This is a genomic window from Hellea balneolensis DSM 19091 (assembly GCF_000428525.1).
Classification (GTDB): Bacteria; Pseudomonadota; Alphaproteobacteria; order Caulobacterales; family Maricaulaceae; genus Hellea; species Hellea balneolensis.
In genome coordinates, this window is record NZ_AUAC01000003.1 from 1 (window position 1) to 57,671 (window position 57,671).

Annotated in this window: 53 protein-coding genes and 1 pseudogene (1 of these 54 running past the window's edge); 29 read left to right on the plus strand and 25 right to left on the minus strand. The window is 47.3% G+C overall.

From position 1 onward, the window contains the following. On the plus strand, positions 1-4,440 hold a 4,440-nt coding region (locus F569_RS19965), incomplete at its 5' end, for a lipase family protein (protein WP_034387911.1). Between the two features lie 170 nt (positions 4,441-4,610). On the opposite strand, the gene hsdR is transcribed toward F569_RS19965, so the two are convergent. From hsdR to F569_RS16800, 11 genes and pseudogenes are all read right to left on the minus strand, one after another. Continuing rightward, a complete protein-coding gene (gene hsdR, locus F569_RS0105980; protein ID WP_026941460.1) occupies positions 4,611-6,971 on the minus strand; it encodes an EcoAI/FtnUII family type I restriction enzme subunit R in 2,361 nt (786 codons plus the stop codon). Next, the gene (locus F569_RS0105985) at positions 6,968-7,525 is read right to left on the minus strand and encodes a hypothetical protein (protein WP_026941461.1); all 558 of its coding nucleotides are present in this window, start codon (positions 7,523-7,525) and stop codon (positions 6,968-6,970) included. The genes hsdR and F569_RS0105985 overlap by 4 nt, the downstream gene beginning before the upstream one ends. Further along, on the minus strand, positions 7,522-8,781 hold the full coding sequence (locus tag F569_RS18825) for a restriction endonuclease subunit S (RefSeq protein WP_051279452.1): 1,260 nt from the start codon (positions 8,779-8,781) through the stop codon (positions 7,522-7,524). The genes F569_RS0105985 and F569_RS18825 overlap by 4 nt, the downstream gene beginning before the upstream one ends. Further along, positions 8,778-10,235, minus strand: a pseudogene (locus F569_RS16770) (N-6 DNA methylase). Before F569_RS16770 ends, F569_RS18825 begins: the two are co-directional and overlap by 4 nt. A gap of 126 nt (positions 10,236-10,361) precedes the next feature. Next, positions 10,362-11,444 (minus strand): dCTP deaminase/dUTPase family protein, encoded by a 1,083-nt coding sequence (locus F569_RS0106000; RefSeq protein WP_026941462.1) that lies wholly within the window; start codon positions 11,442-11,444, stop codon positions 10,362-10,364. Beyond that, positions 11,441-12,487: an adenylosuccinate synthetase gene (locus F569_RS16775; RefSeq protein ID WP_051279454.1), complete on the minus strand. Its 1,047-nt coding sequence runs from the start codon at positions 12,485-12,487 to the stop codon at positions 11,441-11,443. Before F569_RS16775 ends, F569_RS0106000 begins: the two co-directional genes overlap by 4 nt. Beyond that, positions 12,487-14,376, minus strand: a complete 1,890-nt coding sequence (locus F569_RS18830; protein ID WP_162143749.1) for a ribonuclease H-like domain-containing protein — start codon at positions 14,374-14,376, stop codon at positions 12,487-12,489. The genes F569_RS16775 and F569_RS18830 overlap by 1 nt, the downstream gene beginning before the upstream one ends. A gap of 127 nt (positions 14,377-14,503) precedes the next feature. Next, complete coding sequence (locus F569_RS16790; protein ID WP_051279458.1) at positions 14,504-15,598, minus strand: tyrosine-type recombinase/integrase; 1,095 nt, start codon at positions 15,596-15,598, stop codon at positions 14,504-14,506. Positions 15,599-16,103: 505 nt separating this feature from the next. Beyond that, positions 16,104-16,307 (minus strand): helix-turn-helix transcriptional regulator, encoded by a 204-nt coding sequence (locus F569_RS0106030; RefSeq protein ID WP_026941463.1) that lies wholly within the window; start codon positions 16,305-16,307, stop codon positions 16,104-16,106. A 114-nt stretch (positions 16,308-16,421) separates the two neighbouring features. Next, positions 16,422-17,483 (minus strand): hypothetical protein, encoded by a 1,062-nt coding sequence (locus tag F569_RS0106035; RefSeq protein ID WP_026941464.1) that lies wholly within the window; start codon positions 17,481-17,483, stop codon positions 16,422-16,424. Next, positions 17,473-18,669, minus strand: a complete 1,197-nt coding sequence (locus F569_RS16800; RefSeq protein ID WP_034388214.1) for a tyrosine-type recombinase/integrase — start codon at positions 18,667-18,669, stop codon at positions 17,473-17,475. The genes F569_RS0106035 and F569_RS16800 overlap by 11 nt, the downstream gene beginning before the upstream one ends. A gap of 379 nt (positions 18,670-19,048) precedes the next feature. Here F569_RS16800 and F569_RS16805 point away from each other — a divergent pair, with 379 nt between their 5' ends. Continuing rightward, positions 19,049-20,209, plus strand: a complete 1,161-nt coding sequence (locus tag F569_RS16805) for a site-specific integrase (protein WP_034387914.1) — start codon at positions 19,049-19,051, stop codon at positions 20,207-20,209. A gap of 103 nt (positions 20,210-20,312) precedes the next feature. Here F569_RS16805 and F569_RS0106050 read toward each other — a convergent pair whose 3' ends face one another. Next, on the minus strand, positions 20,313-22,742 hold the full coding sequence (locus F569_RS0106050) for a DUF4238 domain-containing protein (protein ID WP_026941465.1): 2,430 nt from the start codon (positions 22,740-22,742) through the stop codon (positions 20,313-20,315). A gap of 104 nt (positions 22,743-22,846) precedes the next feature. On the opposite strand from F569_RS0106050, the gene F569_RS0106055 reads away from it, so the two are divergent. Then, positions 22,847-26,356: an NACHT domain-containing protein gene (locus F569_RS0106055; protein ID WP_026941466.1), complete on the plus strand. Its 3,510-nt coding sequence runs from the start codon at positions 22,847-22,849 to the stop codon at positions 26,354-26,356. Positions 26,357-26,752: 396 nt separating this feature from the next. Here F569_RS0106055 and F569_RS0106060 read toward each other — a convergent pair whose 3' ends face one another. The 9 genes from F569_RS0106060 to F569_RS0106100 all read right to left on the minus strand — a co-directional run bounded on the left by F569_RS0106060 (position 26,753) and on the right by F569_RS0106100 (position 36,469). Beyond that, complete coding sequence (locus tag F569_RS0106060; protein ID WP_026941467.1) at positions 26,753-27,067, minus strand: helix-turn-helix domain-containing transcriptional regulator; 315 nt, start codon at positions 27,065-27,067, stop codon at positions 26,753-26,755. A 2-nt stretch (positions 27,068-27,069) separates the two neighbouring features. Further along, entirely contained in the window at positions 27,070-27,393 is a 324-nt protein-coding gene (locus F569_RS0106065; protein WP_026941468.1) for a type II toxin-antitoxin system RelE/ParE family toxin, read from the minus strand. A 103-nt stretch (positions 27,394-27,496) separates the two neighbouring features. Beyond that, on the minus strand, positions 27,497-28,534 hold the full coding sequence (locus F569_RS16810; RefSeq protein WP_034387917.1) for an acyltransferase family protein: 1,038 nt from the start codon (positions 28,532-28,534) through the stop codon (positions 27,497-27,499). A 2-nt stretch (positions 28,535-28,536) separates the two neighbouring features. Continuing rightward, positions 28,537-29,268 (minus strand): PepSY domain-containing protein, encoded by a 732-nt coding sequence (locus F569_RS0106075; RefSeq protein WP_026941469.1) that lies wholly within the window; start codon positions 29,266-29,268, stop codon positions 28,537-28,539. Between the two features lie 52 nt (positions 29,269-29,320). Beyond that, complete coding sequence (locus tag F569_RS0106080) at positions 29,321-29,734, minus strand: copper-binding protein (protein WP_051279463.1); 414 nt, start codon at positions 29,732-29,734, stop codon at positions 29,321-29,323. Continuing rightward, positions 29,731-32,943 carry an efflux RND transporter permease subunit gene (locus tag F569_RS0106085; protein ID WP_051279465.1) on the minus strand — a complete coding sequence of 1,071 codons (3,213 nt, stop codon included), beginning with the start codon at positions 32,941-32,943 and terminating at the stop codon, positions 29,731-29,733. The genes F569_RS0106080 and F569_RS0106085 overlap by 4 nt, the downstream gene beginning before the upstream one ends. Next, positions 32,940-34,685: an efflux RND transporter periplasmic adaptor subunit gene (locus F569_RS16815; protein WP_034387920.1), complete on the minus strand. Its 1,746-nt coding sequence runs from the start codon at positions 34,683-34,685 to the stop codon at positions 32,940-32,942. Before F569_RS16815 ends, F569_RS0106085 begins: the two co-directional genes overlap by 4 nt. Next, positions 34,682-36,025: a TolC family protein gene (locus F569_RS0106095; protein WP_084168861.1), complete on the minus strand. Its 1,344-nt coding sequence runs from the start codon at positions 36,023-36,025 to the stop codon at positions 34,682-34,684. Before F569_RS0106095 ends, F569_RS16815 begins: the two co-directional genes overlap by 4 nt. Positions 36,026-36,094: 69 nt before the next feature. Beyond that, entirely contained in the window at positions 36,095-36,469 is a 375-nt protein-coding gene (locus F569_RS0106100; protein ID WP_154813658.1) for a hypothetical protein, read from the minus strand. A gap of 126 nt (positions 36,470-36,595) precedes the next feature. On the opposite strand from F569_RS0106100, the gene F569_RS0106105 reads away from it, so the two are divergent. The 6 genes from F569_RS0106105 to F569_RS0106125 all read left to right on the plus strand — a co-directional run bounded on the left by F569_RS0106105 (position 36,596) and on the right by F569_RS0106125 (position 39,548). Beyond that, on the plus strand, positions 36,596-36,868 hold the full coding sequence (locus F569_RS0106105) for a metal-sensitive transcriptional regulator (RefSeq protein ID WP_026941474.1): 273 nt from the start codon (positions 36,596-36,598) through the stop codon (positions 36,866-36,868). A gap of 65 nt (positions 36,869-36,933) precedes the next feature. Continuing rightward, complete coding sequence (locus tag F569_RS0106110) at positions 36,934-37,167, plus strand: hypothetical protein (protein ID WP_154813659.1); 234 nt, start codon at positions 36,934-36,936, stop codon at positions 37,165-37,167. Positions 37,168-37,184: 17 nt separating this feature from the next. Next, positions 37,185-37,253, plus strand: coding sequence for a hypothetical protein (locus F569_RS20055; protein ID WP_407637008.1), 69 nt, complete (start codon positions 37,185-37,187; stop codon positions 37,251-37,253). 7 nt (positions 37,254-37,260) lie between these two features. Continuing rightward, a complete protein-coding gene (locus tag F569_RS0106115) occupies positions 37,261-38,106 on the plus strand; it encodes a copper resistance D family protein (RefSeq protein ID WP_026941476.1) in 846 nt (281 codons plus the stop codon). Positions 38,107-38,208: 102 nt separating this feature from the next. Continuing rightward, positions 38,209-38,742, plus strand: a complete 534-nt coding sequence (locus F569_RS0106120; RefSeq protein WP_026941477.1) for a DUF305 domain-containing protein — start codon at positions 38,209-38,211, stop codon at positions 38,740-38,742. 23 nt (positions 38,743-38,765) lie between these two features. Beyond that, entirely contained in the window at positions 38,766-39,548 is a 783-nt protein-coding gene (locus F569_RS0106125) for a MauE/DoxX family redox-associated membrane protein (protein ID WP_034387930.1), read from the plus strand. A gap of 124 nt (positions 39,549-39,672) precedes the next feature. Here the strand turns inward: F569_RS0106125 and F569_RS19345 are convergent, their stop codons facing one another. The 4 genes from F569_RS19345 to F569_RS0106145 are packed head-to-tail and all read right to left on the minus strand — an operon-like array spanning position 39,673 to position 41,752. Next, positions 39,673-40,074, minus strand: a complete 402-nt coding sequence (locus F569_RS19345; RefSeq protein WP_084168865.1) for a DUF4345 family protein — start codon at positions 40,072-40,074, stop codon at positions 39,673-39,675. Continuing rightward, on the minus strand, positions 40,074-40,646 hold the full coding sequence (locus tag F569_RS18835) for a methyltransferase family protein (RefSeq protein ID WP_026941480.1): 573 nt from the start codon (positions 40,644-40,646) through the stop codon (positions 40,074-40,076). The genes F569_RS19345 and F569_RS18835 overlap by 1 nt, the downstream gene beginning before the upstream one ends. Positions 40,647-40,658: 12 nt before the next feature. Then, positions 40,659-41,111 (minus strand): methyltransferase family protein, encoded by a 453-nt coding sequence (locus F569_RS0106140; protein ID WP_026941481.1) that lies wholly within the window; start codon positions 41,109-41,111, stop codon positions 40,659-40,661. Next, entirely contained in the window at positions 41,108-41,752 is a 645-nt protein-coding gene (locus F569_RS0106145; RefSeq protein ID WP_026941482.1) for a cation transporter, read from the minus strand. The genes F569_RS0106140 and F569_RS0106145 overlap by 4 nt, the downstream gene beginning before the upstream one ends. An 89-nt stretch (positions 41,753-41,841) precedes the next feature. Between F569_RS0106145 and F569_RS0106150 the strand changes: the two genes are divergently transcribed. The 20 genes from F569_RS0106150 to F569_RS0106255 form a co-directional block, all read left to right on the plus strand. Further along, the gene (locus F569_RS0106150; RefSeq protein WP_026941483.1) at positions 41,842-42,282 is read left to right on the plus strand and encodes a MerR family transcriptional regulator; all 441 of its coding nucleotides are present in this window, start codon (positions 41,842-41,844) and stop codon (positions 42,280-42,282) included. A 270-nt stretch (positions 42,283-42,552) separates the two neighbouring features. Then, a complete protein-coding gene (locus tag F569_RS19510) occupies positions 42,553-42,717 on the plus strand; it encodes a hypothetical protein (protein ID WP_154813660.1) in 165 nt (54 codons plus the stop codon). Positions 42,718-42,729: 12 nt separating this feature from the next. Further along, on the plus strand, positions 42,730-42,903 hold the full coding sequence (locus tag F569_RS19515) for a hypothetical protein (protein WP_154813661.1): 174 nt from the start codon (positions 42,730-42,732) through the stop codon (positions 42,901-42,903). Between the two features lie 20 nt (positions 42,904-42,923). After that, a complete protein-coding gene (locus F569_RS0106160) occupies positions 42,924-43,928 on the plus strand; it encodes a trypsin-like peptidase domain-containing protein (RefSeq protein ID WP_026941484.1) in 1,005 nt (334 codons plus the stop codon). Positions 43,929-44,650: 722 nt separating this feature from the next. Further along, complete coding sequence (locus F569_RS0106170; RefSeq protein ID WP_084168867.1) at positions 44,651-45,250, plus strand: antirestriction protein ArdA; 600 nt, start codon at positions 44,651-44,653, stop codon at positions 45,248-45,250. Position 45,251: 1 nt separating this feature from the next. Further along, positions 45,252-45,446, plus strand: coding sequence for a hypothetical protein (locus F569_RS0106175; RefSeq protein WP_026941486.1), 195 nt, complete (start codon positions 45,252-45,254; stop codon positions 45,444-45,446). Continuing rightward, positions 45,443-45,919, plus strand: a complete 477-nt coding sequence (locus F569_RS0106180; protein WP_026941487.1) for a hypothetical protein — start codon at positions 45,443-45,445, stop codon at positions 45,917-45,919. The genes F569_RS0106175 and F569_RS0106180 overlap by 4 nt, the downstream gene beginning before the upstream one ends. Continuing rightward, the gene (locus F569_RS0106185; protein WP_026941488.1) at positions 45,916-46,140 is read left to right on the plus strand and encodes a hypothetical protein; all 225 of its coding nucleotides are present in this window, start codon (positions 45,916-45,918) and stop codon (positions 46,138-46,140) included. The genes F569_RS0106180 and F569_RS0106185 overlap by 4 nt, the downstream gene beginning before the upstream one ends. A 9-nt stretch (positions 46,141-46,149) precedes the next feature. Next, the gene (locus F569_RS16830) at positions 46,150-47,901 is read left to right on the plus strand and encodes a ParB/RepB/Spo0J family partition protein (protein WP_051279467.1); all 1,752 of its coding nucleotides are present in this window, start codon (positions 46,150-46,152) and stop codon (positions 47,899-47,901) included. Positions 47,902-48,699: 798 nt separating this feature from the next. Then, entirely contained in the window at positions 48,700-49,026 is a 327-nt protein-coding gene (locus F569_RS0106200; protein ID WP_034387935.1) for a DUF736 domain-containing protein, read from the plus strand. 103 nt (positions 49,027-49,129) lie between these two features. After that, on the plus strand, positions 49,130-49,930 hold the full coding sequence (locus tag F569_RS0106205) for a DNA -binding domain-containing protein (protein WP_026941490.1): 801 nt from the start codon (positions 49,130-49,132) through the stop codon (positions 49,928-49,930). A gap of 120 nt (positions 49,931-50,050) precedes the next feature. Further along, the gene (locus tag F569_RS0106210) at positions 50,051-50,287 is read left to right on the plus strand and encodes a helix-turn-helix domain-containing protein (protein WP_154813662.1); all 237 of its coding nucleotides are present in this window, start codon (positions 50,051-50,053) and stop codon (positions 50,285-50,287) included. Continuing rightward, the gene (locus F569_RS0106215) at positions 50,284-50,739 is read left to right on the plus strand and encodes a DUF2840 domain-containing protein (protein ID WP_026941492.1); all 456 of its coding nucleotides are present in this window, start codon (positions 50,284-50,286) and stop codon (positions 50,737-50,739) included. Before F569_RS0106210 ends, F569_RS0106215 begins: the two co-directional genes overlap by 4 nt. Beyond that, on the plus strand, positions 50,729-51,283 hold the full coding sequence (locus F569_RS16835) for a S26 family signal peptidase (RefSeq protein ID WP_051279469.1): 555 nt from the start codon (positions 50,729-50,731) through the stop codon (positions 51,281-51,283). Before F569_RS0106215 ends, F569_RS16835 begins: the two co-directional genes overlap by 11 nt. 187 nt (positions 51,284-51,470) lie before the next feature. Then, the gene (locus tag F569_RS0106230; protein WP_026941494.1) at positions 51,471-53,387 is read left to right on the plus strand and encodes a DUF3363 domain-containing protein; all 1,917 of its coding nucleotides are present in this window, start codon (positions 51,471-51,473) and stop codon (positions 53,385-53,387) included. A 14-nt stretch (positions 53,388-53,401) separates the two neighbouring features. Next, positions 53,402-54,064, plus strand: a complete 663-nt coding sequence (locus F569_RS0106235) for a hypothetical protein (RefSeq protein WP_026941495.1) — start codon at positions 53,402-53,404, stop codon at positions 54,062-54,064. 300 nt (positions 54,065-54,364) lie between these two features. Continuing rightward, positions 54,365-55,054: an ABC transporter ATP-binding protein gene (locus F569_RS16840; RefSeq protein WP_267879448.1), complete on the plus strand. Its 690-nt coding sequence runs from the start codon at positions 54,365-54,367 to the stop codon at positions 55,052-55,054. A 1-nt stretch (position 55,055) separates the two neighbouring features. Then, positions 55,056-56,249, plus strand: coding sequence for an ABC transporter substrate-binding protein (locus tag F569_RS16845; protein WP_051279473.1), 1,194 nt, complete (start codon positions 55,056-55,058; stop codon positions 56,247-56,249). After that, positions 56,249-57,019 carry an ABC transporter permease gene (locus F569_RS16850; RefSeq protein ID WP_051279475.1) on the plus strand — a complete coding sequence of 257 codons (771 nt, stop codon included), beginning with the start codon at positions 56,249-56,251 and terminating at the stop codon, positions 57,017-57,019. Before F569_RS16845 ends, F569_RS16850 begins: the two co-directional genes overlap by 1 nt. 11 nt (positions 57,020-57,030) lie before the next feature. Further along, positions 57,031-57,671, plus strand: partial view of a hypothetical protein gene (locus F569_RS0106255; protein WP_154813663.1) — the 5' portion only. The gene runs 565 nt beyond the window's last position; 641 of the gene's 1,206 nt are visible here — the first part of the coding sequence; its start codon is at positions 57,031-57,033; its stop codon lies off the right edge, out of view.

Consider the following 57,671-nt stretch of genomic DNA (forward strand, 5'->3'; position numbering starts at 1 on the left):
AATATTAATGCGTTTGAGAGCTATGACATTACGGCGACTGACGGCAATGATTATGTTTACACTGAAAACGGTGATGGCGATGATATTATCCGTGGTCTTGGCGGTAGTGATATAATCTACACGCGTGGCGGCAATGACCAGATTTATGGTGGCGAGGGCGATGATCAACTCTATGGCGGTGATGGTGATGATTATATTGAGGGCGGCGACGGCAATGACGTGCTTTGGGGCGAAGACGGTCTTGATACGATCTTTGGCGGCGCGGGTAATGATACGATTTATGGGGGCACGGGTGCAGATCTATTTGTTATTCAAAGATTTGGTGGTCTGGAAACAATTTCAGATTTTGAGATTGGAATTGATCTCGTAAATGTATTTGCATTTAGTGTCTCTGAAGTCTCATCTGCTTTAACAGAGTTCCAAAATGCATATGATCCGGATTTACCTGAGACTCACTACATGCATTTACCAACAGATGTGTCTATTCGATTTCTCGGTATCGACCCGCAACTACTCTCGCTAGATGATTTTGACTTCACTGAAGTTGAATTACCAGCTGATCCAAAAGAGGTTCCTAGCAAGCTCTTAATTGAGTTTTTTGCACGTCAAACGGCTTATCTTCAACGAGCTGAACTAGACGCTCTTTTACGAGATGAAAATCCTATTTATGAAAATTATGCTGTCCTAGATGCTCTCGGCAATGACACGGGGTATTTAGTAGAAAAGATATTTGACTTTGAAGGATTTTTAGCTGTCGCATTAGTGAGTGATACAGGCCAATCTGTTCTTGCTGTCCGCGGTACAGCATCATTTTCAGATATATTAGCTGATCTAGACCCGGGTGGAGTTGGCTATGATCAATTTGTTGCAGCCTGGAATCAAACAGATCCTAACAGCTTGCGTCAATGGATTCTTGATAATAATGAAGAGGGAATCCACATCACAGGGCATAGTTTAGGCGGTGCACAGGCGCAACTCTTGACTGCTTTTGCGTCTGAACAACAAATTCTGATCGGTTCTTTGACTACATTCAATTCTCCGGGAATTTCTGATGTTGATTTATCCAGAATAGATGCGGCTTATGTTGGAAATGTCGAACATAATATTTCTTCTGGTGATGTTGTTTCAATGGTTGGTGATGGATACGTGCCAGGTCAAGTTAGTATTTATGATCTTGATACTATAACTTCTTCATCTACTATTTCTGCACTTTTCCATGTTTATTTTGCTCATGCCAGCCATTGGTCAGATGATGAACTTTACGGTTCTGATTTTAATGTATTTGAGCAGAGGCCAATAGAAAATGATCCCGTTGATAGGGGGCTGCTATCAACTAGTGATTTGGGTGCGGGAACCTATAGCCACTTAATATCAAATTATGGATTTGATTCTGAGTATTTTTCATTTTTGGTCGCCGTGAATAATGTTGTAGGCAAAATAAACCCTGTTCTAGGAGCTGGTACAGCGGCAGCTCTATTAACGCGAGCTACGGCCGAAGCAGCGCGTTCTATAATAGGGCAGGCAATAGAACTAATTAGTACGATTGCCGATATTACATTGGCTGCCTTCAACATCGCTATAGCCGCGGGGGAAGCTGTTTCTGAGTGGACATTTGAAATGACTGATCTCATTTTGACTTGGACAGCAGAAACCTTTCTTGCCTTCGCTCGATTTAATGTGGAAATGTGGGTATCCGCTGCCGAATGGGGGGTCGCCACGGCCGCGGCTGTCTCATCTTGGACATCCGAGCAATGGGATAAAGCGAAGAATTGGACGGCGACCACTTGGGATGCTGTTAAAGATTGGACGTCTGGCCAATGGGATGATGCTCAAAATTGGACGATTGAAGCCTGGGAAACATTAGGTGATTGGACCGCTTCTCACTGGGAGGCCGTCAAGGATTGGACATCTTCCCAGTTTGATGACTTAATGGGCCTTTCAGCCGACGCCTTAAGAGATACCGTTGAGCTTGGAGCTTCACTATTAAGACGTATCAACGAAACTGGCGAGCAGATAACGGATGCCTTAATAAGTACAATTGTGGATAATCCGATTATTATTGCTGGCACTGAAATTATAGACGACATAATTGGCGGCGTAGTTTCTGAAATATTTAATCTTGGCTTAGGTGATGATACAGTCGCTCCAGGAGGAGGGTTCGATACGGCTTCATTGGGGGCGGGCGTGGATTCAATAGTGGGAACGAGCGGAGAGCTAGATGGTCTGCGTGTCAATGATTTTACCGATGAAGATAGTCTCGAAATTGTTGGTATTGGTTTGACACGTGACAGCTTCATGTATTCACAAGGGTCTGCCATTTTGGATATTGATACTGATGGTGATGGCCTATTTGATGTCACGATTAAACTAGAAGGTGATATATCATTTGACGAAATTGTAATCTCAATTGTTGATGGCAATACGGTTATCACGACAAGTGGTTCATCTAATGGTATTGATCAAGATGGTTCGGATTTGGACGATATCATCTTAGGGTCTCCTGGCGATGATGTATTACGCGGCTTGGAAGGCGCTGACACCTTGGATGGGGCTGCGGGAAAAGACACAGCTAGTTATGTTGGGTCAGATGAACGCGTCATAATCACACTTAATAGTTCAGCCGAGGGTGGGCATGCGGAAGGCGATATTTTGTCCAATTTTGAAAGCCTCATCGGCTCCGACTTCAATGATATACTAACGGGTGATACTGGAGACAATACGCTATCAGGTGAAGATGGGAATGATACTGTAAGTGGTGTTGAAGGGAACGACACATTAATAGGCGGCGTAGGCAATGACATTTTGGATGGCGGTCTAGGTGATGATATTCTCATTGGTGAGGAAGGTGCGGATCGTTTGATTGGCGGTTCGGGCGCGGACATTCTAGATGGCGGCTTGGGCTTTGACTCTGTTGATTATCGCGGCGCGGCATCTCGTGTGGCCTTCGATGTCGTTAGCGGCGGCACAGTCGGCGATGCGGCAGGTGATACCTTTAACGGTATTGAGCGTTATTATGCGTCAAACTTCAACGACACCATCACAGGCTCTGATGCTAATGAATTCTTCTACGGCGAGGACGGCAATGACACCATCAATGCAGGAGGTGGTATTGATCGTGTCTATGGCGGCGACGGTAATGATATTCAGCGCGGCCAAGCGGGTAATGATCAGCTTTACGGCTCAGCGGGCGCGGACCAACTGAACGGCGGTACAGGCTTTGATATTGCCAACTATAGAGCGGCCACTTCTGCTATTATGGTCAATCTTGCGACAGGCGGGACTGTCGGCGACGCGGCTGGTGACACTTACTTTGGCCTAGAAGCGATTTACGGTTCTGACTTTAACGACGTTATGACAGGCTCTAGCGGAACCAATGAACTGCGCGGCTTTAAAGGTGACGATATTCTCGACGGGTCAGGTGGTAATGACCGTCTCTTTGGTGGAGAGGGCGCTGACACGCTCATTGGAGGCACAGGCATTGATATTGCCATGTTCACTGTAGCCACTGCTGGCGTAACGCTTGACTTAGCCACAGGCGGGACAGGCGGCGAAGCGGCTGGTGATAGCTATAGCGGCATTGAATGGGTCTTTGGCTCTGACTTTGATGACGATATTACAGGCGATAGTGGCGCGAACCGCTTAACAGGTAATGACGGTAACGATAAGCTAAACGGTGCGGGCGGTAATGACCGCTTACTCGGCGGCGACGGTAATGACACCATTAATGGTGGTGACGGCGTAGATACCATCTTCGGCCAAGCGGGTGATGACATTATGATAGGCGGCGCGGGTAATGACTTCTTCTTCGGAGATAGTGGCTCGGATAGCCATGACGGCGGCACAGGGACGGATACAGTCTCATACCTAGCCTCAAGCTCAGGTGTCACTGTGAATATGCAAACGGGCGGCACAGGCGGCGATGCTGCGGGCGACACTTACACAAGTATCGAACGTATCTTTGGGTCTGGCCATGATGATAACCTGACAGGTTCTGACGGTAATGACACGATACTGGGTAATGGCGGTAATGACTTCCTTACGGGCGGCCTTGGCAATGACAGTCTGAACGGCGGCGCAGGTGTTGATAGTTTTGCTTATAACACCGCACAGGACGCAGCAGATGTTATCCAGGGCCTCACGATCAATGAAGTCATCGACATCCTCTTCACAGACCCGGCCTTTGACACATTCGCGGAAATTATGGCGGTGGCGACAGATGCAGGCGCGAATACGATCTTCAACTTTGGCGGCGGTAATACCCTCACGATCGTGGGACAGAACATCGCTGATCTCAGCGCCAATAACTTCACCTTCACATCAACAACAATGGCAGAACCATTAGGAGGCGATGACAGCTACACCTACGAAATGGCAGATATAGAGCTCAATTTTTTCGCCGAGATCGTTACCGGTGTCTTCGACATGTATGCTTTGATTTAGACACCTGCGTAACTGGCATGACCACAAGCAATACTTATCATGAGATATTTCCATATTTTGAGAGCTGGTGCTATGTAAGGTAACGAACCAATGGTATAAACGATTGATATTTATATTTAATTTATGATATGTGGATCACCTGTACCCCCAATTATGCCCCCAATCAGCCTTTAACCCGCATACATGACGCGTTGGAGGCCGACGAAAGCGGTTTTGATATTGGGGAGGTCGCCGAGTTGGGATTTGGCGTCTGACAAACTTCCATAGCGGATTTTGAGCAGATCACCGAGTTTGTCATAGCCCAGCTCTTCCACACCTTCGCGTTCATAGGCTTTAAGGACCGCTTCGAGGAAATCCCGCATCGATGTTTCATAGCCGCTCAAGCCGAATTGACGGGCGTCTTCGGCGCGTTCAACACGGGTGCGCGGATCAAGCTTGAAACGGATATTGGCGAGCACATCGAAAATATCGCTATCGGGCGCATCGATCAGGCGCGCCATATCATCTAGTCGTTCTTGGTCAAAGCCGCGTTCCTGTAACTGCCCCAGCAAAGCTTTGCGCAGATCAGGGTCGCTCCATTTCTCGCGCAGTTCTTCTTCGCCAGAGATCAGGTTTTGTAAATCACCAAACAAACGCTTTAGAAACTCTGAAGCCGAAACTTGCTGCCCGTCCAGCCAATAGGTCGTCACCGCCATATATTGGATTTGCCGCTTGGAGCCATCGGCCAATTTCACGACAACCTTCTCCGGCTTTTCTGCGTTTGGATCACCGGGGTCTACAAAATCATCCGGGTCTGGCTCTTTTACGCCTTCTGGGTCATTGGGTTTCTCTGGTGGAGGAACAGGCTCCAAAGGCTCCCCGTCCCATTCGGGGTCGTTGAAATGCTCATAGGCTTTGACGAAATCATAAATGGTGAAATGGTCCTTGCCGTCAAACATGCGCGTCCCGCGTCCGACAATCTGCTTAAACTCAATCATCGAGGTCACAGGTCGCATAAGAACAATATTGCGCACATTGCGCGCATCCACCCCGGTTGAGAGCTTTCGCGATGTAGTGAGGATGGTCGGTATGGTTTTCTCATTATCCTGAAAGCGCCGCAAATCGGCTTCGCCCGCTTCGCCGTCATTGGCGGTCACGCGTACGCAATAACCCAGATCGGGTACGGGCTTATTCTCATTGATAAAGTCGCGCACCATAGCCGCGTGGTCTTGGGTGGCGCAAAAGACGAGCGTCTTTTGCATTGGGTTTATCTGCCCCATAAATTCTTTCACCCGGCTTTGCTCGCGCTCATCCATCACGATTTTGCGGTTAAAGTCGCTTTCGGTATAGGTTTTGTCTTGCTCGATAATGCCGCGCACCACTTTATCACCGGGGCGGTAAACATATTCATCAATCGTACTGGCCATTTGCCGAACTTTAAATGGTGTGAGGAAGCCGTCTTCAATCCCTTCCTTGAGTGAATAGGTATAAACAGGCTCCCCGAAATAGGCATAGCTATCGGCGTTGGTTTCGCGCTTGGGTGTGGCTGTCAGGCCGAGCTGCACGGCGGGCTCGAAATATTCCAAAATTCGCCGCCAAGGCGTGGCGTCTCGAGCACCTGCGCGGTGGCATTCATCAATGATGATAAAATCAAAAAAGTCCGGCGGATATTCCATATAGTTTGGTTCGCCATTCTCATAGATTATGCCCTCTTCGTTCTCGCCAACTTCTTCCGACCCGCTGGTCATGAGTGTCTGAAAGATTGAGAAAAACACATTGGCATTTTTGGGCATGCCCTTGCGGTTACGGATTTCCTTCGGGCTAATCCGCATACGCGCGTCTTCGGTAAAGCCAGAGAAACTCCCATAGGCCTGATCGGCGAGGATATTGCGATCCGCGAGGAAAAGGATACGCGGCTGCCGTTTTTTATCTCCCGGTAGGTTCCAACGTGTCTGGAACAGCTTCCACGCTATCTGATAGGCCACACCCGTCTTGCCAGTCCCTGTGGCGAGCGTCAGCAAGATGCGCTTATCCCCACGCGCTATGGCCTCTAAGACGGCAATGATGGAATTATGCTGATAGTAGCGCGGCTCCCATTTGCCGCCATCTGTGGCAAAGGGCACAGCGCCAAATAATGTGCGCCAGTCGCTTTCTTGCGGGAAGATACGTGCCCAAAGCTCATCTGGCGATGGGAAGGGCGGCTGAAACTCGCGTTCTTTGCCCGTTTTCATATCAATCTCGCGCCATTTAAGACCGTTTGAGCAATAGGCAAAGCGCGCTTTGAGGCGGCGGGCATAATCTATGGCTTGGCGATGACCTTCGCGGTGGGACATAGAGGCCTTTTTGGCTTCCAGCGCAGCGAGCTTTTGTCCACGATATTCAAAGACATAATCGGCATGGACAGGATTAACGCGGTGCCCGCCCGACATAATTCGCCCCGGACAAATCAGCTCTTCACGCAACCGTGTACCAGACACCTTCCCCCAACCTGCCGCTTGCAGGGCAGGTAGGATGCGGTTAGTCCGTGTCTCGGCTTCGGTTTCGTCGTTCATTCTGGGAATTCCTCCAGAATATTGCCTTGGGCAGCTATTCGCAATTTATCCAAACGCTCTAAGTGATCCGAGATTGTCCCCAACTCTAATTCCAGCCGCTCTCCGATTTGCGAGATATTGGCGTCAGGTAATTTTTCATCGATTTCTTTAATACAGGCAAGAAAGTTTTGTACTGCGACAACCTCATTACGGTTTAAAAATTTTGCGCGTGATCGAAATTGGTTTTCAAACCAGTCTCGCTCTTTGTAATAAAGCCATAGATGCTTTTTAACTCTGAAATCCTCGAGATCCATGAGGCTACGTTGTAAAACCCGCATGCTTCTGGCAATGCCAATCCGGGCCTCATTGCGACTTTGGTAGGATTGAAAAATATAATCGATGATACGAATGGAAATATAAATGCCTATGAACTCCGGCGTCATACTTTCCAGAAAATTTACCCAGGCATTATCGATACCTTTTATCTCAAAAAATTCATTGGCGAATAATATGCCAGATGTGAGACCAGCCACACCAAATAGATCAAGGAAGAAATGATATCTTGAATATCTCACGTCAACTCTCCCGCAAAGGCTTTGGCGAGGAGGGATCGGCGGAGATCATTGCAATCATTTTGTTGCGATGCATTTGAGGTGTTTAGTGTCTTAAACTTCTTCGTGTAGAATTCAATTGTTGCAACAATTGTTTCTTGCTCCGGTTTCGGTGGTACGGGAATAGGAAATTGTCTAATATCGCCAATGTTAAGATGGGGCGAAGCGGCACCACCCGTGAAATGACGAACCTCACCTAAAATTAGAGCCGAATTTAAAACAGAACAAAAATATTCCGGTAGGATATACTCATTCCGCAATCTAAACTGCATCATCCTTTGTCCAAGACAAGCCTTTAAGTCGGGCGGGTGCATGCAAGCTATGCCAAGAATTCCACCTTCTCTGCTATACAAGACATCTCCGGGCTTGGGCTCTAATCTTGATATTCTAGTTTGATAGGTTTCTGAAGATACATATCTAACCTTAGTGAGGTTTAGTTCACCAGGGCGAAAATTGGTCGTTCTTAAACATATTTCACCTTCATGGGTCCACTTGGGGGTTGTGTGTAGGCAATCAACTATATGGGTACAAAGTTGCTCCGTAGAAGCCCAGGTCCAATGAGCCGGAATTACGTCCTTATCATTTATCGTCACAAAGCGAGGCTTCCGAAATTTCTTCTCACCTTCTCGATTTTTTTGTTCTCGTGTAAGTTCCCTTATTGATTCAGTGACCGTCTTATGCGTAGATTCAGTTGAATTACCTAAGACCGCTTCATTTAGAACGACTTCAAACAACTCCTTAGCACTTTCCAAATTTGTCTCCGTATTGGCGCGGGCGCGATCTAGGCCTTCAAAGGCCTGATCGAGGGTCGCCACAATCCGTCTCTGCTCCTCTAAAGGCGGGAGAGTAATAGATAAATCGTAAACTTCGTTGCGATTAATTCCGGGTTTTACCCCTTTCGCCATTTTTGGAAGTTCTAAACTAAATAGAAGATACTCCAAAAAATCAAAATCAATTCGATCTTCGTCATGCGTCGTGAAGTAGGTAACATCTAAAGGCCAAAAAGGGGTTTCCACGCGATTGATTTCCCCCGCAGATCCTTTCCGCCCTACTATCAAAGACGGTGTTTCATAATAAAACTTCTCCGAATATGACTTTATACCATTAGCCCCTAAAACCGGATAAGAACCATCTGGATTTCTTTCATCTCTTGGCAGGGGTTTCCCATAATTTAGAGTGAGAACGTCGCCGAGGGGTATTTCCTCCCATCCCTCTTTCACAACAATGTCCTTATATCTTCAAGGATTTTTGCCATTTCCTTATTCCGTGAGAGCATGTCGGCGATAATCTCTTCAGGATCGCGCAGTGGTTCTGCTTCTGGCTCATTGGGGTTCTTGACAGAGAGATCAAGAGTCTCAAGGTCGACATCATCAACACTTTGAGTCCAGCTTTTCTCGCTTTCGGCCCGGATCTTTTGCAAGCTTACAAACTCTGCCAAATCCTTATCATTAAGCGGATTGGTTTTGCCGAGGTTACGCCCCGGATCGAGGGCGTAATACCAGATGTCGCGCGTGGCTTTGCCTTTTTCAAAAAACAGAACCACCGTTTTTACCCCCGCGCCTTGGAAGGTGCCGCCGGGGCAATCGAGGATAGTGTGGAGGTTACAATTGTCCAAAAGCTCCTGCCGTAGGGCAATAGAGGCGTTATCCGTATTCGATAGAAATGTGTTTTTAATCACAATTGCGGCGCGCCCGCCCGCGCGAAGTTTGCGAATGAAATGTTGTAAGAACAGATAGGCAGTTTCCGAGGATTTAATCGTGAAATTATGCTGCACCTCGCCGCGCTCTCCGCCGCCAAATGGGGGATTAGCGAGGATAACGTCATGGCGGTCTTTTTCCTGTAAATCCATGATATTTACATTCAGCGTATTGGTGTGAATGATATTGGGCGTTTCAATGCCGTGCAGCACCATATTCATAATGCCGATAATATAGGCCAGGGACTTTTTCTCTTGGCCGTAAAAGGTTCGCTCTTGCAGCGTTTCATAATCAGACGCGGATAGGTCCCCTGTTTTCATATAGTCATAGGCTTCGCAGAGGAACCCCGCCGAGCCGCAGGCCCCGTCATAGACCGTCTCGCCTATTTCCGGATCGAGTACTTTGATCATGGCGCGGATGAGCGGGCGCGGCGTGTAATATTCTCCGCCATTGCGCCCTGCATTGCCCATACGTTTTATGCGGCTTTCATAGAGGTCAGAGAGCTCATGTTTTTGGACTTGTGAGTTGAATTGCAAACTATCGACCTGATCAATCACATCGCGCAAAGTATAGCCGGAGCGAAAGCGATTAATAATTTCGGAAAATATCTCCCCGATTTTATACTCAATCTTGTCCGACGATTTTGCGCTGGTCCGAAATGCCGCCAGATAGGGAAAGAGATCATCATTGACGAACTTAATAAAGTCATCGCCCGTCTTGGCGGTAATATGGTCCAGCTCGCCATTGGCATCTTTGGGCGCCGCCCAGCTTTTCTAGCGATAGGCGGTGTCCAGGATAGGGGCATAGTCCTTGCCCTCCAACAGCGCAGTATCCTCGCGCTCACTCTCCCGGTCATCCAGATATTTGAGGAACAATATCCAGCTGGTTTGCTCGGCATAGTCCAGCTCAGACGCACATCCCGCTTCATTTCGTAGTGCGCGGTCGATATTGTTAAAGGCCGTTTCGAAGTTGCTCATTATAGTCCTGTTGCGGTCATGACAGTTTGGTTATTCTGATCCCCGGTTCTTGCTACTCAAGGGTGAGCACCGCGTAAAGCGCTATTAGTCGTCCGCAACCCTCTAAATACTCTCTAGGCTAGATTATCATTTATTTGGGGGTGACCCAGGTTCCGGTACATCAGTTTCCGACTCAGTAGGCTCGCTAGCTTTTAGTATAGTGAGCTCTTTGCTTTCTAAAACTTTCACTCGATCTTTCAATTTACCATTTTCTGCGATAACTTTTTCTAATCGAGGTCTAAGTTGCTTATGCTGTGTGTGCATTTCTATATAGAATGTAGCCCAGAGTGCTAGGACAGCCAAAAATATACCCAAGCCAGCGATGAGGCCAATATTCTTAGCCTTCTCTGCTGCTCCCTTAGCAGTATCGGCTGCTGATTGAGCTTCGGTGGCTTTAGTCCTCGCTATAGTCGCTTGTTGGGTCGCTTTCACAGTCGCTTCGGGGATTGAACTGCGAATTGCTACTCTGGGGTTGTTAGGGTTAAACTGGCTAGCGGCTTTACTGATAAATTTTTCGATTTCCCAAAACTCAGTATTTGAAGGAGGTCTGCCAGCTTTTGGCATGCCAGTCATTTTGGTGAACTCCACCCAAATGAGTCCTTCAGTTAAAGGAATAGTGTAAGGTTCGTTCGTCAGGTTATGTAATGGAATGCATAATTTCCCCCAGAAACACGGATCAACTAGTGGACCTGTTCCTAAAAGAAGACCTCGATGGACATGATTAATTTGTAGATTAAACCTTACGGCAATGAAAGGAGGAAGGCGAAATTCCAAATCACACTCTACAAACACAATTGAATTTGCGGGTATAGTCAGGTTGTCATCGTCAGGACTTAAAATGGATTCTAACTTGTATTCATTACTATTGAACACAAAGGCGTTTTCGCCAATTCGACCTTCATAGGATGCGGCCTTAAGTCTAGGTTTTTCATCTTCTTGCTTTGCAGAAAACGGAAAAACCATCCCTGTTTTACGGACATATTCAATAATATCGTCCGCAGAAAGTAACGATGCGTCGATTTTGGGCCAGGGATCTTTATAATCCACTTTCCCAGACTTGAACTTAAACGGTGTAGCTAATGTTTCGGCTTGCTTAACATCTTCTAGTTCGAAGGTCTGCAGTTTGGCTGCAGATAGTCGCCGGTTCGGTTTTGCAGGCTTTGCGCTCATACGAATATTTTGTTCGCAGAAAAGATATCGAATGGTGAAAAACCAAAAAAGTTTATACTCTGGCCTAGCATGTCTTGAGTCTTCACTATGAACTTGGATAACTCGCTCTCAGTGTTATCTAAATCATGGCTTTTGCCTATGTAATCCAAATGGTTCATAACCAATATATTTGGCTTGTTGACATCTAGCGCATGTTTGACTTGTTTTACATCAAATACGCCGACCCGACGTAATTTTTTTGTTACAGTTGTATATTCTCTTAAATCTAGATCACTACCTTTTCTTCGAGCAATTTCTTCCCAAGTCGTTTCCCCGAATAATGGCCCAGATTCTCCAGCCACTCGAATTGGGTATGAGCGTAAAACCATGACTACTTCATCGACATCTAAAGGGCTTAATCCCGCTTCGCTTAATGCAGCTGCTGCAGTCGTACTCCGCGAGGTTGCCTTTGGCCAGTAACCGCCTTCCAAGAGTGAGAGGCCAAAACCCTGAGAGCCTTCGATTATTACTCTCGAGCCTTTTGACAGCCACTTTCTAAGTCTCTCGGATGTATCACAAACAAATGCTGAGAGGGTCTCGCAATGTTGAGCATCAAGTGAGCTTAGGGGAAAGTTTTGTGCCCCGCGAGCTACGGATGCTAAAACAGCTGCGCCAACGCCACTTCCTGTTGAGCCAATATCTCTTCCAAGCTTTGACCCTGCTTCCCATAACTTGTGTTCGTCAGAAATTATTCGAGCATAAGGGCTAATAAAAATACGATCTTTCGGATATTGAAGGAGTTCGATTTCTTCGAGCAAAATATTTACGTCAATATATGAGCCCGCTGGGAAGACAACATCGACATTTCTGTCAATGCACCCTGCCGGTAATTGCCTTAAGGCATATTTGCGCTTGTCCTTAGTATAACCTGTGTGACCTGAGTTGGATCCTCCAACGCGAACCACGATCACATGGCTTTCTTTGGATCGCCTTGCAAGTTCGAGCGCCACTTTCCCCTTACCCTCAGAACCAAATTGTCCGCCAACAACTACAGATACGGGCATTACGTTTCCCCTTGAAACTTATTCATTATGGTTATTATGTCGCCTGCAATATCGTATTTGGGGACATTATTAAAGTAGTTTTCGTGTGCGAGTTTCTGCATTTTATCAACTTTAGCCTCAACTTCTGATGAAGACGCCCTCTCAAACTCAGCATTGGCAGATTGAGTCTTCAATTTTAATCGTTCTATATAACGTTTTTTTCGAGTCGATTTTTGAGCGTCGACAAAAATATGATGAAAATTAAATCCGAATTTTTCTACTAGAAACGCATGATCATCTGGGAACCGTAAACCATCTACTACAATTTTATTAAATCCACTAACCCGGGCAATAGTACGCTCTGCCAGTTCGCGTTGGCGACCTGTTTCATTGATTTCAAGACCAATTTTTTGTCTGTTTTTGCGATCAGCCTTCAAATTTCTTTTCGATAAAATTTCGTCAATAATGATGCTGAATCTTGTGTAGGCATATCCCTCATCTTCTAAAACTTGAGCTATCGTGGTTTTACCAGCGGCTATTGGTCCACTTATGCCTATTACCGTTGGGCGTTTGCTGACTTTAAGGTCCGGTATTATTAACGGGGGCTCTTCTTGGGTTCCGAGTTCTTCAGATAGGCCCGCCAGATGGAACGTACCTACTAATGCGGATGTGATTGCGTCTAGCTCATCATGGGTTACCTTTTTTCTAAGAAAATCACCCTGTACGCCAAATTCACCCAAGCCAAGCTTTAACCACTTTTCTCCAGCGCCTTTTCTTGGAATGCGCATTATGTCTTGTGCTGCTCCAGGATAACTTTCGATAACTGGTATACCCAATTCTCTAAAGCCTTTCGCTAGCCGAATGCCTCTTGCAGTAAGTTTTTGCATACTGGGCAACAAGCTAGGGTAAACGTTTATTCCCCGCCTTTTCAGCTCTCGCTCACATTGTCTCATGATCCCAAATTCGTCTCTTGTAGGATCGTCATCGAATACAGTTTGGCGGCCAGCGGGCAGACATAAGGGGGAATCAATAGAAATTACGTCTGGTTTCGCAGCAACAGTTTGAGCAATTATATCAGCATCTGTAGCAATCATTTTAGTTTCAACGTGTGAACCCTTTAAGGCACACCAACCTGTCGGACGCGTTTCCGAACCCGTTAAATCAATCCCAACTATTTTGGATTTGGCTGCAGGTAAACCATCGAATAATTCTCTAAAAGTTGGAGCTCTGGTTAGCTCATTAGAGGCTGACTTCAAGTTTGTGGGTAAGCTGTTCATATTCTTCGGAGCTGACCAATCTTGAAATTTTACTTTTTTTCCAAAAAGGTCGTGCACAAACCCTAGTCTTTGCAGGGCAATATCAAAAATGCTGCCCATTGCTGCAATATCAGCTCGATTGTACTGAATGAGGCGATTTAATGAACTCATATTTCCTCGAAGGTACTCATGCCACAAGAGTACGGCTGCGAAGCCATCTACGTCACCAATCTCTTCCCGAAAATCAATGCCAAGTTCTATTTCAATTGCCTTTTGTCCGCCCGTTAAATTTACTCGTCTGCATAAATACATCAAATCTATGTGGACGTCTGGCAATTCAATGCTTGGATGTTCCTGCTTTAAAAAGCGTTGGTCAAATCTAATCCCATTGTAGGTTACCATCGCGACCGAATGACGAGCAGCGTCCAGTAATTCAGTGACGTCGTCACCTTTTACGAATGTTTGTGATTTTCCACCAATCGACCAACCTACAACAGTAATCTCGTCGTAAAAGTGACTCAGCCCTGTTGTTTCAATATCTAGAAAAAGAACTTTTTCTGGATATTCGCAACAAAGAGAAAGTTCGCCATACAACTTTTTGGGTATTGGCTTAATAGTTCTCGTAGGCTTAATCGGTTTTAATTTTGAACCCAAGTCTCTGTCCTTAGCAAGCGACGGTGTTAGAAAATTCTTATATTCCACACTAAAGGCGTTCTATCCCAAAAGGCAAACAGTACAAACTAAGACTTTGGAGAATACAACGAATGCTTAGACTCCTAGTCTATTGGATTCCACGAACAAGGGCTATTTCCGCGAGCAACGTTTTCATATCCCCTTTTGTCAAAGGCTGAGTATCCTCATATTCATCTGTATTTTTGTGCCTATCCACTAATCCTAACATTGTTTCGCGCTGAGCATTTGGGCTTAACTTCCCGTAGCTATTATAGGTGGTATCGAGGTGTTCATGGCCCATATTTTGACTCCAAGCCTTCATCGCCATCGGATCGAGCTTTAACTGATACGCCAATGCGGTGAGCGTGTTTCGAAAACTGTGAGGATTGTAATATTGCATTCCATTTGCTTTGAATGCCTCGCGAAATATTTTTCTCATCGGCTGGGCAGTGGTCCAATGACGCTTGGTTAGGCCAACAGGCGTATAGAGGTCATTCTCATCATGGCCATTTTGCGTCGCTGGAAAGAGCGGGTCACTATCGGAGAAGCCTAAGTCATCTTTCAAGAATATGATATATTCTGCGACCTGGGCCTCGATAAAGTCTCCCACGGGGTAAAACCATGTCAGGATATGTTTGCTGGCTTTGGTGTTGGTTGTATCGGGGTGCTGAATTACTTCGCGCTCAGCAAGCCTTACATGCCCCACTGTCATTGATATGATTGATCCATCCCGTGCACCAGATAATAGCGTAAAGGCTAACAGGGCTCGATTACGTCGATCTATAACGCTGGATATAGGCATCGCGGCAATAGTTGATGTGATTTGCTCTATAGTTGCGAATTTGACCATCTTTTGCGCTCGTCCTGCCCGTTGTTCCTTATCAGTAAGGCGTAGAGCTAAAAGTGGTTTCCGAGCTTGTTTTGGCTTTAATTTCTCATCCATAACCATCCACTGAAAAAAGTCTTTCACATGGCGTACCTTTGCCGCCTTTGTTCGAGTAGTGACGGATAAACGACGCAGTGCCTCCAAATATGATGTTACATGTTCACGGCTAAACTTTTCAAAGTCTACCCATCCTGTAGCGATCTCATACCCAGCCAGTGCCGCCAGTTTTTGATCGATTGTGCTTTCTGCTTTCTGGACTTCTAGTTCGTCTATCCATGCAAGCTTTAGCCGCTCATTCTTGGGATTCACTTCAGTCATATTTCTATCCTTTCAAAAGTGAGTGATTAAGGGGGGCATAGGAATTGCTAATATATGCGTATCCAGCTGCTCAATCATTCGAAGCTTTTGAAGCGTATTGGGCTTTCAAATTGGCTAGATTGGAACGAGTATTGAAGTTGCGTAGGGTCAATCCACAAATCACACACTCACCTAGTGCGATTACCTTCCGGGAGTTGCTAGGTTTAATCCGAAAACTACCTTTAGCGATTTGACGTGGTTCTTTGCATTTCACGCAATACATCTCATCCGGTGCGCAAGGGCGCTTCTTTGCCTCTTGTCGCGCTTTCATCCATGTTTTGGCTTTGGCGCCGTTTAGGATGATAGGTCGCGAGTCAGATACCATCGCACAGGATAAACCAGCTTTTTTAATCCATGCGCGTATGGTAGCCGGATGTACATCCAATAGCTTACCAAGGCTTTCTACCGTATAAGGGCGATGGGACTTTATCAGTCGGTAATCATGTTTGCGCTGCATGGCTTCGCTCTATGCATTTGGGCTTTCATAGAGAGCTCTTACATCTTCAGCTTTCCAGACAGTAGTTCTGGGACCTAGTTTTTGCGGTTTTGGGAAACGTCCTTCCTTGACACCAGCCCACCATGTGCTTTTCGATACAGGTATGGGGCCGTTAGGCGCGAGAATTTGGGATAGGCGAACAAAGCCTGTTTTAGGAAAGTTGAGGTTATCCATTGTCATGCTCCTTTGGATATGTGTGACCAAAATAGAGCTATGAAGTTTGTTTTCTATTCACCAGTATTTGTAATCTTGAAAAGATAGGATTTTATCCAGAAAGTCCGAGAAAAGTTACTTTTCAGATTTCTTAAAAGCTGGATCATTATAATATCCAGATAATTTCGCCTTTACGGTGGAAACTCCAATATTTTCAACAAATTCAGCCTCATACCATTGGATTATTGTATGTGCAAACGCGTCCTGTTTCATAATTAACCCGCCTTCATTTGCAATGACTGAAGCAATTTTTCTATGGATGGCTTCGGAGTTTTTCGATGGACGGCCAATCTTTTTTGCTTTTCTAATCGGGTTAGAATTTCCCCCATATCCAAACAAGTACTCGCCACTTCGCTCCAATTGAATGGGTTTGCTTTTGATTGGTGGAAAAAGGTTAATTACATCATCAGAGTCATATCGAATTGCTAAATATGCTTTTTTACCATTACGAATATAGGATCCTTCCCAATCAACATGGCGACTAATCCATACACTTTTAGGAATAGGTTTATGAGCATAATAGAATTTATCAGTATCCCAATTTCTATTATCAAACCATTTTTCAATTTCATGATCAAAATCAGCCTCTGAATTTATGTCAACTTCTATGCCTGTGGCACTGATTTTACCTCCTCTAAGTTTAACAATAAGTGAGCATATTGTTTCATCTAAAGCGTCTTCCAAATCCAGATGCCATTGATCTGAATACTCAGCAATTTCGAGGGCTTTTTCGTATAATTTAAGTTCTTTATTATGGTGTTGGATGCGCTCTGATTTCTCTTCTTCAGTGCAGTCATCTTTCATATATAATTCTGCCATCATTTTGTGATGTTCTGGCGATGAAACATACTCTTCGTCGTTCATAAGTCTTTCATAGTAATTCCATCTAGGGTCATTTCCAATGACGAGGCGACTTGTTTCACTTGGGTTGAGGTACTCAGGTCCTAATTCTGACCCTAAAGATAGCGGGTATTGCTGGAATGCTTCGAGTGAGTCACGACCTTCATCTTCGTCAAAATACATGGGCGTTGGTAGTACTCGGGCAGATGCCCAGTAAAGCAAGTCAGTAAGAGTCCAGTATTCGGGCACTTCAACTTCTTTATAAAATTTGGGAAGGTTAGGTTTTTCAGTCATCATGATGTGTTGTAATATTGCAAAGTATGTTTGCCCACCAATTAGCTAACTTAACGCGCTCACCCCAATATAGGCTGCGATTATAAGCTCGTCTGACTGCGTTCCTATCTTGTCGAGCGCAATATGCCTCTATGACATCAGGTGCCCATAAGCCGCTTTCGTTAGCAAACGTGGAGAACGTTGATCGGAAACCATGTGGCGTCACTTCATCTTTTCTGAAACCCATACGAACTAAGGCTTGGTTCATCGTATTATCACTCATCGGTTTTTTCGAGCTTGTTTGCGCAGGAAATAAAAACTCGCCCCAACCAGTCAGTTCTTTCAGCTCTTCAAGAAGCAGCAAGGATGACTTAGTTAAGGGGACTTTGTGAGGCCTTCTCATTTTCATGCGGTTTGAGGGAATACTCCAAACGCATTCTTCAAAATTAAATTCTTCCCATTTGGCTTGCCTTATCTCACCTGGACGACAAGCAAATTGCATTAGAAGCTTTAGCGCGATGGCTGTTTGACGACTTCCTCTGTATTCATCGATCGCCATGACTAACTCTGCTAATCCGTCTTTTGTTACAATGGCCGCCCTGTGCGTGACCGTCGGTCTAATTAGAGCATCTCTTAAGGCATAGGTCGGGTCTGTATCAGTAATTCCACTTGCCACCGCGTACCTAAATACGCCACCAATACGTGACCGCATCCTGCTAGCTGTTTCGTAGTGTTCTTGAGTTTCGCGTTTGCGGAGTGTTTTAAGGATTATGGGAGCGGTTATTGTCGCGATAGGCATATGCCCGAAATCTTTACGAGCGTCTTTCAGCAACCAATCTAGTTTGCTGAGCGTGGCCGGAGACCGACCTTCCTTAGTAAGTTTTTTGACGAAGTTATCTGCGACTTTGTTAAACGTGTATTCTGATTTGCCTAATTCTTCGGCTGCTGCCTTTCTTTTTAAGTCAGCGGGGTTCAAGCCTTTTTTAAGGTTAGCTTTTGCTTCGTCGCGTTGGTCGCGTGCTTCTTTAAGTGAAACCTCTGGGTAAGGGCCAAATGACAATGTGCCTTCTTTGCCGTTGAACCGATATTTTTGCCTCCAAAGCTTTGAGCCTTTTGAAGTAACGCTGAGGTATAATCCCCCAAAGTCAGATACCTTGTAGGATTTACCCTTTGGTTTAAGAGCCCTTATCTTTGCGTCAGTCAGTGCCAATCTGTTTTCCTGCCAAAATGGGGGTATTTGACTGAGCGTCAAATAAATGCCCCCAATAGTGCCCCCAAATATGCAGGATGTACCCCCACGACGTTGGATGCTGTTGGACAACGTATGTAGTAAAAAGCCAATAAAATCAAGGATTATTGGACTATTTCGGCTTTTAATGGATAGTTAAATGGTGCCCCCACACGGACTTGAACCGCGGACCCCCTGATTACAAAATATAATTTGGGTGTTTTCTAGAGTTTCCTCAAGTGAGAAAAATCGCTAAATATTCAATTAAAACAGCAACTTGAGTTTCCCTGAGTTTCCTCACGTGGGTTGTCGTTTTACGCCACCGTGCTTACTATGTGCTTACTGGAAATAGGAGCATGTAATGGCGCAAAGACTAACGAAACGGGTTGTTGATGCGGCTGAAGTTGGGATTAAAGACCACTATATCTGGGACTCTTCATTAAAGGGTTTTGGATTGAAAGTCACCCCATCAGGACGGAAAGTATACATTGTCCAATATCGACTTGGTGGTCGAAAAGGACGGACTCGTCGGGTCACGCTAGGTCAGCATGGCCCTCTGACGACGGAAGAAGCTAGAGGCTTGGCCAAGAAGAGTTTAGGTCAAGTATCTGCAGGGACCGACCCCGCAGCCGAGCTCGATAAAACACGCGCCGGCAGTTTGATGACGTCGCTGTTGGACAAATTTGACGAGCAGCACATTGAAGTGAAATTGAAGCCCAAATCACAAGAGGACTACCGACGCAACATTCGGCTGTATATCAAACCTGCTCTTGGTCATATGTTGGTCCATCAGGTTACGCGGCAAGATGTGGCTCGGCTTCATCACTCCCTTCGTGAGAAGCCTTATGTTGGTAACCGAGTGATTTCTGTCCTCTCAAAATTCTTCAATTGGTGTGAAAAGTTTGGATATCGAGAAGAAGGAAAAAATCCGTCTCGCTACATCGACAAATACAAGGAGAAGAAGCGTCAGAGGTTTTTGTCGAAGATTGAACAAGAGCGATTGAACCTCGCTTTAGAGCAAGCGAGGTCAGAAGGCGTAATATCTGAATACGCGATTTATGCGATACAGCTTCTCTGTCTGACTGGGGCACGCTTAGGCGAAATTCTCAAATTGAAATGGGAGTATGTGAACTGGGAAAAGGGTACATTGGATTTGCCTGATTCCAAGACAGGTGAAAAAAGTATATATTTGAACGAAGCGGCTAAGGACACGCTCGCAAAAATCATGCGTCAGGTTAATAACCCTTACGTCATCTGCGGGGCCAAACCGGGGGAGCATATCGTTAATTTGCAGAAGTCATGGCGGCGTATCAGATCAATGGCAGATTTAGATGATGTTCGTCTGCATGATTTACGCCATACGTTTGCGAGCATTGCTGTCTCTAGTGGAATGTCGCTGCCTCTTATTGGTGCACTCTTAGGACATTCCCAACCGCGAACAACAGCTAGATATGCGCATCTAGCCTCTGGACCTTTGCGGGACGCGGTAGAGAAAATCGGATTAGAGATTAAAGGTCGATAGATGCGCCCTTACTAACTTTAGTCATCTTCCGCCTTGGGGGCAAAGCAGACCTTAGAAACATGCAAATTTGGAGGGAAAGTGGGGATTGAATTATAAAAAATTCTCACAAAATTTTTCTTGGCTGCATAAGGAATGCCATAGGTACATTTTGCAAATGTTGATCAGAATTTGACATCAACAACAACCGATTCACAGTGTGATGTCGTATGCCTCCATAAGGAAAAGCACATAATATTTTTCCTGTTTTTTTTGTGGTATTCATGTTCGTAAGCTCTTTTTGAGCGGAAGTGTGTGTTCGGTTAAAACGTGCTTTCAAGCCACATTCCAAATTATTTTTTATCCCACTCTTTTCAATATTTGATAGATACTTAAAAGCACTGCTGATTATACCATCATAGGCCTTGAATTTTGGTTGTGCTTTGAGACTTGGCATTAAATTAGGAATTTGAGGGAATATGAAGGATGCGTCTTCTATGGCTGTTCTTAGCTTAACTAATGGGGCACTATTTTCGGGAAAAGTTGCTTGGATCGCGAACTGTATTTCACGCCAACGAAATGGGCTGTCAGTAATTATACAAGCGCCAGTTGCCTGTGCTAGGTACATTGCCATTTCAAAGTTCGGCGCAAGTTGAAGAAAGTTCATTTGTCCGCCATCATCTTTGCTCAATGGGTTACCTCCCAAATCGACCAAGGGATCGTCTTCTTTCATCCGCTGTATTACACCCTTAGCTATCGCAATTTTCTCATCATTCATTTCTTCTTTCGGCTCGAAAATCTGTGCAATAAGAGCTGATTCTGGCATCAAAAGGTGTGTTTGTTTGTGAAAGCCCTTCATCATTCTCATGTATCGAGGATCTTCTTCAGGCTCTATATTGAAGAAAGGTTTCCTAGCTTCGGCCATAGCTAACATTTGCTGCTGTAAATGACGATCGAAGTTGCAAGGATCTGGAACTAAAGTTACAATACCAGCCTCAACCAGCGGCATAATTATTATAAACTGTAAAATGCTTTTTAGGAATTCAAGACGGTGGTTTTGTGGATTTTTGACCGGATTAAACTCTTGCTTGACAGTTCCCGGATGCAAAAAGGGGTGTTGAATGATTATCTCTCCGAAGTAGAGCGACGCGCCAAGAGCAAATTCTGTAATTAGTTCAGGATGCAGTATGCCAGTGTAAACAGCCCTCGATACGCCATCTGTCTTAGGTAATAACGAGAGGATGTCAGTTTCCTTTGGCCACAAAGCTTCGTAAAGGTGATATATTTTACTTATCTGTTCGTTGGTCAGATCGCGTCGTACCCCAATCCAATCTTTTGTGTCATCTAATCCTAGAATGTCTGCCACCCCATTGAGCAGCGATAGATTACGTTCCCGGATGCTTAGCTCTTCCCAGGTTGGCCTCTTATTTATCGATTTATTTTGGCAGCAGTCTTTGAAATTTTTTCCGGATCCACACCCACAATAATCTTTGGAGCGCAAAGGTTCTAGTGGGAGCGTTTTTTTTAAAAATTCGCGTTCTCCCTCAGTTCTGCCGAACTCATCTTGATAATGTACATCACCGCTATCAAATTTGGCAAACAACTCTCCACCAAACTTATAAAGTTCATTTACTGGAGGCAATAATACTGTCCGAAGATTTTTCCACTTTTCTGAAATGAGCTTTTCTGGATATAACCAATCTAATTTGCCGGCAGCTAGATAACGCCGCGCACCGTTTTTAATGATGTAGTTGAGTTTCATTACATCTTCGGCGACCAATTTTCTTGTGCGAATGAAAGCGTCAGTTCTCGCCATTCCATATTTGAAATGGCGTGGAAAAGTCCTCTTCTCTGTAGGGTTTTCCGTTGGATCTTTTCCATATTCTAAGTTTGTTAGTATGAGACAGAAATTACGATTTAACGGGAAAATAGTTTGCGAACCCTTTCGAGTAATTGATGGGTCATGCGGATACTCTTTGATATTCGCGTGGGGGACGATAGCGTGATTGTAAATGGTAACGGGATGATCACTGACAATAAATTTTACTTCTGAGTCTTCAGCTGAAACGATTTCTTTGATGCCTTCCGACCAAATTGAGCAATGCATCATTCTAATGCCTTGCATTTCTTGCATGAGATCATTTTGGGAAATTCGCGGATATTGAGAGCGAAGCCAATCTAAACCTTTTGGTGTTCGCAATTTCTGAATATCGATAAACTCGAACAGTGTTTGAAAATTGCTATGCCATCTGGCCTTATCGTCAGTGCAGAAAGCACGAATTGCTTTCGCCCCTCGGGAATCTATATCCCCGAAGAGTAAACGTTCTATCTCATCATTTATAGATGTGCCAAAAAAGGTTGAATATAAGTCAGTTTGAAAAAAACAACGTGAAGTAGGGGCTGTTTTAAATAGTGACTTTCCAGAAAACTTCTTCCCTTCAGCGGACAAAACTTCTTTGGGCTTAAGATCAAGATAAACAAGAGTGTTTTTTCCTTGTTCAAAAAAGCCTTTTTGATACCACTGGGGAACATAGTGATTGTTTCTGGTCTTCTGCATTTTTATCCTTGGAGTATGCGTTTTATACGCCCAATTTACATATTACAGATTGAGTTAAGTTAGTATAAGATTCACATCAAATAGATGAATGATAGAGAGTTCAAATGACAGAGGCTGGCGGCCCCACGACCCATGCGGGGATCACATATCAGAACTCTATAGCTGCACTTTATTTGGGTCGAATGCTCGATACTGCTTTGCGGCCAATTCGTGACAGGGTGATAAAGGTTAGAACAGAGGTGCCTGCCGACGTTGACGACATCCAAATTTGGATGGCCGATGGTTCTATCAAGATGATTCAAGCAAAAACTAAACTGAAGTCATCAGGAACTGCTTGGCGTAAGATTTGGTTGGATTTCAAAAGGGCTTTAGATGCGAATAGCGCTAGCCAAACACTTATCCTTAGCTTAACTGTTGGCGAGAACACCAACCTATCTTCAAATTTACGAGAATGTACGGAAAGGGCAGAGAGCTCTGTTTCTTATGATGAATATAGCCGCAGGCTAACTAAACCTCAGATTAAACTCGTTGAAAATATCGCTAACGTGCTATCTGTAGACCATAGCAGTGCGATGTCCTTACTTTCAAAAATAATGATAGAAATAATTCCGAAAGAGTTTATTGAGCGTGATTATGCACCTCAATGGATGCCGAGAAGTGCTCCTCTAAGTTTTTCAATTTTTCAACTACTTCGAGATCATTGCGCTTCACGCTCAGCCCAGCGGGCTCTTTTTTTACCAGAGCCTCTCAGAGAGTTTCTCAAGAACGAACACAACATCGACATTTTGTATCCTTTAGATTGGGGAGCAGATGCTTACCGATCTATTGTCGTCGAACAAGCTAGTGTTGTTATTCCGGGAACTAGCTTTTCGAAGAAGATCGATGATAGTTTTCCTTGGCCCATATGTTGTCCTTTTGATAATAATCGAGAGGCTGATTTCGACGACGAGGCTACTAGCTATTCAGAAGAAGTCTATATCAAGTCTGTGGATATGCGACGCTTCCCAAGCCGAAATTTTAATCGTGTCGTTTTAGTTGGAGGGGCTGGACTTGGTAAATCTGTTGTTAGTAGTGCTATTGCAGGAAGACTCGCGAAAAATGGTAAGCTCCCTGTAACAATAAAAATTCCGACTTTTTGTAAAAATGACTACACCATAGATGAGTTTCTGAGCAAAGTTATAAATCCAGAATTCAGCATCAATATCGATTGGCAGCACGCTGCGGAGAAGGGCCGTGTGGTTCTTATTCTGGATGGCCTTGATGAAGTAGCTCCAGCACATCGTCAGCTAGTTCTAGAGAGATTGAAGGTATACTCTGCACGGTATCCACTTGTCCCCTGGTTGCTGACTGTAAGAGATGCTACGGCGATAAACATCGCGATCGCAGGCGAACTCATTGAGATCAAACCATTGGATAATATTGCTGTCCAAAAAATGATCGAGTTCTATAGATCTGAAGACAAAAAAAATATAGTTGAGGCATTTTCGAGGCTACTGAGCAACCGGCCGGATTTGTCTAGACTTGTCCGAATACCTCTTTTTTTAGCTTTACTTTGTGTTACATCCAAAGACTTAAAAAGACCTCCATCTAATCGTTCTGAGTTATTGGAAGACTACCTTTCAATTTTGCTAAAACCCGAATTTCATAAACCGTCCGATGTGAGAGGGTTAGATGCGATTGCAATCCGTAAAATTTCCGAGAAAGTCGCTTTTGATGCCCTTCTGAGAGAACAGATCGGTGTAGATGAAAAACTATTGTTGATGAGTATGGATGCGCTAGGTCTAGATAATAGCGTCGATGTTGTAGCAAATACACTTACTACATGTGGCATGTTAAAACGTTCAGGGCCTACTAAACTTTATTTTCCATTTCCGATCATCCAGGAGTATTTAGCAGGCTGTTACCTAGCTGAAGAAGCGGCTGAAAGCATACCGAACCGTTTGGGCGAAGTAATCAAAAAACCTTGGGCTCAGGCCATCCAATTCGCACTTGAAAAACATCCTGCACCCGAGAGCATATCGCGCGAAATATTAGATGGAGACGTTGATGCATTTTCAACACATTTAAGACTGCTATCGCGATGTGTTGCCAATGGGATGCCTTGTACCCCTGAGATACGAACAGAAATAACAGATGGTCTTGTCGAGTTCTGGAGTAAAGCAGGTTGGGAACTCAAGGAACGTGTTGGTCAATTGCTGTCTGAAGCGTTTTATAACCCCCTCACGCCTCGTTTACGTGAGGCGCTCTTTGAGCGTCGTTTTTTACACTACGGCCTTGGTCAGATTGTAACGAATATTGACGATGAAAAGCTTACAATTGAGGTGTTGGGCGCCCTGCTGAATTCAGGAGAAAAACACCTTTATAATTTGGCTGAGTTACAAATAGCTGTCGATAAAGTGGCTGAACGCGCTTTTGACTTGTATATTAATCTGGCTCAAAACCCTGACGAGAGCGACCTGGAAAGCGATGAACTAGAAGACATGCTTTCGTGCCTTCTTTCACACTTGAACACCGATAATATATCGCAATGTAAAATAACTAACGTGGCGCAAAATGAAAACCTATTCCTTGGGTTAAGGCTGGTATGTTTCTTAAAAATTAAAAAGCCGATTGATGATGATTTAAAGTCATTGATCCGCATTGCACTGGCTAGAGATGGGTTTTATCCAAGGAATGCTGCTTTTGCGTTATTGGCAGAACATACTGCATTGTCCGAAATCGTATTGGAGTTCTTCTCCAAGCCAAAAACTATTGAAGAGGACTTATATAAATTTCTAGATGCCATTCCCAAACGAGACGGACCAGAGTTTCATTTGTCTCTTGCGAGCAATGCTAAGATCCCCGAAAATGTTAGACTTCGTTCACTGGTGTTTGCAGCGCGATACGGAAGTAGATCAGCGATGGAGGAGCTTCTCTCGAATATCGACATCAACCCCGCAGAAATCGTAACGGCAGCATTGAGTCTTTTCGGGCATCACCAATCTTATGAGCTCGCTAAAATGGCTGCTGACGAACTGTCTAATCGAGAATGGAGTCGTGCAGATAAATTGTCTATTGCGAGTTCTTTGAGAACAGGAATGACAACTATTTTCGAGATGGATAGTTTTCAGGGTGGTCTTTTAGAATATAGCCCCCTCCATTTGGGAGCGCCACTATTCGAATCTCTTCTTGAAGAGTGGTCCGATTGTCCGGAGTTCAATACAAGAGATAAAACTTCCTACGACCTTTCGTTGGCACATATCGGATATGAAGCCGCTGCTTTAAGAATAAATGAGCGTTTGATTGCGTTGTTAAGTGCTAATGATGTGGATTTAAAAAATTGGGAAACTGCTCACCTAATTGGCTCAGCAGTCAGATTTCTACAGAGGTTTGGGCAATATCCAACGATCGAAACTATCGAGTCAATTATTCAAAAGAGTTCGCATAACGGAATTTTCCCATGCTTTGATTTATTGGCGGCAATCGGAACAAGAGAAGCATTAGATATACTGCTCTGGTCTTATAATGGGGGTACTGATGAAGCCCGTGGCGCGGCTTTCACTGCCATTGAAAAGCTAGCAGGCCGCATAGGTGTCCTAATTTTGGACTCGGACGGAAAACTTGGAATTAAGTAACAATCGGCACCAATCTAGGAGCGGTTACTTGTGGTCAAGTATGTAATTATAACATCGTTTATGCAATTTTGGCTAATGTCCGGTTAGAGGATAAAGTTACCGTTTTCTCAAGATGATTTTTTAGAACATCTTTTGAGTGCTAAAAGCGGACTCGAACCTTTAGTTCAGTAAGGAAAATATAGTGGTTTCAAGAGGTTGAGTGAGAGGGTATGGCTCCGCAAGCAGGAGCCAATAAAAAATTAAATAATCAATAAAATCAATTATTTAATAGCTTTCAAGTTGTTAAAAAGGGCACATGAAAAGCCGCATAAAAGGGCACATAAAAGGGCACATGAGGAATTATCCTTCTTGGAGCTAAATACTTTTCGCTTTTGGCCAATACATGATTCGGTCAACTTAACTGGCTTTCGTTTGAAGGGACACGCCTTCTTTCTCTTGCAAAAGACTGATCATACTAAACAGATTTTTGGCTGTAGGATTTCCATTTGTACTCAGCATGCGCATGAGGCTTTTTGGTGATTTGCCAAGAGCATCCGACAAACCCTCAAACCCAATCGTTGCATTAATGTAGTCCCGTAAAAGTGACTTACCGGTTTCCAAATCACCGGACAGCATCGCGTCCATGCTCTCGGTCAGCAAGCCGTAGCGGTAATTAGGATCAATATTTGCTCGCGCCAGTACGGTGTCGCGAAAACTTCGTGTTACAGTCATAGCTATCTTTCCTTCTTTCGCTTCTTATAGCTTGCCCAATCAGCCATCGCTTTTTCAATATCCTTGCTCTGCCGACGTTTCGTGCCGCCGCCAAACAATATAACCAATGTGTTCCCGTCACGACCGAGATAGACTCGTAGGCCTGGCCCCCAATGAATACGACATTCCCACAACCCTTTACCAAGACTTTTCAAAGCTGATGTATTGCCAGTTTCTAGTCTGGCGATATAGGTAGTCACTTTAAGAGCGGCTTGAGTGTCAAGCGCACCAAACCACTCCGCAAAAGCGCTTGAGCCATCTTCATCAAGATATTCCTGTATCTCAATCATATGGTAACATATATGTTACCTTCTTATTTGTCAATACAACCCATCAAGGACAATGGTGCAGGTCCATTTGTCGGCACTCTTCACCTTAAGACACATAAATCTACGAAACTCTTGATTTTAACTTCAGAGCGGGTTTCTCAATCATGTGCCAAGAGATGCCTGCAAAAAGAATGAAAAGCGGCGTCGAAAGCGCCATGATTTCAAATGGACCTAAGCCGGGAATAAGGAAAAGAATCGCCTGAATGATCGGGTAGTGCCAGATATAGATGCCATAGGAATAGTCGGGCAGCTTGTGCAGCGGCTTAAATTGTCTGCGCGACAGCCCTAGCCTCAGCATAAGTCCAGTGAGCAATAGAGTAGCTAATAGTTCGCCGGAAAAGCCCGCTCCAAAAATCGCGAACAAAACAGCGATAATAGCAATACCCCACCAAGGCGGTCTTCTCCCTGCTGGCCAATGCCATAAGACCATACCCAATAGGAAGCAGGACGACAATCTGAACAGAGGCCATATAGAGGCAGGTAGAACCGAAACATCGACAACAAGCGGGGCGCAAATATAGGTAATTTGGACGACGAGGAACATTAGAACGGTCGTCCATAGGCGTTTTGCGAGACCGATAAAGAAAGCGAAAGCCGCTAAAAAATACGCCGCCATCTCATATCTTATCGTCCAGAGTGGGCCGTTAAAGTCCTCTTCCAAATTGCCTGCAAAAATACCTCCGGGTGCCCATTGGGGATCACCCATGAAAAGAACACGAAGCGCATAAGACCATGTATCAAGTGACGTAAAATTCGTCAGTCCCCCGGGTTTTGAAAAGACTGTCGAAAAGATGAATACAAAGGCAATCATAATGGCGATTAGCGCCGGGTAGATTCTCAGCAAACGTGAGACGGCATAAGACTTGAGATCGTTGCGTGTTGCCAAGCTTTTCATGATGAGTAGGCCGGAGAGTACGAAGAACCCGTTCACGGCCATGTAACCGCCTGTCCATTGATGGATACGAAAAGGCTCATATCCCGTCGTTGTGAGCCAAAAATGCCCCAGAGCGACGAGTCCCGCTAGCACCCACCGAATAGGCGTAAAATGATTTGCGCCGAAGAGCGGATCAACCGGACCTGAAGGAAGTGTGGAGACCATGACTAAGCGCCTTTCTTAGAAGAGCGCCGGCGCTTCAAGGCGCTTCGAACACGGAGCAATACAAGACTGAGTCCGGTGAAAAAGAAGAAGACGGAAAGCGCCGCAACGGTTTTGATCCACCATGAGTTAAAGTTCTCGCGGTTGCTCCAATCCATAATGTGTAGGCCCCACATGAAGTCAAAAGTGCGCCAAAGCCCAGTTCTAACCGCTTTGACCTCAGCCGTCTTTGCATCGACATAAAAGCTAGCCGCATCAGGTTTATCAAAGTCGATTCGCCACACAGGGCCTCGGCGTCCATATTCTCTTGGGGCATCAGAGGAGAAGAATGAGGCGGTCGTTTGTGTGCTCCGTCCTGCATAGTTTTCAACAGCGATTTTAGTGGCAAGAATTTCGTCTAAGGGCGGGCGTATTTGGCCTGTTTTGGCATCGAATATATGTGACGTTTCATCCGTGACTGCTACATAGACTGGTTCTTTATCTATAAATTGCAGCGTGATGCTTTTGGGTAGGAGATCATGCTTGGATATGATTTCGATTGGCGCAAGAACATCAGTGTCCCTTGATAGATTAGCGGGAGTTGTCTCAGCCCGTAGATGTGTGCCGCGCACATGGTCTATCGGGAAAATTGTCATGAATAGACCCGATATGAGCCAGAGGCCCAATTGAAGACCAATGGCTATCCCAAACCATAAATGCAGCTTTCGTAAATTGCGGTTTAAAATCGCTTTATTCATTTGGCCCTCCCCAGAGCGAGACCGCCTGCAACAGGTGTTGCAGGCGTATTTATCAGTGACCGCTATGATCCATTTTCGTGTCTAAGCAGTCTTTACCGTCTGTGTCGGTGTTGCAAATCGCCGTTATGCGATAGCTACCGTCGCGCCCTTTTTTGACCATGAAACTCACATTGTCGCCTTTGGCATAGCCGGAAAGGTCAACCGCAGAGGTGATGCCAAAGCCCATGGTCATTGCGTCCATGCCCACACCCTCAATTTCTTGATGATCAATGGTGGCCTCTTTGCCGTCGGGGCTAATGGAGAAGATGACGCCCGTTGTGTGGCCCGTATCTCCGGCCATTTTGCTCTCATCCATTTTCGAATGATCCATTGTACTGTGGTCCATTTCGCCGGAGGTCTCAGCTCCGCAGGCCGTGAGGCCAAGAGTGGCCAATGCTGTTAGTGTCATTTTCATTGCGTGTTTCATGCGGGGTCTCCTTCAAGGTTTGCATGGGTTGAATTTTGGTGTTTTGGGAGCTTTCTGCCTACCCAAATAAAATAGATGGCCGGAATAACGATGAGTGTGAGAATGGTGGTCGAAACCATCCCGCCAAGCATCGGTAGAGCGATACGGCGCATCACGTCAGAGCCTAAGCCTTCGGTCAGAAAAATGGGCGCGAGCCCAGCCATGACGGTTAAAACGGTCATGAGTTTGGGGCGAACCCGTAAGGCTGCGCCGTGACTTACAGCTGTAAAGAGGTCTGCTTTGGTTTTAGGATTATCCGTGCGAACCTGCTGATCGATATAGAGAAGCATGACCACAGCTGTTTCCACCGCGATGCCGCCGAGCGCAATGAAACCAACGGCGACCGCGACTGACAAATTATAGCCCGCCAGATAGACAGCCCAAAGTCCGCCAACGAGGCCAAAGGGCAGAGACAGCATGATAATCAGCGTCCGGTCGAGGCGTCCAAAATGCAGCATGAGAAGTAGGAAGATGAGACCAATCGCTGACGGGATTGCAATTTTCAGGCGCTCATTCGCGCGCTCAAGCTGCTCATATTGACCTGACCATCCGACGGCATATCCGGGCGGCAACGAGATGGCATCGGCGACAACAGCCTTGGCCTCAGCCACATAGCCGCCCAAGTCACGATCAGTGATGTCCACAAAGACCCAGCCCGTCAGCCGTGCATTTTCTGAACGGATCATGGGCGGGCCTTCGGTATAAGCAACGCTCGCGACTTCGCGCAGCGGAATATGTGCGCCCGTCGGCGTTGGGATGAGAATATTGCCAATGTCCGTATCGGTTTCGCGGAAGGCGCGTTCATAGCGCAGCATGATATTATAGCGCTCTCGGCCTTGAATGGACTCCGAGAGGCGCATGCCCCCGAGCGCCGTTTGAATCACCCCTTGGAAGGTGCCCATATCTATATTGCGCCGCGCTAACTCCAGTCGGTTGGGCGTAATCTCAAGGTATTTCCCTCCTAAGACACGGTCGGCAAAGGCCGATCGCGTTCCCGGAATATCGCTGACAACCGCTTCGATGTCGCGAGCAATGGACTCGATTTGGGTCAGATCATCACCTGTGACCTTGATGCCAATGGGCGTGCGAATGCCTGTAGAGACCATATCCATTCGGATTTTGATCGGATAGCCCCATGAATTAACGAGGCCGGGCATTTGAAGGCGGCTATTGAGATCATCGACAATGCCTTCAGCCGTCATACCTACGCGCCATTCTGACTTGGGTTTTAGCTTTATCCAGCTTTCGATCATGGTCAGCGGCGCAGGGTCAGTTGCCGTATCCGCGCGGCCTGCTTTGCCAAATACGCTTTCAACTTCTGGCACGGTTTTAATCACGCGGTTGGTTTGGCCGAGGATTTCACGCATTTTAGTTGTCGACACGCCCGGCAATGTTGTGGGCATATAAAGCAGCTCACCTTCATAGAGAGCGGGCATGAACTCTGTCCCAAGCTTTTGAGCCGGCACGATAACGCTGGCCGTCACTAGAAGCGCAATCACTACGGTCAGCCATTTGAATTTTAGGGCAGCCCATATGACAGGCTTATAAATCCACACAAAAAACCGATTGAGCGGATTGGCCGTTTCGGGCCGCATCTTGCCCCGCAGAAGCCAGATCATCAGCACCGGGATGAGCGTGACCGATAAAAGCGCGCCAAAGGCCATTGCGTAGGTTTTGGTGAACGCGAGCGGAGAAAAGAGACGGTAGCTTTCACCCGTCAGGGCAAAGACAGGCAAGAATGAGACAACAATGATCAGAAGCGAGAAAAACAATCCCGGTCCGACTTCTTGAGCGGCCTCAATCAGCACACGCCGACGTGTTGGTTCATCTGGTTTGCCGTCCACTTCGGAGAGTTTTCTGACGCCGTTTTCAACCATCACAATGGACGCATCAACCATTGCCCCAATGGCAATCGCAATGCCGCCCAAAGACATGATATTCGCCGTCACGCCTTGGCCTGACATGATGATAAAAGCGCCGAGCACGCCGAGGGGCAGCGTGATGACAGCCACAAAAGCCGCCCTGAAATGCAGTAAGAAAAGAAAGATGACGAGCGCCACCACAAGGCCTTCTTCAATCAGCTTCTTTTTCAAATAGGATACAGCCCCTTCAATAAGCGGAGCGCGGTCATAAACGGTGACGATCTCAACGCCCTCGGGCAGTCCTCTTTGGAGTTCAGTGAGTTTATCTTTGACGCGGTTAATGACGTCTAGGGCGTTCTCTCCGTCGCGCATAACGACAATGCCCGCGACCGTCTCGCCTTCGCCGTTAAGTTCAACAATACCGCGCCGTAGCGCCGGACCTTCGATGATACGGGCGACATCGGATAAGAGAACGGGTGTACCGTCTTCCGCCAGGACAACCACTTGCTGCAAATCGAGCGCTGTTTTGACATAGCCAGAGGAGCGGATGACATATTCTGTTTCGCCTTGTTCAATAACGCGACCCCCCACTTCGCTACTGGCGGCGCGTATAGCGCGGGCCAGTTGATCGATAGAAATATCATAAGACTCGAGTTGGTTGGGATCGATCAGGACTTGATACTCTCGTTCAAACCCGCCGACAGAGGCGACTTCAGAAACGCCTTCCACGCCTGACAATTCTAATTTTAAGAACCAGTCTTGCAGGCTTCGCAATTCTGCAAGGTCTGTCTGGCCCGTCTTATCTACTAAGGCATATTGATAGACCCAGCCGACCCCTGTGGCGTCAGGGCCAATTTGTGGCACAGCATTGTCAGGCAGCTCGGAGCCTAAACGGGAAAGGGCTTCAACGACGCGCGAGCGCGCCCAGTAGGGATCAACGCTGTCCTCAAAGATAACATAGACAAAGCTTGTGCCGAACATGGAGGAGCCGCGAACATCTTTTGTCTTAGGGAGACCTAATAGATTTGTCGAAAGCGGATAAGTCACCAAGTCTTCGACAATTTGCGGCGACTGACCGGGAAACTCCGTGCGGATAATAACCTGGGTGTCGGTAAGGTCAGGTATGGCATCGAGCGGCATGCTTTTGAGTGACATCCATCCGCCAATGGCCAACGCTATGGCCAAAACGGCTATGATGAGTTGATTGGCAATTGACCAGCCAATCAGTTTCGCAATAGCTGACTTGGACGGGTCTTTGCCTGCGAGACTGTCAGGCTCGGCTACCTCATTGACGTTTACGGCGCTCATGGAGTTGTGTTTTCCGCGCTACCCATCATAGGGTCGGGCCATGCAATGACCTTGGCATCTGCATTTGAATATGGATTTGCGGGTAAACCGCGATCCTGGAGCCAGAGACGTCCGGTCTCTTGGTCAGCGTAAAATATCAACCCCTTCGATTTGTAGTGAGACGGAGCACCAAGAGTTAGCCAAGGATCAAGTGCGCTCATCAAATGTGCGAGTTGCTGTGCCAGTGGGTCGCCTGTCTTGTTCTCTTTCGCTCCCAGAATAGCGGTCTCAGCGGAGTCCAGAATTGGGGCAAGCTTAGATCCCTCAAAACGTATCCGTAATCCGTCAATCAGAGTGAGCGCTGGGTCGAGGAAATAAGGATCAATGGCATAACCATCAATCAGAGCTTCATGAAAATAAAGCGCCGTATCGACCATATGATCAATCTGGCTTAACGTGGCTGCATCAATAGGAAGCTCAGAGAGCGGCGTTGATCCGTCAAACTCCGCCATGGGCGCGTTAAGTTTAGAAAAACCTTCCCGAAGGTTTGACTCGGAATCGAGCATGAATTGTCCGCTGGCAACAATACGGTCGCCTGCGCTGAGGCCGGACAAGACCTGGGTGCGCCCGCTGACACTGGAGCCAATCTTAATGTCGCGGGCTTCAAAGCGTCCATCGCCTAAAGCGAGTATAACATGAGCGCCGCGAGAATCGCGCAAGACGGCTTGGCTTGGTACAGATAATTTGGTGCTGGGTGTCTCGGATGGCTCCGCTTCAAATAGGATGTCCGCATAGGCTCCAGGGCGAAGGCTACCCGAGCTATTATCTACACTAATCCTAACCTGTGCTGTGCGGGTTTTCGTATCAATTGTCGGATAAATGTAATCGACTTCGCCAATTGTGGCTGCGTCAGGCGCGCTCTCAAATGTCAAAGTCGCAGTTTTACCTATCGTCATAGATGGCAGGTCGGATTCCGGCACGGACGCAATGACCCAGACCTTATCATAGGCTTGCAGTTTCACCACGGGATCGCCCGGTTTGAGGTAGTCCCCATCGCGCACCATAAGTTCGGTCACGACGCCCGCGGTTTCTGCATAAACAGGCATGCGCTCAATCACTTCTCGCGTTTCTGTCAGCCGCTCAATCAGGCTTTCTTGCATGCCTTTAGATTTCAGTCTTTGGCGCACAGAAGCAATGCGGCGTTCATTCCCGATTTGCACCGAAGCCAAATAATCCTTCTGCGCCGCGATTAAATCGGGCGTGTAAATGCTGTAAAGGCGCTGACCACGTCGGACAATATCCCCTTCCGCGCGAACCGTGAGGCCATTGATCCAGCCTTCAAGCCGAGACGCCGCCATCGATTCAAGTCGCGTATTCGGCTCTACTGTGCCGTAGGCTCGCTGGTTTTGGGTAAAGTCCGATGTGCCAACCAAGGCGGTTCTGATACCCATGGTCTGGATCATCTCAGGAGATACAGCCACAGCTTTATCCTGAGTGGGGGCGCCTTTTGCGGGTACAAGGTCCATCCCGCAAATCGGACAGCTTCCATTTGGGTCCTCTGAAATATAATGCGGGTGCATTGGGCATGTATAAGAGGTGCTCTCAGATTGCGCGCTCATGGATGACGTTTGAGCAGATTGTCCCGACTGCATAGCGGCATGGTCATGTCCGGTATCTAAAGCCGAACCGTTTTTGGAAGCAGGTTCACAAGCGGCTAAAATCACGGCGGCACTGAAGAGTAAGGCGGTTTTAAAATAGGTCATGATGTCACCAAGAGGCTGTTCATTTTTGCAATCATCTGGTCGCGCAGGCTTTGTTCTTTGACGATTTCAGATCGAAGCATAAGGATGGCAATTTCGCCGTCGATAATGGAGGAATAATCACCGGTTCCGGCTTCATAGCTAATCAGCTGCGCGGCAGTTTGCTCTTCAATGGCGCTGATTTTCTGCTCAATAATTCGAATATTTGCACTCGCGGTTTCTCGCCGCGCATCATATCGCGACCACTCGGACTGCAATTGCCGGGCTATCGCTGTGCGGCGCGCAAGGGCTGCGTTTCTATCGGTCTTCGCCGCGCGTAAATTAGGTTCTTGGCGCTTACCGGCCCAAAGAGGAATTGAGAAGGTCACGCCGCCTGAAATCCAATCTTCGCCGTCAAAATTAGAGCGCGGGCCTTGGCCGGACTCACGTTGTTGATAGGTTAGATTAACGCCCCAATCCGGTTTAAAATCCGCCTCTGCGCGCTGGACATCGGCGTCTGAAACTTGAACGGCGGCGTCTGCGACTCGGACCCCGTAAAAGGCTATTGCGTTCCCGGTCCAAGGCGCTCTCGTGAGCGCGGGAACATCTGTATCAGGAATGAAGCCGAGTAGATTGATAAGCTCTGCATTGATCTGTGCCTCGCGGCCGTCAAGCTCAGCTAAGGTTCTGGACACTTCCGTACGCTCGACATCGACTTGCGCCAGACGAAACACCAGAGGGCGTCCTGCATTGATTTCTATGTCGATGATGTCTGCAAGTTCATCATATTTATATTGCCGCTCGCGCGCATAGTCGCGCTGAACGTCCAGACTATGTTTTTCAATCAGATAGACTAATAATTGTCCGCGCAGACGCGCAAACTGTTCGTCTCTTTCAAAATCCTGGGAATCGGCTTGGCGTAGCGATTTAAGCGAATTGGCTTTACGTTCAGAACGGCTTGGGAGCGCCTGACGAATACCTACCGCCTTATTAGACGGCAGATATTCTGAAAAAGACGGGTCGAAAAGCGGTACGTTATTCAGCTGCAAAGAAACAACGGGGTCGGGCAGTCCAAGCGCGCCTTCAGCCCGCTGACGGTTCGCCTCGGCGCTTAGGTTAAGCGCGTCCAAAGAGGGGTGTAGGCGCAGCGCATCCTCTAATTCAGAAAATGAAGACATCCGCGTTGGCGCTTCTTGACTTTGAAAAGGCGACTTTGGTGCTGATCCAATGAGATCAACAGCATAGTCCGTGTCCTGTGCGCTTACCGCTAATGGCAAACATAGGACGCTAATGCCGCCGAATAGGGCAGATAGGATAGCGGCGCGAGGCCGGACAGTACGTAATGATGTGTGGCGGATATACATCCGAAAATCTCCAATTAAACAGGCAAATAGGCTCAGAGGCAGGCTCTAAGCAGTTAGGCTGTTTGGAGATTAAATGAGGAGCGTGTCGAAGCGCGCGAGCGGGCTATCCGTAAAGCGCGAGGCCGGTTCTATCGGCGGACCCGTAATGCGCAAAAGACGCATTTCAGGACGCGGTAATGCGTGCGGTGCATTTACCAATGCAACGAGGCTCGTATCAGAATGTGTCTTGGTGATGGGGTCGGTATCAACTGTAAACGTCGAGGATACAGCGCAATCATCGCAAGATGTGCAGTATTTTTCAGGCGTTTGCTTGTCAGCGTCACTTGATAGTTTAGTGTCGACAGTGTGACAGGGCGGCGCTGCCGCTTCAGTCATTTGGACGGAATGAGGTGCATTTTCGACGTGGCCGGTGACGCAGCACGCCATAACCGGCGTTGCCATCATAATGATGGCCGCAAATAGGCATAAGACTGTCGAAATGACTCTCATGCTTGCATCATAGCGTAAAAAGATTAAGAAAGTAAATACCCCTACGGGGCATAACTGCATAGTAGAATTAGAAGTCATCATATGTCCACGCATTCGCCTAAAACCATCAACCGCCTCAAAAGAATTGAGGGTCAAGTTCGCGGCATTATTAAAATGCTCGAAGATGAACGCTATTGTATCGATGTTCTCACGCAGATGCAGGCCGTCAAATCCGCTATGGCCCGCGCAGAGAGTGAAATCCTCAAAGATCACGCTTCGGGCTGTGTGAATGCGGCCATAAAGTCAGGCAATGAGGATGAGCAACGCGAAAAAGTTGCCGAACTCGTCGATCTTTTTGACAAATTAAAACGCTAAAGGTTAGTTTCATGGGAATACTTCACTCAAGAAATCGGCTTATCAAGTTAACTTTAGGCGCTTGCTTGGCAATGACCGTGGTGGCCCCGCTTGCGAATGCTCATACAACAGTCAAATCCTCTACCTTAGAGGATGGCGGCATTTATCAAACGATCCCGGATTTTTTTGATTTGGTATTTGCTCGAAAGGTTGGGTTGGCGTCACTCACCCTCAAAGATACCGATGGCAAAGAAATTGTTTTAGATTTTACACTCCCTAAATCTATGGAAACGAAATTTTCGATTCCCATGCCAAGTTGAAAAACGGGCAATATTCGATGAGTTGGCGAGCTGTTGCAGTAGACGGACATGTCCTAAAAGGTGATATGCGTTTCACGGTGCGATAAAACCTACATGCTTATCACTCTGGCCATAGCCTCGAAACTACTTCTCTATTTAGGGGCGTTAGCCACAATCGGCATATTATCCCATTTCTGTCTTTCAATACAGTCAAGGCTGAAATGGATATGGCTAGCATCTGGCCTATCGATGATCGGCACTGTTTCCAAACTATTCGTGGCAAATGCGCAACTTGCCGGGTCAATCACTGAGATTTTCAATCAGAATACATTTAGGTGGGTTTGGCAGTCAAATGGCACCCAATTTATTGTGTTTGTAAGCGGGACCTTTCTGGCATTATTGGCACGTTTAGTGCCATCACTACGCTTAAAAAAAGCGGCCGCTTTTATAGCAATCCTGACCATCAGTGCTGGATTTGCAGCATCAGGCCACACGCAAGGTGCTGAAAATATGCCGCTCCTGCCTTTGTGGGTTGTTCCGCACATACTCATAGCCGGGTTTTGGATATGGGCTCCTGTGAGTCTTTGGCCGCATAAATCACTTCCTGATGATGTGGTCATAGGTAAGACTGAAAGGTTCAGTATTTTTGCGGTGTGGGCCGTGCCGGTTTTGTTTCTAAGTGGACTTTATTTGCTATGGCGCTTGAACGGTAATCAATGGGACGCCTATTTCACTCTTTACGGGGGAATGTTGTTAGTTAAGTTAGCCGCTGCACTTTTTCTGTTAGGTGTCGGGACTTACAATAAATACCGTCTCGCCCATATTTTAAAGACTTCTCCTGAGACCGGGCGTGATATGCTCCGAAGAACTTTATCCATAGAGCTAGGGTTCTTTGCAATTGTGATTGCGTGCATTCTTCTTGCAACAACACTTACGGGTCCTGGAGGGCATCATCACTGAAAACGCCAGTGTCGACCCAACTCAGTCTTTTCTCATTTTGGAACCGAACTAGCTTTTGTGCATTATACCCTATAGAGGTATAAGCAGGAGACTAGAATGGAAATGAAAAACAAAAGCAATTACGGCACATTCTTTGCCATGATCGGCACATCAACACTCGTGATGTTCGGATTGATGTATCTGAACAGTTACGAGTTTGGGCATGTCCGCTTTTCTGAAACGCGAACCTTCATGGCGATTTATATGGGCGCAGCTATGGCAATAATCATGCTTTTGTTCATGCTTGGCATGTATAAAAACAAGAAACTAAATCTTAGCATTTTCATCGGCAGCGCCGTGATATTTGCTGCAGGATTGTTCTTTGTTCGCTCTCAGGAAACTGTGCAGGACAAGTCTTGGATGCGCGCCATGATCCCGCATCATTCAATTGCCATTTTGACCAGTGAACGCGCCGAAATTGAAGATGTGCGCGTGCGGGAATTGGCCGATGAGATTATCAAAGCCCAGCGCCGTGAAATCAAAGAAATGGACTGGCTTATCCAAGATATTGCCGAGAATGGAGTGGCCACAACTGAGTCTGAAGCCAGCGCAAGAACGGTGCCGGATTTTGAAGGCCAACTGAGCCCGCAAGACTAAGCCCTAATTACTAGGAGGCATTTATGAGTATCGCAGAAGAGCTGACGGTAAAAGACACCGGGCAAGGCAAAAAAGCCGTCGTTTACCGCATGGTGACGGATGAGCATATCTGCCCATTCGGTCTAAAGACGGTGGATTTGCTAAAGCGTAAAGGGTTCGAGGTTGAGGACAACTGGCTGACGAACCGCGCCGAGACAGATGCGTTTAAAGACAAGCATGATGTTAAAACCACCCCGCAGACCTTCATAGAAGGCGAACGCATAGGCGGCTTTGATGATTTACGTGAGCATTTTGGGTATGAGACGAAAGACCCGGATAAGAAAACTTACACGCCCGTGCTTGTCGTCTTTGCCGTATCCGCCTTACTGGCCATTGCGGCAAGTTGGGCAACGCTCGGGGACATCTTCATACTCAGATCTGTCGAGTGGTTCATTGCATTTTCCATGGGTATGCTGGCCATGCTCAAATTGCGGGACTTAGACTCGTTCGCCAATATGTTTCTCGGCTATGATATTCTTGCCCGTAAGGTTGTGCGCTATGCCTATGCCTATCCCTTTGGAGAAGCGCTCGCGGCAATCCTCATGGTCGCTGGCGGAATATTTGGTTTGATCGCCGCGCCAATCGCGTTGTTTATCGGGACAATCGGGGCGATTTCTGTGATTAAGGCTGTGTATATCGACAAACGTGATCTCAAATGCGCTTGCGTTGGCGGCGGGGCGAATGTGCCGCTCGGCTTCATCTCACTGTCTGAAAACCTCGCCATGATGGGTATGGGGATTTGGATGATTGTGAAAGCGGTGGCTTAACGGCCAACGAATACTCGCTATGAAGAGATCTGCTTTTAGAATATGCCGAGGTCCGTTATGAGGATCATCGAGACTTCAACAGGGAGCTTTTGTGAATATTAACAAGCTTGTTTAATGAAGCTGTTTAACTCCGGGCTACGTTCTTTAGACCAACAAAAATAAGACCAATTAAAAAGAGTTCAGCGATGAGTTCCCGCATAATCATCTCGGGAATTGTTGCGCCTGAGAAAGCAATGGAAACCAGTCTCGCTAGGACAATCCCGCCGAACAGAAACATTGCGAACAAAAGGCGAGCTCGAATTGAGACACTAAGCTTGCCGCCCAATAATATAAAACCGCCAATTCCTATTTCTGAGCCGCCAATTAAAGAGCGTATTGACATAATTGAATGTGTGGTATTTGCGTTCAGCCCGTAACGTCCCATTATTTGCGGATGGATGAGAGTAATCACCCCCAAGGCAAGTAACAGAGTACCTACTATATACGCTATGTTCCGAGCGGTCGTGTTTGGGGCATTTACTGGTATTAAAAGAACCTCGGGACATTTCGTTTATATTTTCGATAATCGTCGCCGTATTGCTTCTCCAGCCAGGGCTCTTCGAACATTGGCGCGACAAGGTACATGACGATCCATGCGCCGAGCAGAAGCGTTATATCCCATGAATTGGCGAGCAACGCCCAGCCCATCAGCCCGAGCCAAGTGAAAACATAGATAGGGTTACGGCTCCACCCGAACCAGCCGGTTGTCATTAATCCAAGCTTTTCACCGAAAGCATTGCGCCATCCCATATAAAGCGTGATGCGGATGGCCATCCCGAATCCAATAAGGAGCAATAGGCCGCCGATGGAATATTGCGCCCAAGCGCGTGTACCCTCGAGCGGTTCAAATATGAGCATTGTGAGAATGATCAGTGGATAGAGGTAGAGGCGAAATAGCCCCAGAAAGGTTTTATGTTGCCAACTCTTTTTACTTGGCGGCGGGAAAAATTGAAAATCATCTCGCAAGGACGCAATAGCCGAGAGCACAAAAATCGCCATTACCCCTGAAAGGGAAAGACCTAATGCCAGCCAGTGCGCCCATGACGGTACATCGAACATCAATCGCCTCCCTTAAATCCAGCGGCGCGTTTGTTGGCAATAGGCTGTGTAGGCCTCACCAAATTGACCTGTCAAAACCGCTTCCTCAGGCTTGATCTGTAAATATGTGATTATGGCTACAAAGACGACAGGGCCAATGAAAGCCGCCCAATTCCCCAAAAGTGTAGCACCGGCTATGAGGAGCATCGCCATGGCAAGATACATCGGATTTCGGGAGATACGGTAAAGACCTGTTGTGACGAGCTTTGAGGCTGTTTCAGGTTTATGCGGATTGACGGTTGTCTGAGCTTTCACGAAAGCGGCGACGGCCATAAGAAGAAGTAGAGTACCTGCTAGGCCAATGACGTAAGCCGGAATTTTTAGAATGGAACTGTTATAGCTCAAGCTTGGCAAGTAATGAGAGACGAGCATAGCCAGCGCGCCGCATAGGAAAAATTGAAGGATAGGAGGTATGCGCAGTTTCATGATGTTTTCTCCGAATTAGGAATGTCACAAACAGGAACTGATTTTAATTCCGCACGTGCTTGCGTGATAATCGCAATGGCTGATTTCATGAACAATGTGGCCAAGAGCGCCGCCACGACGAGATCTGGCCATGCCGACCCTGTGGCGGCTACCAATCCTCCAGCGGCAATGACGCCGACATTGCCAATGGCGTCATTGCGCGAGCACAGCCAGACAGACCGCACATTGCTGTCGCCATCGCGCCAACGCATTAAGATAACGAGGCTTGTCAAATTTGCGGCTAGCGCCAAGGCCCCGATGAGACCCATTGTAGAGGCTTCCGGCGTGCCGCCATTCACGACACGAAATACGGTCATCCCCAGGACGGCCAATGCAATTAAAGCTAAAGACGCGCCTTTAATGAGAGAGGCGCGTGCCCGCGTTTGCAAAGAGGCCCCGATAACAAACAGGCTTAGGCCATAGGTGGCCGTATCCCCGGCAAAGTCTAAGGCGTCCGCTTTCAAGGCTTGCGAGCCAGATAGAACACCTGCGCTCATTTCAACGCAAAACATGACAGCGTTAATCGCGATCACAGCGATAAGTGCCCGCCTATAAGCAGGCGAAGCGCCATCAAACGCATTGGTATCACAGCAGTCGGACATTGTTGGCTCCAGTCAATTGACAACGAATGCCATAAACCTACAGTCTACAGCGACTGTAGAGGCAAGGTTTTTTTTAAGGAGGGCTCTAAATGAAGCAAATGACAATTGGGCGATTATCCAAAGCTGCTGGCGTAAAAGTCACAACAATACGCTATTATGAGTCTATCAACTTAATGGGAGTGCCTGATCGCAGCACAAGCGGCCAAAGGCTTTATGATGACGAAGCTGTTCAGCGGCTTTCCTTTATTAGGCATGCACGTGATTTGGGGTTTCCTATCGACTCCATTCGAGACCTGATAGATTTACAGCACCAACCGGGTGAAGATTGCGCCCATGTTGATGCCATCGCGCGGCGTCAACTCGCTAATGTGCGCCTAAAGCTTTCTCAATTGGAGGCCCTTGAGGGCGAGTTGAAACGTATGATTTCTGCTTGCGAAGGAGGCACTATAGCCAGTTGTAAAGTCCTTGAAAGTTTAAGTGATCATGGACTGTGTCTTGATGGGCATGACGCCAAAGGGCTCTCAGCATAAGAGAAACAAATACTATTTGCGCGGATCGATGTCTTTTTAATTGCGGTTTTTTAGGCACTGCCCTAACTTTACGCCACGCACTGCCAAATCAGTGCGTGGAGTTCACCAGCTCCTCTGACGACCAAGACGGCCCTGATTGGGCACGTCCTGTTTTTGCGTGTCTCCGGTTTCGGCCGGAGGGCGTAGGAATGTCCAAGGCTTGCCCAAACACTACGCACGGGTGGCTTGGTCGCCCGTTCTGGTGATCTCCGGCTACTGCGGAGACTTGATATGCCGGACCCTGAAAATGCGGATCCTGATATACAGCGAAAAACTGAACTTGATTTAGAGTCTGAGCAAAGGGTCCGTTTGCTTGAAGCGTTTTCAATGATTGAGACCTATGATGGACGTGAGGCGATTATTCGGGCGTGCAAAAAAATCAGCAAAGTTAGATAGCTAGGCAAGAGCGTGGATGGGTATACCAAAGCAGCGATAAGAGAGGCTTTAGCTAAACGCACACCGCGTCAGGTTAAGTTTGATAATTTTATGGATCGTCTGATTAACGGGCCAATGGTCTATGTGTTTGCGGTTTTGTTTTGGGGACTATTGGGATGGGGCATTTGGGTGAGCATTAGAGGGTAAGTTTAGAAAGTTTTCGGAATATGAGATTTGTAAATCCATTCGACGTTATAGATAAATCAAACAAAGATGAGCGTGGACTTATTTTAACGGAGAATTGGGACCTTAAATCCAGATGCCTTCCAATCTTTACCCATAATTCTAAAACCTCAGAAAGGGTAATCGGTCTGGGAACCTCGTTCAGAGTTGATCCCAATAGTTGGTGCCTGACAGCCTTCCATATTCTGGATCGTATGTGGGCTGATTTTGACGAAATAGCCAAGGGCGAAAAACTTGCTGCCAGTGAAGATATAGCGATTAGTGCTTTAGAAGTGCCATTAGCTGTTTACGGAAGTCCGCAACCTATCTCTCCTACAAGCTGGCGGCCTATTACCCATTTAGCGGGTCTATTCGGGGGAAGAGAAAACCCGGCTGATTTTTCTGGCCGGAGAACAACCGTAAACCTAAATGAGCTCTTAGGGCTGAATATCCCTCCAAGCGATAAGACTGAGATACCTTACTGGCCTTTGAAATTACGAGGCGTCACTCCCCAAGTTGGCGATGAGGTCATGGGATTGGGATATGCAAATCTTGATTTATCACCAGAGGGAAAACTGAAATCTGATGATGATTTTTTGGAAGCGAAGCTGTTTGCGTCGATAGGCCGGGTTACTGAGGTCGTCGCATTTGATCCTAAGTCAACACGGCCCTGGCCTTTGATCCGTGTAAAGGCTGATTGGCCTGGAGGCATGAGTGGAGGCCCCGTGTTTGATAGGTCGGGAAACGTCATAGGCGTTGTAAGTACGAGTGCGACAGCCTCTAAAACTCAGGATGTTATTTCCTCAGCAGCTATATTTACAGGAGCGCACATCTTGCCCAGCTTCTTACCTCATATTGATCGAACCAATCCCGGTTGGTTCAAGGGTCATGCACAGATTGATGACAAAGATAATGTCACGGCTTTTTGTATTTTGGGCGTCGATGTTCAAATGCCGGAAGGCCGTCTCGTGACATTTAATCCTATCACGGGTGATAACATTTCGATTTAGTATTTGGGCGTCTCCCTTCGCTATCGCTACGGGCCGGGCTGGCGTGAACGGAACCCGCTTTGCGGTTTCCGCCATTCGGCTTTCATCCCTGACGCTGCTGCTATCGCAGCCTTCAACTCAGGCGTCCGGCTAACGCGCGGACAATTCCGCATCCCGACACACGCTTGCCCCCTTCATTTTCGCGAAGCGAAAGTGAAGAACGCCGATCCCGCGCCGCTCATCCCGACGTTCCGCCGGGTCTGACTCGGCCCGCGCTCTAAGCGGCGACAGGGCTGCAGGCCTGCGCAACCTTTGAACTGCGTCCAAGGGCCGCTTGGCGCCTGTCTTCGCTCGCGCGTCCCGGTCGCTTCGCTTTAGGGGTCGCTCGCTTACGTGTTTCAATATTTAAGCCAGCACAGTGACGCGCGTGCTGTAATTTAATCATACGGGCGGCCCTTGGCGGGCCGTCTTTTTTATTGTGTTCCCTCCTCGGGGGTCGGCGGGAAGCGGTCGGCCAATCTGGCGACGGGCAGTCCCGCCGCAAGGCCTTTGGCCAAAGTCGTCTGGGTCTCTTTAAGTTCTCATACCAAAAACCTTGCGGCGCGCCTTTTTACCCGTCGCTGGACTGGCCTCTTGCCGCTTCCCCCCGCCCCCCTGCGGGGGGAACGTGCCGCGTCCCATTCTTTCGTCAAGGGTGGGCGCGGGGCGCGCCCATCTAGGGAGCGGCATTGGAGACCAGACCGATGACAATTTGCCAAGCCGAGAGCCAGACCCCCTTTGACCACGAGCCGCCGCGCTTACCCCCGCCAGACCATGACCAGACCGAAGCCCCACAGCCAGACCCTATCCACATCTATGTCGCTTGCCTTGCCGCCTATAATAACGGCCATTTGCACGGCGAATGGTTAAACGTCACGGACGAGGCGAGCATTTGGGAAGCGGTGCAAGCGATGTTGTTTGCGTCCCCCATAGACGAGGCCGAAGAATGGGCAATCCATGATTATGAAGGTTTTGAAGGTGCAGAGGTTGGAGAGTATTACAGCTTTGCCAATGTTGTGGAGCTTGCCGACTTTATCAGAGAGCGCGGAGAATTGGGGGCGCAGGTTCTCAATTATTACGGCGGCAACATTGAGGACGCAAAAGCCCGCTTTGATGAATATGCGGGAGAGTATGACAGCCTAGAGGCTTACGCCGAGGAACTGACCGAGCAGACGGGCGAGACAATTCCCGAACGTCTTGCGCCCTATATCGACTATAAAGCGATGGCGCACGACTATGAGCAGTCAGGCGATTTTCTGACGTTCGAGGTCGGGAGTTCCGTTCATATTTTTTGGGCGCATTAAGATGGCCCGTTATCAAGTTAAGCCCCGCGAGGATGGACATGGCCCGTATCGGTGGAGCCATGTCGTGAAGCGGCATAATGCTTTGCGCCAAGGCACGATTTACACCCAAATGGGTGATGAACTGGACGCCCAAGACTCCACCAAATTACGCGAACTTTGCGACAGCGCAGGGTTTGAGTTGCGGAGGGTAGCATGACCTTTTTGCTCCAATTTGATGATTATGTCTGCATTGGCGACACCATCAAATGCACCGTGGACGGTTACACCGTCACGGCCCGTATTGCCCATGACGAAACACCGGACCCACCCGACGAGCGACAAGATGGATTCTGGCCGAGCCTATACCCAAATAACGCAGGATTTATCGGTGCAGGGAATGGGTGGCGGGATCGCTTTGACACGGCCCAAGCCAAAGCCGAGCGCGTCATGGCCGCTTGGAAAAATGACGAGTGGTTTTATTGCGGCGTCATTCTATCCGTTGCGATTGATGGCCTAGTCCTCACCGACCACGCGTCAAGCCTTTGGGGCATCGAAGCGAATTATCCCGATAGTGATAACGCTTATCTGTCCGAGGTCGCAAACGAGTTGCTGTCCGAAGCGATAACCGAGGCAAAAGCAGAACGGGCGCAGCAATGCGCTATTCTTTGCCAAACGGAAGCAGTCGCGTGACCAAGTCGCGCGAATATGAGTCGACGGAAGTCGGAACGCAGAGCCTGATTGATGGGGTGCGCCCCGTCACTTTGGGCGAAAAACTGACCGCCCGAACCACGCATCCCATGACTCCCAAACGCAACGCATCCGCAGTTCAAAAACCATGTGACCACGGCTTATTCGACGAGGTCGGCCGTGCGCAAATCGACTTGTTAGACCTCATTTCAAACTCAAAATAGGAGGCTCCCATGAGCAAACCCTTCGACTTAAAATTTATTCCCTTCTCTCAATTGCATATATCCGAACTCAATATGCGGCATAGCGAAACGGCCCCCGAGATTGACGATATTCTGCCGAGCATCAAAGAGCGTGGCATCCGTCAGCCATTGATTGTGCGCCGTGAGGGCGGCACAGCGAAAAAACCTAAATACGGCATCGTCGCAGGACGCCGCCGTCATTTCTGTCTTGCCGCGATTGCCGAGGACGGAACCAAAATCGCTGATGTGCCGTGTTGCGTCATGGACGCAAAAGATGATGCCCTCGCCATTGAGACAAGCATTATTGAAAACGTGGCGCGTCTCGCGCCGACTGAAATGGAGCAATATGAGGCGTTCAAAGTCTTGGCCGATAAAGGCCAAAGCATTGACGATATTGCCGCCGTGTTTGGCATCACGGCTAATTCTGTGAAGCGGCGTTTGGCCTTGGGGGCTTTGATTCCAGAGGTCAAAGAGGCTTACACTAATCAACAAATCGACGCGGCTTCTATCCGTGTTTTGACAATGGCCACGGAAGAACAACAGGCCGCATGGTTAGAGTTGTTTAATTCGGATGACTACTGCCCGACAGGTCAGCAATTGAAGGCGTGGCTCACAGGCGGCGGGGTTATCACCACAGACAAAGCCTTGTTTGATGTGAGCGCCTATAGCGGAACAATCCTCACAGACCTATTCGGAGAGCATGGGCAATTTGCCGATGTGGAGCATTTTTGGGAGGCCCAAAACGCCTCCATTGCCGAGGCCGTGGAAAGCTACAAAGCCGATGGTTGGAAAGAGGTCATACTCGGAGAGCGGGGCCATTACTTTCCCCAATATAGCTATGTCCACCATCCCAAAGAGCAAGGTGGACGGATTTATGTGGAAGTCCGCGAGAGCGGCGAAGTCACTTTCTATGAGGGCTATATCACGGACGACGAGGCGCAGAAAATACGCCGCGCCTTATCGAATGGCGAGTCCGAGGGCGGCAAAGCGTCCAAGACAAGCAAGCCTGAAATGTCAGGTCCGATGTCCGACTACATCAACTTACACCGCCACAGCATCGCACGAGCGGAGTTAATTAAACGGCCAGACTTAGCGTTGCGTCTGTCTGTGGCGCATATGATATGCGGAGCGCGGAACTGGAAAATCGATGGCAAAAGTCCCCGAAGCCGCAAGCCAGAAACGCAAGCCAGTGTGGAAAGCAGTAAGGCGGAAGGCTTACTGGCCGAGGAACGCCAAGCGGTCTGCGACCTTGTAGGATTGACGGGAGAGCACCCGCAAATCTATCACCGTCACTATAGCCCGCATAATCTCTGCGAGATTTTTGCGCGGCTTATCACGCTTGAGGATGCCGATGTTATGCGCGTCCAAGCCTTCTGTCTCTGCGAGACATTGGCCGTGGATAGCAGTGAGGTTGAAGCGATTGGCTTGCTAACCACCCCCGACTTTGGCGACTACTGGTCGCCTGATGATGCGTTCTTTGACATCTTGCGCGACAAGCCCACGATTAACGCAATGGTCAAAGAGATTGCCGGAAAGTCCTGCGCCGATGGGGCGGTGACAGACACAGCGAAACTGCAAAAGCAGATTATCAAGAACCGTATAGCGGGTCACGGAGTTGAAACCGCTAGCCCTGACTGGCTACCAAGATGGGCGGCTTTCCCTGCCAAGCCTTACAAAGCGGTCAAAGGGTGCGCCCCTGCGGAGGCCTCGCGCGGACTTGAAAAGCTGTTCAGCCCCGCTTGAGCGGACGCCCAAGGTTAGACTGAAAAGCCCTCGCCAATGGCGGGGGCTTTGCTTTTTGTAGGGCCATCAAAACGCAAATTGCGCCTCCAACAGAAATCCGCATCAGCGTGAGCTAATGCGGGTCTAAAGGCGCATATGGATTGAGACGTCTTACGGGTTCCAGAGGGGCAAATACATAGAGCCTCTCTGCCGTAAACCTGCCTAAGATTGGCGGGGAACTTTACGCGGTCCGAGGATCAGATGGGCGAAGGCTGGCGAGAGAAACAGGGCTTTTCCGCTCACATCGCGGTCTTGAAGCCAGCACAGAGCCGCCAAATTTCTGGCCGCGCACGTCAATGGGCCTCAAGATCGGAGGGCTATTTCCCGCTCTCTTCATTGTCATAGGGGGCGACAATGGTGAAGCAGGATAGAGCCACCAAGGTTCAGTGAGTCATTCAAGTGACCCCCATCAAGTTTAGTAAGGGCATATCCAAATGCCTGCACCATGATCCCACGCGTCTCAAAATCATATCAACAAAATAGGAAGAGGGAGCCAAATTCCCTGCTGATGTCAAAATAACCTGCACAAAACCTGCTTTGCCGAATAGGCCACCGGTTCCCTAAGGGTCACTCTTTTCCTCTCCGCGTTTGCTGCGCAAACGCAAATTCATCGCGAAACAAAAGAGCGCCCCTTTGGCCTATCTCCACTGCGTTCCGGGATGCTTCGCACCTCTGCAAATCAGAACTTGAGCGGGCGGTTCTTGTCAGCAGGGAGATTGGCTCCCAAGATTTCGCTGACATAATTTGGAGACTGAAACCATGGCACAAGCACTTGGATATGTAACGAAAAATGAAGTGGGTAACTTTCAAGGCACCCTTAACCTCGGCGGCACGTCCCGCATCAACATTGTCGCTAATGACAATAAAGAGAGCGAGAAACAGCCCGACTTTCGGATTGTTGACGCACGCGGACAAGAACTTGGCGGCGGCTGGTTCAAGACCGGCGAAGTAAGCGGTAAAGAGTATATCTCGCTCACCTTCGCTCATCCGACCCTCGGCCCGCGTAAAGTTTACGCCAATCTTGGGCAGGCTTACGGCAAAGAGGCGGATGAATTTGCAATCCTCTGGAACCCGCAAGACGATTAAATCCCTAGCGCCCCAGACCCGCATTGGCTCACGCTGATGCGGGTTTTTTCATGGTCACAATTTGCGATTGAAACCAAAGAGGTCGCTCGTTAGTATAAAATATATGACAGGGCTGACCCAGATATTGGGGCCTGCATCCGAAACATATGCAGGATATGCGTGGGATTATTTGCGGCGCAATAGCGAGTATGCTCGCGATTATAATGTTGATATGTCGTCGCGAGACCCGTCGGAAATTACAAATAACAGTCAGCTTCGATACGAAGCTGTCACAGATAATCTGGCACATCGTTGGGGATTAGAGTGCTTTGAGTCACCACAATCCGCAGGATTGGATGCTTTAGTTATATGGCGTCAGGACGCGTTCCCCGGTGCATTATCTGTTCATTATCACAGTAAGACTTCCCGCAATAATGATACGAACTCTTTCAAATTATCAAATTTTGATTGCGGTAAGCAGCACTATGTAAAAGCGAATGGAACACGTATAAGTGTGATTAAATCACCTGATTTTTGGCTGCAAATATCAGGAAAACCCAAGCATATTGCAGATGAAGATCAACCGTTTTCCGTGCTGATTGATGGCGGAAAAGGCGCCCGAAGACGCATTGATGCCCTGCGCCAACTCACGTCACTCAGCCGAAACGGGTCTGATAATTTCAAATTATTAGGGCGGCAAAAAGCATTCGCAAAGATGAGAAATGCACTTCTCGCCTATGATATTCGGGCCAAAGGCGGCTCTTACAAAGATGTCGCCATAGCGCTGTTTGGGGTCGAAAATGTGCAGCAGGACTGGGATTCCACAGGAAGATTTCTTAAAGGCCGCTCTATTCGCGCGTACAAATTCGGGGAGCGTATGGTCGCCCAAGACTACCAAAGCTTATTACCTAAGAAAACTTTGTAAGGGGTATCGTTTACTGAACGTCCCAAAAACGTGACTCCCAATCTCTCCAAAGTTGTGTCTTGATTCGTTGCGTGAACATGCGTGGTAAGGCGTAGGCACGGTGAATGGTGTGAGGCTAGAATGGGCGAGAGTTTAAAAAGAAAGAATATTCCGCGAAGAAAAATACTTCTAAATGATGTGCCAAGTCCGTTCTTGTTACCCGATGAGGCCGCCGTCTTTTTACGGCTTGATGAACGCACATTAGCCAATTATCGATCAAATAAGACAGGCCCGGTATACCGAAAGCATGGCGGCTCAATTTGTTATCATCGTGACGATCTACGCGACTGGTCAAGCGTAACAGCGGCTAAGCTGTGAGTCATTTAACGCTCATTCAGTGCCACTTTGTCAGAGACAAATTGAACCACCGCATTAGGTTTGGAAGCCCCTGTTCAACCCTCGCACTTGATAAATACCGTAAGCTGAATTGCTTTGAGCCAGGCGTAACGCTCGGATATATCAGATGGCGGGCCAATGAATATGGCACACAGGATTGGCGTTTCTTCATATTGAAAACACAAAGCCCAGGCCTGCTCACGCGCGTGCCCGGTGTGACTCCCGCCATTAAAGTTCTAGCCGCATTCACCGGCACACAAGCTGTGAAACGGGCTTTAGTTGCGCTCGATGACGTTGAGAAATCGGTGTCACAGCCCATTGAAATGCTCTCTGAAGGTTACTGGATTGCCTTTCAAAACGACCTATCCATGCGAAGAACTGTATCGGGTTTGCGGCCTGACGCCTCATTGATAGAGGCGCAAAATGTTATTTAAGGGCCTCATTGCCGGCGTGATGACACTCGCCATAATTGGAACAGCGGGACAGATTATATTCCCGCCAAAGCCTGTTTTGCTTTATAATCCAAGCGAGAGCGCAGCGGTTGGATGGTATCGCTTGAAGCCCGATGAGCCTGTTATTTTAGGGGCGCAAGTTGCAGCCTATGGTCCAGAATGGGCGCGAAAGTTAGCGGATAAGCGGGGCTATCTGCCTTATGATTACCCTCTCATAAAGACGGTCTGGGCCGTCCATGGGGATGAGGTCTGTTACAATAATCAATCGGTTAGTGTCCCAAAACGTCCTGATATTCCCGTGCTGGGGCAGGATGTTTTGGGACGTGATATGCCTCAAAAGTCGGGCTGTATTGTCCTTGGATCGGGTGAGTATATGTTGCTGTCCCCCGATGTGCAGACGGGTTTTGATAGTCGGTATTTTGGACCTGTTCGCGCCAAGAATATTTTGGGAGTCGTTGAATATCTGGAAAATCCAAAGAATCTTAAAGCGTCGGAAAAGCCTGATTTAGCGGGGTTTGAGGGGTGAATTTAAGAGGGCAAGATAAAGGGCGCGGCCCAAAATGGCCTAAGCCATTGTCTGCACATCTTTTTTCGCGGGACGCGAGGGGTTGGGGCCGGGACGTGGATTCGGCGCGATCCCCCATAGGGCCTGAAAAAAAGGCCGGGACGTGGATTGATTTAGCCTGTTTTGGGCAAATTTCGGAGCTTTTGTTGTGAGCGGCGAAAACCAATTCAATGTCCGCCTTGGCAAAATTCTCTCTCCCAACGGAACGGGGCGTTTTGTGAGCTTTGCCGGACAAGTGAGGCGGGCGGCGCAGCGTTCATCGCGCTCTGCTGGCGGACGGGTCAAGAGAGGGCCTGTTACCGAGCAATATTTCTCGCGGCGCGTCATCGTCAAAGTGCATCTCGTGAAGATGGGGGCATATGGCAAAGATGCGCAGCGGCATCATCTGGATTACATCCAGAGAGACAGCGCTGCCCGCGAAGGCGAGAAAGGTATTCTCTATAGCCGTGATGAGGTGTTTCTTGATGGTGAGGAATTTCATGAGCGCGGTATTGATGACAGACATCAGTTCCGCGTGATCGTCTCGCCTGAAGACGGAAAAGAGCTGGGTGATCTTCGCACCTATACCCGAAACGTCATGGCGCAGATGGAGCGCGATTTAGATACGAAGCTCGATTGGGTGGCCGCCAACCATTACGACACGGCTAATCCCCACAGTCATGTTGTGATCCGCGGCGTCAGGGACAACGGGTCAGTTCTTATCATTCCGAGGGACTATATCTCTCACGGCATGCGAGAAGCTGCCGAGCATGTTGCGACATTGGAGCTAGGGCCGACCAATCATATTGATGTGGCGAAGAAATTAGCGCTTTCCGTTAGGCATGATCGTTTTACTTCTATCGACCGAGACTTGCTGGCAAAGGCTGAAAACCAAATAGTAGAGCTCTCGAAACTGCCGCTCGACGGGTCAGACTGGTCACAGCGGTTTGAGAAATGGCGCGTGAAACATTTAAGCTCAATGGGACTGGCCGAAAAAGTAGGCTTTGGGAAATGGCGGCTTGATGACAATCTTGAGCGCACGCTTCGGCGTATGGGAGATCGCGGCGACATCCTCAAAGCTTTTCACCGCACCATGACGCGCGTGAAACTCGCCCGCAGCCAAAATGGTGAACCGATATACGACCCTATGGCAAATTACGCCCAGCCGATTACCGGCAGAGTTATCGAAAAGGGCATTCTTGATGATGTCAATGACCGAAGCTTCATCGTTTTAGACACGATGCAGGGCGAGGCTCTATTTGTTGAGACAGGCAGAGAAGCTAATACCGCTCAGATAGAGCGCGGCATGGTCGTTACAGCAGGGCCGCAAAGTTACGCGCCTAAAAGCTCAGATCACACCATTGCAGATATCGCGTCTAAGCGCGGCGGAATATACAGCCCATCCTATCACGAAATGAGCGACCCCAGCGCTCGTGAAGAATTTATCAAAGCGCATGTCAGGCGCCTTGAAGCCATGCGGAGACTTGGTCATGCGGAGCGCAATTCAGACGGGTCATGGGCTGTCCCAAAAGATTATCTCAAACGCGCGGCCAAATACGAAAAGTCACGCGGTTATGGTAATCCTGTGCGGCTAGACATTCGCGCGCGCGAGCCATTGGCGGAGCTTTCTACGACTTTGGGGAAGACCTGGCTCGATACCGAACTCATGTCAGAAAAAAGCGAAAGTCACTCATCAGGTTTTGGGCAAGAGGTTGAGGCTCTAAAAGCCCAGCGTCAAAAATTCTTACTCTCTCAAAAGCTCATTCAAAGATCGTCCGGGGTCACACAAAGCACGCTGGACACTCTTGAAAAATTAGATCTTGATGCGGCGGGTGAAGCTTTGAGTGATGTGTTTGGGAAGCCGTATAAGTCAGCGCCGCAATCGGGACGCATTTCCGGCGTATATCGGAAGGCCGTGCGGAGGCCGAGCGGTAAATATGCCGTCATTGAAAAATCGAAAGAATTTACGCTCGTGCCGTGGCGAGAGACGATGGACAGAAATTTGGGCAAATCAATTTCAGGCGTGATGAAAGATCAGTCGATTTCATGGACGCTGACAAAGGCAAGAGGACAAAGCATTTCATAAACGGAGGTAGGACTATGACTTTTTCAATTAAAGCGCTTTTGCTATTGTCAGGAGCTGCGCTCTTAGTCACAGCTTGCGGCAATGATCCGAAGGCCGCAAATGAAGCCAGCTTTGAAGCGGCGTTAAACGCACACTACGCGCAAATGAAACAATGCGTCAGGGTTGGCAGCGCGCCAAATGCGGACGGTATCATACAAGAATTTAGAACCGATGGCCGCGTTCAGGACAAACAATTATCGTTTTATAATGGTCTTGTGGACTTGGGCCTTCTGGATGCTGTCAGCTATCAAAAGGAGACGAAAAACTTTAGCGGGCAAGTCACAGGAAAAGCCGATTGGGTTGGTTACAAGTTTTCGGATAATGGAAAGACGTTCTTACGTCCCGTCGCATTGGAAACAGGAGCTTTCAGCACGGGAGCGCGGCAGCTATGTTACGGCACGCCGCAAGTTGTAGAGATTGTGGGCTTCACTGAATCGGCTGAGGTAATGGGCGTTAAAGTCAGTAACGTTCAATATACCTATAAGTTGGTGGACATTGCTCCATGGGCGACTGATCCGGCTCTATCTAAGCAACATGAATGGCTGCCGGAGAGGCTATCTAACCAGAGAATATATAAAGATGACGACCTTGTGCTTACGAATAACGGCTGGGCTTATCATAGTCATCTCAAAAAGTAGCTTTTCATCATAAGTTATCTGCAATTATCGGGTGAACTTGAAAGCTGTTGTTTGCGGTTGTGTGAAGCTGAGATAAGATTAGCTCTGGGTATTCTAAAAGCTCAAAGTGGGATTGCGTCTTAGTGTTTCTATGTGGTCAAAAAGGGCTAGGTAATACTAGAATACTATGTAGACTATAAAACTGAGTCTATTCACAAACAGGATCGCGAGAAAGCTCTGTCTACTAATATTCAGTATGAAAATGTTAGCCTAACCTATGAGGAAAAAGGCAGATTTACCCCAGCTGTTGAGAATTTTAATCTGGAAATACGTTCAGGTGACTTCGTAGGCATTATTGGTGAAAGCGGTTGTGGTAAGTCTACTTTGCTAAAGTTAGCTGCTGGATTAGTGAAACCTTCCAAGGGGGTAGTATCTGTTAACGGTAAGCAGGTGCGTGGTATTGATAAAGATACAGGATATGTATTTCAGGGTGAATCTCTTCTTCCGTGGTTATCGGTCTTCGATAATGTGGCTATAGGCTTTAAGATTAGAGGTGAAGCCGTAAGCAAAAAAAGCGTAGATGATGCAATTCGTCTGGTTGGGTTAAACGGTTTTGAGGCAGCTAAACCAAAAGAATTGTCAGGCGGTATGGCGCAGAGGGCTGCAATTGCTCGCGCATTAGTAGACGAGCCTGATCTCTTATTATTGGACGAACCATTTTCTGCTCTTGATGCGATTACAAGAAGAGAGCTTCAAAACGAATTATTAGCAATCGTTAAAAAAAGAAGCATTACCACTGTGTTAGTCACACATGATTTCGATGAAGTGTTACGGATGTCTAATCGTATTGTTTTGCTTAGTCCAAGACCAGGAACGATTTACAAACACTATAATAATGACAGGGACGATGAACTCGGTATATTGCAGTTAAGAAAAACCGTGACCAAAGATATTTATAGGGCACGGAAACAGCACTTGTTGAGTGAAAACAAAGGAAAGTTGGAGACTTGAAATGAATCGACGTAAGCTAATTAAACTGAGTGCTGCTGCTACGAGTGCCTCAATACTGGGTCTCACGGCTTGCAAACCCAAAGCAACCGCTAAGTCAAAAGTATTGGAAAGTGCATATATACCAATATTAGACAGCGTTCCCTTAATAGTTGCACATGCAAAAGGTTTTTTTAAAGAGGCTGGTATTAAATCTGAAAAGCCAGTGTTAATTAGAGGTTGGGCGCCATTACTGGAAGCATTTGAGTCCAAACAAATACAACTAACTCATATTTTGTTGCCACAAGTTATTTTCATGAAGTATGCGAGGCAGGTCCCGGTGAAATCTGTGGCATTTAATCATACAAATGTCGTAGCAATGCTTCTTTCTCCAGAAACTGAGTCTATAGCTGATTTGGGAGGGAAAATAGTTGGGTGCCCTACATGGTGGGCTCCACATACTGGAATTTTTCAAGACGTATTGAGAAAAGCGGGGTTGACACCAGTTGTAGGTAAGGAATTAACCGACCTTGAGGAAAATGAAGTCGCATTTCGAGTGGTAGCTCCACCAGATATGCCTGAAGCCCTTCGCAATGGTTCAATTGCTGGATGTACTGTATCTGAGCCTTTCGGCGCAGTTGCAGAGAAACTCTCAGGAGCAAAATTAGTTAAAATGTCGGGTGATGTTTGGCGCGATCACCCATGCTGCCAATCTGTAATGCTGGAAGACACCATTAACGAGGATCCTGCTTGGGCAGAAGCAGTTACTATTGCACTCTACAATGCTGCAAAATGGGCTGGTAACAATCCTGAGGAACTTGCTGAAATTTTGGGTAAAGACGGTGGGGGATATTTCCCAATGCCTGTACCTATTGTTCAGCGCGCTATTTCCAAGAATGATTTGGAAACTTATGGACCAGCTGGCACTGGGGCAATAATGCATACAGATTGGAATGTCACGAGAGTAGGTTTTACTCCTTACCCATTTGCATCAGCATTTGGCACTACGCTGGACCTTATGCGTCGGACAGTAGTGGATTCTAGTGCGGCTATGCCAAATACTTTTGATAGCCTAACAGGTAGACAGATAGCAAAAGAGATTGTCGATTACAGATTGGCGAACATTGGTTTTGAACAAGCCGGCGGCGCTACAGCTTTTGGGCTTCCCATCGATTTTAATAAAACCCGTGAAGAAGAATATGAAGTTTTGTTAAAATAATGCTTTCTGCCGCGCAAAGCACAAATGCAATTTCTAAAAGCTTGCCAATTTTTATTGGTGGCCTTGGAGTTATTTGTACTATTTTGATTTGGTTTGTGGGAACTTATGGTGTTGAGAATAATTTAAATAGGTTCGAGCCAATAAGCGCTTTAGAAGCGATGATTGAGTTATTTAAAGATCACCGTTTTTGGACGAGTCTTATTGAAACTATGAAACGTTTAGTTGGAGCATTAGCCGCGGCGGTTATTATAGGTGTTCCCATTGGCATCTTAATTGGTTATTTTAAATCAGCTCGACATTTTACTTATGTGCCGTTTCAACTCCTACGAATGGTTTCGCCGCTCTCATGGACCCCAATTGCAATTATATTATTTGGTATCGGTTCCGCTCCCGTGTATTTTTTGGTGTTCATCGCTGCTGTTTGGCCGATTGTATATAGTACAGCTGGAGGAATCTCATCAGCAAACCCGGTCTGGCTAGATGTTGGGAAAAGTTTTGGAGGAAGCGATTGGGACATTTTAAGAAGAATTTTAATTCGGGCCACCATTCCTTCAATCCTCTTAGGAATGCAGCTTGCTTTGGGAGTCGCTTGGATTGTTATTGTTCCTGCTGAAATGTTGGGAGTCGCTTCAGGTTTAGGTTATATGATTTTGGATTTTCGAGATGTAAACGATTATGCTTCTATAGCAGCTTTGATCTTAGTGATTGGGTTTCTTGGCGTAGTATTAGACTTTCCTCTTCGATGGTTGGTTACCAGGTATAGTTGGTGAAAGGTAGGGCTGTGATCGACGTTCAACATTTAACAGGCAAAGACAGAGAAACTTATGTCAAAGGATCCAAGAAGGTATATTGGCTTATTGGCGTTACTGGGTTTTGTGTTCTAAGTTTATTTATTTGCTGTGGCGTCGCGATAGCAGATAAGGAATATGCTACTGGTGTATCCTTATTTGCTACTGCTATTGGTTTGCTGGTTTCCGTGGTTCTAGGTGTATTCGTATTTTATTGGTCATGGAACTCGAACAATTCAAGTCAGAAAATATTCAAAAGATTAGACAAAACAGCTCACGGACAACTACGAAATTATAATCACGTAGGTGAGCATATTGAAGATTTCGTCGCTGCTCTTACGGGGTATACAAATGACAGAAATGACAGACTAAATGCTATACGCGGCGCAGATACGTTGTTCGTTATGCTATCAACACCACTTTACGGTATCGAAACAAGAGATGTTAGCACGAATAGACCTCCACATGTTTTTATGAACTTGTTAGTCGATTCTTTGCAGGAATGGGTTGACATATGTTCCCAAACACATGGTCGCCAAAAACTAGAATTCTCCATTTGGCCCCTTGAAGAACACAAGGATTTATGGGGTGTTAGAAAAGGAAAAACCGTAAAGACTTCACCCTGGTATAAAAA

Coding starts and splice junctions, on each gene's coding strand:
- hsdR (WP_026941460.1), bottom strand. CDS start 6,971: ATGAACGACGAAACCGAAGCCGAGACACGGACTAACCGCATCCTACCT.
- F569_RS0106000 (WP_026941462.1), bottom strand. CDS start 11,444: ATGAGCGCAAAGCCTGCAAAACCGAACCGGCGACTATCTGCAGCCAAA.
- F569_RS16775 (WP_051279454.1), bottom strand. CDS start 12,487: ATGCCCGTATCTGTAGTTGTTGGCGGACAATTTGGTTCTGAGGGTAAG.
- F569_RS16790 (WP_051279458.1), bottom strand. CDS start 15,598: ATGACTGAAGTGAATCCCAAGAATGAGCGGCTAAAGCTTGCATGGATA.
- F569_RS0106030 (WP_026941463.1), bottom strand. CDS start 16,307: ATGGATAACCTCAACTTTCCTAAAACAGGCTTTGTTCGCCTATCCCAA.
- F569_RS0106035 (WP_026941464.1), bottom strand. CDS start 17,483: ATGATGACTGAAAAACCTAACCTTCCCAAATTTTATAAAGAAGTTGAA.
- F569_RS16805 (WP_034387914.1), top strand. CDS start 19,049: ATGGCGCAAAGACTAACGAAACGGGTTGTTGATGCGGCTGAAGTTGGG.
- F569_RS0106050 (WP_026941465.1), bottom strand. CDS start 22,742: ATGCAGAAGACCAGAAACAATCACTATGTTCCCCAGTGGTATCAAAAA.
- F569_RS0106055 (WP_026941466.1), top strand. CDS start 22,847: ATGACAGAGGCTGGCGGCCCCACGACCCATGCGGGGATCACATATCAG.
- F569_RS0106060 (WP_026941467.1), bottom strand. CDS start 27,067: ATGACTGTAACACGAAGTTTTCGCGACACCGTACTGGCGCGAGCAAAT.
- F569_RS16810 (WP_034387917.1), bottom strand. CDS start 28,534: ATGGTCTCCACACTTCCTTCAGGTCCGGTTGATCCGCTCTTCGGCGCA.
- F569_RS0106075 (WP_026941469.1), bottom strand. CDS start 29,268: ATGAATAAAGCGATTTTAAACCGCAATTTACGAAAGCTGCATTTATGG.
- F569_RS0106080 (WP_051279463.1), bottom strand. CDS start 29,734: ATGAAACACGCAATGAAAATGACACTAACAGCATTGGCCACTCTTGGC.
- F569_RS0106085 (WP_051279465.1), bottom strand. CDS start 32,943: ATGAGCGCCGTAAACGTCAATGAGGTAGCCGAGCCTGACAGTCTCGCA.
- F569_RS16815 (WP_034387920.1), bottom strand. CDS start 34,685: ATGACCTATTTTAAAACCGCCTTACTCTTCAGTGCCGCCGTGATTTTA.
- F569_RS0106095 (WP_084168861.1), bottom strand. CDS start 36,025: ATGTATATCCGCCACACATCATTACGTACTGTCCGGCCTCGCGCCGCT.
- F569_RS0106100 (WP_154813658.1), bottom strand. CDS start 36,469: ATGATGGCAACGCCGGTTATGGCGTGCTGCGTCACCGGCCACGTCGAA.
- F569_RS0106105 (WP_026941474.1), top strand. CDS start 36,596: ATGTCCACGCATTCGCCTAAAACCATCAACCGCCTCAAAAGAATTGAG.
- F569_RS0106115 (WP_026941476.1), top strand. CDS start 37,261: ATGCTTATCACTCTGGCCATAGCCTCGAAACTACTTCTCTATTTAGGG.
- F569_RS0106120 (WP_026941477.1), top strand. CDS start 38,209: ATGAAAAACAAAAGCAATTACGGCACATTCTTTGCCATGATCGGCACA.
- F569_RS0106125 (WP_034387930.1), top strand. CDS start 38,766: ATGAGTATCGCAGAAGAGCTGACGGTAAAAGACACCGGGCAAGGCAAA.
- F569_RS18835 (WP_026941480.1), bottom strand. CDS start 40,646: ATGTTCGATGTACCGTCATGGGCGCACTGGCTGGCATTAGGTCTTTCC.
- F569_RS0106140 (WP_026941481.1), bottom strand. CDS start 41,111: ATGAAACTGCGCATACCTCCTATCCTTCAATTTTTCCTATGCGGCGCG.
- F569_RS0106145 (WP_026941482.1), bottom strand. CDS start 41,752: ATGTCCGACTGCTGTGATACCAATGCGTTTGATGGCGCTTCGCCTGCT.
- F569_RS0106150 (WP_026941483.1), top strand. CDS start 41,842: ATGAAGCAAATGACAATTGGGCGATTATCCAAAGCTGCTGGCGTAAAA.
- F569_RS19510 (WP_154813660.1), top strand. CDS start 42,553: ATGCCGGACCCTGAAAATGCGGATCCTGATATACAGCGAAAAACTGAA.
- F569_RS0106160 (WP_026941484.1), top strand. CDS start 42,924: ATGAGATTTGTAAATCCATTCGACGTTATAGATAAATCAAACAAAGAT.
- F569_RS0106170 (WP_084168867.1), top strand. CDS start 44,651: ATGACAATTTGCCAAGCCGAGAGCCAGACCCCCTTTGACCACGAGCCG.
- F569_RS0106175 (WP_026941486.1), top strand. CDS start 45,252: ATGGCCCGTTATCAAGTTAAGCCCCGCGAGGATGGACATGGCCCGTAT.
- F569_RS0106180 (WP_026941487.1), top strand. CDS start 45,443: ATGACCTTTTTGCTCCAATTTGATGATTATGTCTGCATTGGCGACACC.
- F569_RS16830 (WP_051279467.1), top strand. CDS start 46,150: ATGAGCAAACCCTTCGACTTAAAATTTATTCCCTTCTCTCAATTGCAT.
- F569_RS0106200 (WP_034387935.1), top strand. CDS start 48,700: ATGGCACAAGCACTTGGATATGTAACGAAAAATGAAGTGGGTAACTTT.
- F569_RS0106205 (WP_026941490.1), top strand. CDS start 49,130: ATGACAGGGCTGACCCAGATATTGGGGCCTGCATCCGAAACATATGCA.
- F569_RS0106210 (WP_154813662.1), top strand. CDS start 50,051: ATGGGCGAGAGTTTAAAAAGAAAGAATATTCCGCGAAGAAAAATACTT.
- F569_RS16835 (WP_051279469.1), top strand. CDS start 50,729: ATGTTATTTAAGGGCCTCATTGCCGGCGTGATGACACTCGCCATAATT.
- F569_RS0106235 (WP_026941495.1), top strand. CDS start 53,402: ATGACTTTTTCAATTAAAGCGCTTTTGCTATTGTCAGGAGCTGCGCTC.
- F569_RS16845 (WP_051279473.1), top strand. CDS start 55,056: ATGAATCGACGTAAGCTAATTAAACTGAGTGCTGCTGCTACGAGTGCC.
- F569_RS16850 (WP_051279475.1), top strand. CDS start 56,249: ATGCTTTCTGCCGCGCAAAGCACAAATGCAATTTCTAAAAGCTTGCCA.